The sequence below is a fragment of the Vreelandella aquamarina genome, from assembly GCF_044805175.1.
GTDB classification, from domain to species: Bacteria; Pseudomonadota; Gammaproteobacteria; order Pseudomonadales; family Halomonadaceae; genus Vreelandella; species Vreelandella aquamarina_B.
In genome coordinates this window covers 3,494,723-3,551,511 of record NZ_CP085232.1, presented here as the reverse complement: position 1 = coordinate 3,551,511, position 56,789 = coordinate 3,494,723, and the positions used below count along the sequence as shown (strand labels likewise).

Below are 56,789 nucleotides of genomic sequence, written 5' to 3'. Positions count from 1 at the left end.
AGGCCGTGAACTGGGGCTGGTAGACGACACCCGCTGGGCAGCCTTTAGCCAAAAACGCGAAGCCATCGAGCGCGAAACGGCACGCTTGGCCACCGTCTGGGTGCAGCCCAACAGCCCGGCAGCCGCAAAAATTGCGGAAAAAACCGGCAAACCGCTGCCACGTGAGTACTGCCTCAGCGACCTGCTGAAGCGCCCTGAGCTGACTTATGCCGATATCGCAGACTTACCGGGCATGGAAAGCGGCGGCGTTGACGATGACGCCGTTGCCGAGCAGGTACAAATCCAAGCCAAGTACCAGGGCTACATCGACCGTCAGCAGGATGAGATCGATAAGCTGAAGCGCCATGAGGCAACGCCGCTGCCCACCGAGCTGGATTACCAACGGGTAGAGGGTCTCTCCCATGAAATCCGTCAAAAATTAAGTGCTGCTCGTCCAGAAACGCTGGCCCAGGCCGCACGTATTTCCGGCGTCACCCCCGCTGCGATATCGATTTTGTTAATTCACCTGAAAAAGCGCCGCTTAATTAGCCATACCGAGGTAGCCAACGGATGAGCCCACTGCAGCCGCTGATCAACAGCTTGCCCAACGGCGTTGCACCAAGGTTGGATCAAGGTCTGGCCGAACTGGACGTGACCATCACGGCGTTACAGCGGGAGCAGCTCCTGGGATTGTTGGCGCTGTTGCACAAGTGGAATCGGGCTTATAACCTCACCGCAGTGCGCGATGTTGAAGAGATGGTCTCTCGCCACGTGCTGGATAGCGCCGCTGTGGCGCCCTATGTTCATGGCCCTGAGCTTCTTGACGTGGGGGCCGGGCCGGGTCTGCCGGGATTAGTCTTGGCTATCATGAAACCCGAGCTTCGGGTGACGCTGCTAGACAGCAATGGCAAGAAAGTTCGTTTTCAGCGCCAGGCGGTGATGGAGCTGTCGCTGACCAACGTGACCCCTACCCAGGCACGGGTAGAGCAGTTCACCGGCCAATCGTTTGATCAAGTCATTTCACGGGCGTTTGCCAGTTTGGTCGACTTCGTGACGTTGACCCGCCCGCTACCCGCCGCCAACGGCCAGTGGCTGGCGATGAAAGGCCCCGGTGCTGATGATGAGCTGCGCGAGTTGCCCGAAGGCATTGCACTAAGCGGGCGCCACCTGTTGAATGTACCTTTTGAAACGGCCGAGCGGCAGCTGTTGATCCTGACCCCAAAAGGAGTTGAGTAGTGAGCCAGATCATTGCCCTGACCAACCAAAAAGGCGGCGTGGGCAAGACCACTTCAGCCGTTAACCTCGCCGCTAGCTTGGCCGCTCTGGATCGCCGCGTGCTGCTGGTAGATCTTGACCCCCAGGGCCATGCCAGCATGGGCAGCGGAATCGACAAGTACGATCTTGAAAAAAGCGTGCTTGATGTGCTGCTGGGCGAAGCCACCGCAGGTGAAGCAATCGTTCGCGGGCTTCCGGTGCATTACGATGTACTACCCGGTAACGGCGACCTGACCGCGGCGGAAGTAGAGCTACTGGATAGCGACCAGCGCCAAAGCCGCCTATCGCTGGCGCTCGCCAGCGTTGCTAACGACTACGACGTGGTGCTGATCGACTGCCCGCCATCGCTCAATATGCTGACGGTGAACGCACTTACCGCCGCTCATGGCGTACTAATCCCGCTGCAGTGCGAATTTTATGCGCTAGAGGGGCTTTCGGCACTGCTGGATACCGTTGAGCAGATCAAGCAGAGCGTGAATCCTGAGCTTGCTGTCTCCGGCATCCTGCGCACCATGTATGACAAGCGCACCAGTCTTACCCGGGAAGTGGACAAGCAGCTGCGCGACTTTTTCGGTGATGCGCTGCTGAAAACCACTATTCCGCGCAACGTAAAAGTCGCTGAAGCGCCTAGTCATGGCGTTCCCGTAACGCAATATGCACGCTTTTCGCGGGGTAGCCAGGCCTATCGCGTGCTGGCAAAAGAGATGATTCGGCGTTTGTCGTTGTAACGGTTGTCGCCGTGACGTTCAAAGTACATAACGTTCAAAGTACGAGGGAAAGCGAATGACGCGTAAACGCGCGCTGGGACGTGGCCTGGATGCCCTGATTGGTGCGGGCGCCCGTCGTCGTGACAGTTTAGACCTAACCGGTGGCGCTACGCTTGAAAGCGCTGAGGCGCCGCTGTCCGAGGTAGAGCAGGATAGCGCGCCCGCCGAACGTTTGGAGCGCCTACCGCTAGGGCAACTGACGCGGGGCAAGTATCAGCCGCGTCGTGACATCCAGCCCGAAGCGCTAGAAGAGCTCGCCGACTCTATACGCGCCCAGGGCGTCATGCAGCCCATCGTGGTTCGCCCTATCGGTAAAGAGCGCTACGAAATCATTGCCGGTGAACGTCGCTGGCGGGCTGCTCAGCTTGCTGAGTTGGATGTCATTCCGGCGGTGATCCGCCATGTCAGCGATGAAGTCGCATTGGCGCTGGCGCTGATCGAAAACATCCAGCGGGAAAATCTTAACGCCATTGAAGAAGCGCTCGCCTTAAAGCGCTTGGGCGATGAATTTGAACTGACCCAGCAGCAGATTGCCGATGCGGTTGGTAAATCCCGCACCCAAGTAGCTAACTTGCTTCGCTTACTGGCGCTAGACCCGGAAGTACAAACGCTGCTTGAACGCGGTGATCTGGATATGGGCCACGCCCGTGCGCTGCTCTCACTATCTAGCGCCCAACAGCGGCAAGTTGCCCACGAAGTCGTCAACAAAGAGCTGACGGTACGCGATACTGAAGCGCTGGTGAAAAAGGTGCAAAACCAACAGGTGCCTGTCCCAACCGCCAAGCAGGCACCCAAAACGCCAGACGTTACCCGTTTAGAAACCCATCTAGGTGAGTTATTGGGCGCGCCGGTGTCGATCGATCATGGCCAAAAAGGCAAGGGTAAAGTCACTATCCGCTATAGCAGCCTTGAAGAGCTGGATGGAATTCTCGCCCATATTAAATAGCAGGCTAATAAGTAGGGCGACCTGTTTTTAGCCCTTTGGTCGCAAGTAGGCGCTGAAACGCGCGAAATCCGTGCAACTTCGGTTGAAGGTGTGATAGCGCTTCCCTATAATCGCGCAAGATTTATGCAGGTTGGCCATTTGTTGCCTACCAGCTGACAGTAATAATGGCCGTTCATTTAACGTACTGGGGAAATATGCAGCGAATCGAGACCCAGCGACGTAAAGCGTACATCCTACGGTTGGCCATTATTCAACTGCTAGTGACGCTGATGGGAATATTGCTTGCGTATCCATCGGCACAGCTAGCGGGCGTAACCTCAGTACTGAAGGGCGCTCTTGTGGCACTGCTGCCACATGCCTTTTTTGTCTATCGAATGGGGTTTTTACATACGAACGTTTCTCAGCGGTCAGCGACGCTGCTGCGCGCCGAGGCAGGTAAGTTTGGTTTGACGGTGGCACTCTTCACAGCCGTGTTTGTTGCCGTGCCTCCCTCAAACCCAGCTTTCTTTTTTAGCGCTTATGTCGCGATTGTTCTGACACATTGGCTCGCTCCATGGCTGATGCTAAGGCACCGCGCAACTAAATTGAGGTGACATGTCTATGGCCGCAGGTAACGAAGTCTCAACGACTTACTATATCCAGCACCACTTGCAGAACTTAACCTTTGGTAAGCACCCAGAGAATGGTTGGTCGCTGGCACACTCTGCTGAAGAAGCAAGTGAAATGGGCTTTTGGGCCATCCACTTGGATACCATGGGCTGGTCCATCGCTATGGGGCTGTTGTTCATCTATCTGTTCCGTAAAGCCGGTAAAATGGCGACCACAGGGGTTCCAGGCGGTTTGCAAAATGCCGTTGAGATGGTCTTCGAATTCGTAGAAGACATGATCAAAGGCGCCTTCAAGGGTCACAACCCTATTATTGCCCCCCTAGCGCTGACGCTGTTCGTGTGGATTCTCTTCATGAACACGCTGAAGATCCTTCCTGTCGACTACTTCCCTGTACTCTTCAGTAAGTTAGGCGTCGACTACATGAAGATCGTGCCGACAACAGACGTCAATGCCACCTTAGGTCTGGCTTTGGGCGTGTTTGGCCTCATCCTCTACTACAGCTTTAAAGTCAAAGGCGCAGGTGGTTTTGCCAAGGAGCTGTCACTAACGCCGTTCAACCATTGGGCGCTGATTCCGTTCAACCTGCTGCTTGAAATCGTCGCTTTGTTGGTGAAGCCGTTCAGCTTAGCAATGCGTCTATTCGGCAACATGTTTGCCGGTGAAGTTATCTTTATTCTGATCGCCATGCTGCCGTTCTGGGCAATCTGGCTGTTGGATGTGCCGTGGGCGATCTTCCACATTTTGATCGTTGTCCTGCAGGCATTTATTTTTACTGTTCTGTCCGTGGTGTACCTCAGTGCTGCTCACGAGCATCACTAAGCGCACCGCACACGTGAGATTAACCCTTAACCTTAACCCTCAACCTTGCAATTAAACTTGAAAAACTAGGAGCATTACCATGGAACTTATCTACGTTGCTGCCTCCATCATGATCGGCCTGGGCGCTTTGGGTACCGGTATCGGTTTCGCTATCCTCGGTGGCAAACTGATCGAGTCCACTGCACGTCAGCCTGAGCTGGGCGACCAACTGCAGACCAAAACCTTCCTGATGGCGGGTCTGCTGGACGCCGTTCCGATGATCGGTGTTGGTATCGCGATGTACCTGATCTTCGTTGTTGCCGGTTAATGATTGCATCGCCGAGCGGCTAATCCGCTCGGTTTTGTTTCACTCCGGTCGCCACGAACTTGTCAGAGGTACATCCCTGTGAATATCAACATGACGCTTATCGGGCAGACGATCGCCTTCGCGATCTTTGTCTGGTTTTGCATAAAGTATGTGTGGCCTCCGATCAGCAACGCGCTTCACGAGCGTCAGAAAAAGATTGCTGATGGCTTGGACGCAGCCAGCCGTGCGACTCGCGACCTTGAGCTAGCTCAAGAGCGTGCTGAGCAAACGCTGCGTGAAAGCAAGGAGCAGGCTTCTCAAATTCTCGAGCAAGCCAACAAGCGCTCTGCTCAAATGATCGAGGAAGCACGCGAACAGGCTCGTGCCGAAGGCGAACGCCTAAAGGCAAGTGCCCGTTCAGAGATTGAGCAAGAAGTGAATCGTGCAAAAGAAGAGCTTCGTGCCCAAGTTTCTCACCTCGCCATCCTTGGTGCTGAGCGTGTACTAGAGGCTTCGGTCGACGAGAAAGCACATCGCAAGTTACTTGATGAGCTTGCTGCTGAACTGTAAGGAGGTGACCCATGGCGGAATTACTTACCGTCGCTCGTCCTTACGCTAAGGCGGCGTTTGAATACGCGCGTGATCATGAGGCGCTTGATAGTTGGTCCCAGGCGCTGAGTTTTTTAAGCGCAGCGGTTGCTAACAGTGACTTTCGTCGCTTGCTGGGCAGTCCAAAACTTGAGAATGACAAAAAGGTCGCGCTGCTTTCCGATATGTTGCCGGAACAGCAGGGTGACGATCTGTCACGCTTTTTGGATACCTTAGCCGACCAGGGTCGCCTAACGGCACTGCCCTTCATCGCTGAACAGTTCGAGTACCTGCGTGCCGAGCATGAGCAGCGTGTTGAGGTAACCGTTACGTCCGCTTATGAGCTGGACGGCGAGCAGCAGACCAAGCTAGCAGGCGCGCTCAAGAAACGTTTGAATCGCGAAATCTCCATTACTACTCAGGTGGACAAGTCGCTGATTGGCGGTGTCATCCTTCGTGCCGGCGATACCGTCATTGACGGCTCGGTGCGTGGTCGATTGAACCGCCTTTCTGAAGCACTGACCGCTTGAGTCTGAGGGACATGGCATGCAGCAACTGAATCCTTCCGAGATCAGCGACATCATCAAGCAGCGAATCGAAAAGCTTGACGTCGCATCTGAAGCCCGTAATCAGGGCACCATCGTCAGTGTTTCCGACGGTATCGTGAAAATTCACGGCCTCGAAGACGCGATGTTTGGTGAAATGATTGAATTCCCCAACAGCATCTTCGGCATGGTACTGAACCTGGAGCGTGACTCCGTCGGTGCCGTTGTCCTGGGTGACTACCTGCAGCTTGAAGAAGGCATGACCGCCCAGTGTACCGGTCGCATTCTTGAAGTTCCGGTAGGCCCCGAGCTGATTGGTCGCGTTGTCGACGCGCTGGGTAACCCCATCGACGGCAAAGGCGATATCAACGCTAAGCTGACCGACGCGGTAGAAAAAGTAGCGCCCGGCGTTATTACTCGTCAGTCTGTTGATGAGCCGATCCAAACGGGTCTGAAATCCATCGATGCCATGGTGCCAATCGGTCGTGGTCAGCGTGAGCTGATTATCGGTGACCGTCAGATTGGTAAATCTGCCATTGCCATCGATGCGATCATCAACCAAAAAGGCAAAGGCGTTACCTGTGTCTACGTGGCAATCGGTCAGAAGCAGTCGACCATTGCTAACGTCGTTCGCAAGCTAGAAGAGCACGGCGCGATGGAACACACCATCGTTGTGGCTGCAGGCGCTGCCGATCCGGCACCTATGCAGTTCTTGGCCGCCTACTCTGGCTGCACCATGGGTGAGTACTTCCGCGACCGCGGTGAAGACGCACTGATCGTTTATGATGATCTCTCCAAGCAAGCCGTTGCTTACCGTCAGGTATCCCTGCTGCTGCGTCGTCCGCCGGGCCGTGAAGCCTACCCGGGTGACGTTTTCTATCTCCACTCGCGTCTGCTGGAGCGTGCTGCGCGCGTCAACGCCGACTACGTTGAGAAGTTCACCAACGGCGAAGTGAAGGGCAAAACCGGTTCTTTGACCGCACTACCGATCATTGAAACGCAAGGCGGTGACGTATCGGCGTTCGTTCCGACTAACGTTATCTCCATCACCGATGGTCAGATCTTCCTGGAAACCAACCTGTTTAACTCCGGTATCCGTCCGGCAATTAACGCAGGTCTCTCGGTTTCCCGTGTAGGTGGTGCCGCGCAGACCAAAATCATCAAGAAGCTGGGTGGCGGTGTACGTCTGGCCCTGGCTCAGTACCGCGAACTGGCGGCGTTCTCGCAGTTTGCCTCTGACCTTGATGAAGCCACGCGTAAGCAGCTTGAGCATGGCCAACGTGTTACCGAACTGATGAAGCAGAAGCAGTACTCGCCGATGTCAGTTGCAGAAATGGCGCTGTCTCTGTACGCCGCTAACGAAGGTCACCTGGATGACGTGAGCGTCGATAAGGTGCTGGACTTCGAACGTGCCCTGCACGATTACATGAAGTCTGAGCACAGCGAGCTGCTCGATAAGATCAACCAGACCGGCGACTACAACGGCGAGATTCAGGACGGCTTGAAGTCAGGTCTCGAGAAGTTCAAGGCGACTCAGAGCTGGTAATGTTCGGCCCGCCTGCGGGCGGGCTTGCATACTTTCTGAGAGCCACGAACGAAGGGTAGATCGCTATGGCAGCTGCAAAAGAGATACGCACCCAGATCGGGAGCATTAAAAATACGCAGAAGATCACCAGCGCCATGGAAATGGTGGCTGCATCGAAAATGCGTAAAGCGCAAGATCTGATGAAGGCTGGCCAGCCGTACGCCAAGCAGATTCGTAACGTGGTAGGCCACATTGCTGACGCAAACCCCGAGTATAAGCACGACTATATGGTCGAGCGTGAGGTGAAGCGCGTTGGTTACATCGTGGTGTCCACCGACCGTGGCCTGTGTGGCGGCTTAAACGTCAACCTGTTTAAGGCAGTGGTGAAAGATGCCGCTACCTGGAAGCAGCAAGGCGCTGAGCTAGACTTCTGCGCCCTCGGCTCTAAAGCTGGTGCTTTCTTCCGCAACTATGGCGGCAACTTGATTGCCGCAAAAAGCGGGTTAGGAGAGTCACCGACCGTTGAGGGTCTGATCGGTAGCATTAAGGTGATGCTTGAAGCGTACGATGAAGGACGCCTAGACCGCCTGTATGTGGTGTATAACGAGTTCGTTAACACCATGACTCAGCGGCCCGTTGTGCGTCAGCTTCTTCCTCTGTCGCCTGATATGGGCGCAGACGCTAAGCATGACGAAGAAAACGCCCGTCCCGGAAGCTGGGACTACCTGTATGAACCGGATGCCAAGGCGTTGCTAGACAGCCTGTTGGTTCGATTCATCGAATCGCAGGTGTATCAGGCGGTAGTCGAAAACGGTGCGTGTGAACAGGCCGCCCGAATGATCGCTATGAAGAGTGCCACTGATAACGCGGGCAACCTGATCGACGATCTGGAGATGGTTTACAACAAGGCCCGTCAGGCCGCCATCACCCAGGAAATTTCCGAGATCGTCGGCGGCGCCTCAGCCGTATAACGCCTAGGGAGCCTGCCATCGCTTAGGTGGCTCCCGGCAGACAGGTTTCATTTGCAGGTTTTTGAGAGGAACCAAGATGAGCGGACGTATCGTACAAATCATCGGCGCGGTGATTGACGTAGAGTTTCCGCGGGACTCTGTGCCCAAGGTCTACGACGCGCTGAAGGTCTCCAACGTTGAGACTATCCTCGAAGTCCAGCAGCAGCTGGGCGACGGCGTAGTACGCGCCATTGCCATGGGCTCCACTGAGGGCTTGAAGCGTGGCATGGACGTGACTAACACAGGTGCCGCGATTTCCGTACCGGTAGGTAAGGAAACGCTGGGTCGCATCATGAACGTGCTCGGCGAGCCGATCGATGAAGCAGGACCGATTGGCGAGCAAGAGCGTATGCCGATCCACCGCAAAGCACCGAGCTATGCTGACCAGGCAGCCTCTAACGAGCTGCTGGAAACCGGTATCAAGGTTATCGACCTGGTTTGCCCCTTTGCTAAGGGTGGTAAAGTTGGTCTATTCGGCGGTGCCGGTGTTGGTAAAACCGTTAACATGATGGAGCTTATCCGCAACATCGCCACCGAGCACAGCGGCTACTCAGTATTCGCGGGTGTTGGTGAGCGTACGCGTGAGGGTAACGACTTCTATCACGAAATGACCGAATCCAACGTTATCGATAAGGTAGCGCTGGTATATGGTCAGATGAACGAGCCGCCCGGCAACCGTCTACGCGTAGCGCTGACCGGCCTGACCATCGCTGAGAAATTCCGTGATGAAGGCCGCGACGTTCTGCTGTTCGTCGATAACATCTACCGTTACACCCTGGCCGGTACCGAAGTATCTGCTCTGTTGGGTCGTATGCCGTCTGCGGTAGGTTACCAGCCGACACTGGCCGAAGAGATGGGCGTTCTTCAGGAGCGTATCACCTCTACCAAAACGGGTTCTATCACCTCCGTACAGGCCGTTTACGTCCCTGCGGATGACTTGACCGACCCGTCGCCGGCGACCACCTTCTCTCACCTTGATGCGACCGTAGTACTGGCGCGTTCCATCGCTGAGCTAGGTATCTACCCCGCGATTGATCCGCTCGACTCCACTTCGCGTCAGCTGGACCCGCTGGTGGTAGGTGAAGAGCACTATGAAGTTGCGCGCGGCGTGCAGAACGTTCTGCAGCGTTACAAGGAACTGAAGGATATCATCGCAATTCTGGGTATGGATGAGCTGTCTGATGAAGATAAGCTGGCCGTTGCCCGTGCGCGTAAAATCCAACGCTTCCTGTCGCAGCCGTTCTTCGTGGCTGAGGTCTTTACAGGCTCGCCCGGTAAGTACGTGTCGCTGAAAGACACCATCCGCGGCTTCCAGGGCATCCTTGCTGGCGAGTACGACAACCTGCCGGAACAGGCCTTCTACATGGTCGGCTCCATCGACGAAGCTGTCGAGAAAGCCAACCAGATGAAGAAGTAATCCCGTCCATTAGGGGGATTCGCTATGGCGAATAGCTTCACTTGCAATATCGTCAGCGCTGAAGATTCCATCTTCTCAGGTACTGTCGAGATGGTGGTAGCTGCAGGGATTATGGGTGACCTCGGCATTTTGCCGGGGCACACCCCGCTGCTGACCGAGCTACAGCCAGGCCCGGTTCGCGTGATCCACGATGATGGCAAGGAAGAGAACTTCTTTGTCTCTGGCGGCTTCATGGAAGTCCAGCCTACCGTTGTCACGATTCTGGCCGACGCAGCGACTCGCGCCAGCGACCTCGATGAGGCCGCTGCAGAAGAAGCGCGTCAGCAAGCGCTGAAAGCCTTTAACGACAAGTCTGCGGAGCTGGATTATACCCGCGCCGCCGCTGAACTTGCCGAAGCCGTTGCTCAGCTGCGAACGATTCAGCAGCTGCGTAAAAAGGCGGGTAAAGGCTAACAACACGCTTCGCGTGAACAAAACGCCCCTTGAACCCGTAACAGGGTTCAGGGGGCGTTTTTTTATCCGATAGTAAAGAATAATGGTTAGCAGTATGGCGCTTGTCTGCACACAAGGAGCTGGCGATGGCACTACACGAAGAAGCCCTACAGGCCCTAAAAAACGAGCTTCTTGAGGAGCTTACCCAAGATTCGCCAAATAAGGCGCGGCTTGCTGAACGCCTAGCGGAGATCCGCTCGGCCGACATTGGTGAAGTGCTGGAAGAGCTGATTGAAGAGGATGAGCAGCTACATGCAGCGCTAATAGTACTGGATACACTGTCGGCAGAGCGGGCGGCCAACGTGCTGGGCTACCTGCCGGGAGAAAGCCAGCTTGAGGTGGTAGGAGAGCTCTCTGATACCCAAGTGCTCAAGCTCTTGGAGGAGATGGGCTCCGATGAGCGGGCGGACTTATTTAACCTGTTGGGGGAGGACCGTCGCGAAGCGCTGCTGCGCCGCATGGCGCACCAGGAGCGAGAAGATCTCAAACGCCTCGCCAGCTATGAAGAGGGTACCGCTGGCGCCATTATGACCTCTGACTATGTAGCCATAGCCAGTGGCATGACGGTGTCGCAAGCGATGATGCGGGTTCGACAAACCGCTCCAGATGCCGAAACCGTTTACCAGCTCTATATTTTAGATAGCGATGGGCAACTGATCGGTACCATGTCGTTACGGCAGCTAATGGTGGCCCGCCCAGGGGCAACGGTGGATGACATTATGATTAAAGATGTCATTAAAACCCCCGTGGATAAAGCCCAGGAAGAGGTGGCAAGGATTGTTGCCCGCTACGATTTGCTGGCCTTGCCCGTGATTGATGCCGAAGGCCGTATGGTGGGCATTGTGACCCACGACGATGCCATGGATGTCGCCGAGTCGGAAGCCACCGAAGATATCCACAAGGGGATGTCCATTGGGCAGCTAGAGGATGGCGTTAGCCGTGTACCGTTATGGAGCCTGTATCGCAAGCGAGTGTTCTGGCTGGTACTGCTGGTATTTGCCAACCTCTTTTCTGGAGCAGGCATTGCCTATTTCGAGGACACCATTGCCGCCCAGGTAGCGCTGGTGTTCTTTTTACCGCTGCTGATCGGGAGTGGTGGTAACGCAGGCGCTCAGGCGGCCACGCTGATGGTGCGCGGTATGGCTACCGGCGATGTGGGCGTCAAGGATTGGAGCAAGATGCTCGGGCGCGAGCTGCTAGTGGCAGGCTCATTAGGGCTAACCATGGCGGTTGCCGTGGCCCCGATTGGCATTTTCCGAGGCGGCGAAGCGGTGGCTATCATCGTCGCGTTAAGCATGGTGACGATTGTACTGTTTGGTAGCATGATCGGTATGTGCTTACCGTTCGTGCTGGAGCGTTTTAAGGTGGACCCCGCCACTGCCTCAGCGCCGCTAGTCACCACACTGATCGATGCCTCCGGGGTGTTGATCTACTTCAGCATCGCTACCGCCATACTGGCGGGTGTTTAGCGTAACCTAGCGCATGGCGCTGCTGGCGGCGCGGGTAATAAACAGCACTTCCACATGACCTAGCCACTCAATGTCACTCGCTAGCGCTTTTAGCTGGCTAGCCAAGCACTGAGGTGGCTGGTGGACGGCGTCGCTAATAATCAGCGATACCGATACCTTATCGTTTAGGTAGTGAAGCTGAAGGTCGCTCAAGGTGCGCCATACTGGATGTTTATACCAGCGTGCATCCAGCGCGGCTTCCACTTCCGGGCGTAGCGGCAAGCCGGGCAGGCGGCTGGGGTCGCCTTCCCCCGCATCATCTTCCGGGTCAATGTGGAAAATAACGTCGGTCAGAAGCGGAAACTCATGGCGCAGGCGGCGGCTGACTTCGTTGCCGATCTCATGGGCTTCCGAGACGGTGATCTTTGGCCCCACCACCACATGCAGGTCGACCATTACCCAACCGGCGGATTGGCGTGTACGCAGATCGTGTACGCTATCTACTCCAGGCACACTGCAGGCGACATCGTGCATCTGCTGCTGAATATTTTCCGGCAAAGCGGTGTCCACCAGCTCCCGGGCCGACTCCCACAGCAGATCCCAGCCCACTTTACCGACCAGCAGCCCTACGATGATAGCGGCCACGGCGTCTAGCCAGCCTAAGCCGAACTGTGCCCCAACCAACGCCACCAGCACGACCGCCGTTGAGAGTGCATCGCTGCGCGAGTGCCAGGCATTGGCCTCCAGCAGTTTGGACTTCACCCGTTTAGCCACTCGCATGGTATAGCGGAAAATCCACTCTTTGCTGAGTAGCGCGAGTACGGTGATACCAATGGCAAGGAAGCCGGGAGCATTGACCTCCGTACCGCTAAACAGGCGATCCAGGCTTGACCAGGCGATACCGCCGGCCACGAAGATCAGCACGCTGCCCAGCAGCAGCGTAGTGAGAGTTTCAATACGGCCATGGCCATAGTGGTGGTCGCTATCTGGCTCCTGGCGACCGTAGTGAATGGCTGCCAGTACGAAACCATCGGTCACAAGGTCCGAGAGCGAGTGAATGCCATCGGCAATCAGCGCTGCAGAGCCGACAAAAAAGCCGACGGCCACTTTAATAACGCTCAGCAAACCGTCTAGCCAAGCGCCAACATAGGTAACACGCTTGGCCTCTTGGCTATCTAGCTCGCGGTTGGGAACCACTGGCGTTTCTACGGTCTGAGTCATGGGTTACCCTGCGGACGCACACTTCCAATAGGCCTCTATTGTAGCTTACCGCTGGGTAAGCTCTATACCCCCTTGTGAATTCGCACACCTACCCGTGGGGACAGCGAATTAATGGATGTGTATCCTTAGCGCCACTTCTAAACGAGTGCGCATCATTTCATAACGAATATAGATAGGACGACTATGGATTGGCTCCAAGTGGTGGTATTAGCGGTGGTGCAAGGGCTTACTGAGTTTCTACCTATTTCTAGCTCTGCTCACTTGATATTGGTGCCGGTTCTGACCACCTGGGAAGATCAAGGGCTTGCTTTTGATGTGGCGCTTCATCTAGGCAGTTTAAGCGCCGTGGTGATCTATTTTCGCCAGGAAATATGGAAAATGATCGTCAGCAGCTTGACGGCGGTAAAAGGCAACGGCGTCGATGAAGACGCACGCCTGGCGTTTTGGGTCGCCGTGGCCACGCTGCCGGTGTGTATCGTCGGCTTCTTACTCCATGACGTTATTTCCGGCTATATGCGCTCCACGTTGATTATCGGTATCAGCTTAATTGGTTTTGGTTTTTTGCTGGGCTACGCCGACTGGAAAATGCGCGGTACCCGTAGCGAGTATCAGCTGACCCTCAAAGATGTGCTGATTATCGGCGGCGCCCAGGTGCTGGCGCTCATTCCCGGCACATCGCGTTCGGGCATCACCATGACCGCAGCGCTGATGGTTGGCATGAACCGCGAAGGGGCGGCACGCTTTTCGTTTTTACTCTCGATCCCGGTCATTGTGCTGGCGGGCGGGCTTGAAGTGGTGAATCTGCTCAAAGCGCCTCACTTAATTGACGTACCCGCTATGCTAGTAGGGGCGCTGCTGTCGGGAGTCAGCGCCTATTTATGTATTCACTACTTCCTGGTGGTGATTAAGAAGCTGGGGATGCAGCCATTTGTGGTGTACCGGGTACTGTTTGGTGCCTGGCTACTGTGGTTTTTTCACTTCTAACCCAGCGCGTTTTATTGAAGGAAATTGAATGAAGGGCTATCAAACCGCGCTAGGGCGTGTGGGCGTTGTGGCACTGGTCAGCGCTTTTCTGGTGGGCTGTTCAGAAAATGATCGGCCGCTGGAGTCACCAGTACGTTTTGAAGGCGGCATCTTCGGTACTTATTACCAAATTACCCTGGTGGATCCGCTAACCCAAGGCGAAGCCAATGCCTTGGAAGAGGGCATCCTGGCCGAGCTGGAAGACGTTGACCAGGCGATGTCGACCTACCGTGACGATTCAGAACTAGTCGCCTTTAACCAGGCACCGCTCAATGAGTGGCAGCCGCTTTCCAACGAGCTTCTTGAAATGCTAGCCGTTAGCCGCTCGGTGGCGGAAGCCAGCGATGGCGCGTTCGATATCACCATTGGCGACGTAGTGAATCTATGGAGCTTTGGCCCTGAAGCCCGGCCGGAAGAGGTGCCTAGCGATGCTGAGCTAAGCGAACGCATGGCCACCATTGGGTTTGATGCAGTCGAGGTAGATACCCAGCGTATGCAGGCGCGCCGCCTACGGGACGTTTTTGTCGACCTTTCTGGTGTTGCTAAGGGGCATGGCACCGACCGAGTAGCCGCCTATCTAGACCAGCAAGGCATCGACAACTATCTGGTCAATATCGGTGGCGGTTTAATTGCCCGTGGCTACCGCGATATTGAAGCGCAAACGCCCTGGCGCATTGGCATTGAAGTACCGCAAAGCGGGGCGCCGAAAGCGCAGCATGTGGTTGCCTTGGAAGGAATGTCGGTGGCTACCTCCGGCGACTACCGCAACTACTTCGAAGTCGATGGCGAGCGCTTCTCTCACCTGTTGGACCCGCGCACCGGGCGGCCCATTAAACACCAGCTCGCCTCGGTTTCTGTATTTCATCCCTCCAATGCCTGGGCAGATGCCTGGGCAACGGCGCTCACCGTGGTAGGTAGCGAAAAGGGTATGCAGCTTGCGGTAGAGAATAACCTCAATATTTTAATGTTAGTGAAGGATGGGGAGCGCTGGCGCAGCCTCGCCAGCCCGGCATTCGTCAACTATTTTGGTGAAGCGTTGGTGAATGAACTGGGTATAGAGCCGTGGGGTGGGCCCACTGCGAATCACCAAACGGAGACAGGTGAATAACATGCACGACCTCGATATCGTCATCCTTGCGGCAGGCAAGGGCACGCGGATGCGCTCACAGTTGCCGAAGGTGCTGCACACGCTGGCGGGCAAACCCATGGTGCAGCACGTGTTGGATACCGCCAGCGGTCTCAACCCTAGCCGTACCCATGTCGTGATTGGCCACGGCGCCGATCAACTGCGCGAAACCTTAGCGGAGTACAACGTCTCCTTTGCGTTGCAGGAAGAGCAGAAGGGCACCGGCCATGCGGTTGCCCAAGCGCAGCCCCACCTGGGCAGTGGCGTTGTGCTGGTACTGTATGGGGACGTACCGCTGATTCGCCGCGATACTCTGGCCAACCTGCTCTCCCAAGTCGATGAGCAGCATATGGGGCTACTGACCGTGACGCTCGACGACCCCAGTGGCTATGGGCGTATTGTGCGTGACAGCGATGGTCACGCCGTAGCGATTGTTGAGCAGAAAGATGCCAACGACGAGCAACGGGCGATCACCGAGTGCAATACCGGCATTATGGCGATGACCAGCGCCCAACTAAAGCGTTGGCTGCCCCAGCTATCGGCAGACAATGCCCAGGGCGAGTACTACCTGACCGACGTGATCGCCATGGCGGCCAGTGAAGGCATCAAGGTCGCCACGGCGCAGCCCCACAGCGCCACCGAGGTGGAAGGGGTCAATAACCGCTCGCAAATGGCCCGCTTGGAGCGTGCCTATCAGCAACAAATAGCCGAAACGCTAATGGCCCAAGGCGTCGCATTAGCAGACCCCGCACGGATTGACGTGCGCGGTAAACTGACCTGTGGCCATGATGTGTTCATTGATGTGGGCTGCGTATTTGAAGGTAACGTAGAACTGGGTGAGGGCGTGCGGGTTGGCCCCTACTGCGTGATTAAAAACAGCACCATTGGCGCCGAAAGCGAGATCCATAGCCATAGTGTCATCGACTCTACTGTAGCGGCAGGCCTCAACCAGGTTGGCCCTTATGCACGGCTTCGCCCCGGCACGCGTTTAGCCGTGAAAGCCAAAGTGGGCAACTTTGTCGAAACTAAAAATGCAGACGTTGGCGAAGGCAGCAAGATTAACCACTTAAGCTATGTGGGCGATGCCCGCCTTGGCCGTGATGTTAATGTCGGCGCAGGCACCATTACCTGCAATTACGACGGTGCTAATAAGCACCATACCGAGATTGGTGATAATGCCTTTATCGGTTCTAACACAGCGCTGGTAGCGCCTGTCTCGGTTGGCAAAGGTGCCACTGTCGGGGCTGGCTCAACGATTGCTAAAGACGTTACCGACTACGCCTTAGCCGTTTCCCGTAGCCGCCAGTTAGAAAAAGTGGATTGGCCACGCCCCAGTAAAGTTAAAAAGCCTAGTGCTAAGAATCATTAAAAAGCCGTATTCATCTATCCGTGCTGCCGTTTTAACGTTGCGCGGACTGGTTAAGTAGCTTGGAGAAAAAACTATGTGTGGCATCGTCGCGGCGGTTGCTCAGCGTAATGTGCAGGGAATTTTGCTGGAAGGGCTTAAGCGTTTGGAGTATCGCGGTTATGACTCCTCTGGCATGACGGTGCTTAACGAAGGGTCGCTCACGCGCCACCGTGCCTTGGGGAAAGTAGCAGCCTTGGAAGCGCAGCTAGATAGCGCGGCGCTGCCGGGCAGTTGCGGCATTGCCCATACCCGCTGGGCGACCCATGGCAAACCCTCCGAAGCTAACGCCCATCCACATCACAGCAGCGACAACGTTGCCGTGGTGCATAACGGCATTATCGAAAACTACGAGAAGATCAAAGAGACCCTACAAACCAATGGGCATACTTTTACCTCGGAAACCGATACCGAAGTAATTGCCCACTTACTGGCTGAAAAGCTGGCGGCTGGGCTAACGCTATTCGACGCCACCCAACAGATTGTCGGCGGTTTAGGCGGGGCCTATGCTCTGGGAGTGATGAGCGCCGCTGAGCCCGGCGTTGTGGTAGGTGCACGCCAAGGTAGCCCCTTGGTGGTCGGTGTGGGTATCGATGAGACATTCCTGGCCTCCGACCCGCTGGCGCTCTTGCAGGTAACCGACCGCTTTATCTACCTGGAAGAGGGGGATTTGGTCGAGCTGCGGGAGCATGGCGATATCCGCATTATCGACCGCGAAGGAAACAGAGTAGAGCGGCCCATCCATACCTTTGAACATGGCGATGGCGCGGCCAGTAAAGGCGAGTACCGCCACTACATGCTCAAAGAGATCTTTGAGCAGCCTAAGGTGATCGAGGCGGCACTAGAGGGGCGGCTTAGCGCCAGCAGCGTGTTGGTCGAGAGCTTTGGGCCGGATGCCCAGGCGCTGTTTCAGAAAACGCGCCAAGTACACATCATCGCCTGCGGCACCAGCTACCATGCAGGCTTGGTTGCCCGCTACTGGCTAGAGCGCTACGCCGGCGTACCGGTGCAGGTGGAAGTCGCCTCGGAGTACCGCTACCGACATCCGGTGGTACCGGAAGGCACGCTGTTTGTGACGCTCTCCCAGTCGGGGGAAACTGCCGACACCCTAGCGGCGCTACGCTTTGCAAAAACGCTGAACTATGTCGGTTCGCTGGCCATTTGCAACGTGCCCGGCAGCTCGCTAGTGCGTGAGTCGGATATGTCGCTGATGACCCGGGCAGGTCCCGAAATCGGCGTGGCCTCCACTAAAGCGTTTACCACCCAGCTCATTGCGCTAATGCTGCTGACGCTGGCCGTAGGCAAAGCAAAAGGGCAGGCCGACTATCCGGATATTGTCGCCGCGCTGCGTACGCTTCCCGGCGTGTGCCAACGGGTACTGGCGCTCGACAGCCAAATCGAAACGCTATCCCAGGCGTTTGCCGAAAAAAACCATGCGCTCTTTTTAGGACGCGGTGCCCACTATCCAATTGCCCTGGAAGGCGCGCTGAAGCTAAAGGAAATCTCCTATATCCACGCCGAGGCGTATCCGGCCGGAGAGCTAAAGCACGGCCCGCTGGCATTGGTGGATAGCGAGATGCCGGTTATTTCCGTTGCTCCGAATGATGACCTGCTGGAAAAACTGAAATCCAATCTCCAAGAAGTCCGCGCCCGTGGCGGTCAGCTGTTTGTGTTTGCTGACAGGGAAGTAGGCATCAGCCCCGAGGACGATATTCACGTATTGGAGCTTCCCCATGTGCACGAAGCGCTGGCCCCGCTGCTCTATACGCTGCCGCTGCAGCTGTTGAGCTACCATGTGGCGGTGTTAAAAGGCACCGATGTGGACCAGCCGCGTAACCTCGCTAAGAGCGTGACCGTCGAATAAACGACCTGTCACAATTAATTGCAGTTGTGGGATAAAAAGCGCTTTACAAGATGCGGCAAACGGCCGCATCTTATGCGCCATCGCTGCGTTGCAGCACATAGTTAGTGTGCTTATTATCGTGGCGGTACTCTCTAACCCTGCCAGGATCACGCTGCCATGAAACCACCTAACGTCCTTGCAACCCGGCATCCTACTTGCCGGGTTGCTTGGTTGTTGACCGCGCTCTGCCTATTCGCTTTTCCTTCGCTCTCCTATGCTGCTGCCGGCCCACTAGATCTCACTGCCTCGCTTACCGGTATTGCCTCTGTCACCATCTTCATTCTTGCCTATGCCCTGGTCATGAGTGAAGAAATTATCCACATGCGCAAATCAAAGCCCGTGCTAGTGGCCGCAGGCCTTATCTGGGCATTGGTGGCATGGGTTTATGTGCAGGCGGGTATGCCTCATGAGGCGGAAACGGCCTTTAAGGAAACCCTGCTGGAGTACGCCGAGCTTCTGCTCTTCCTGCTGGTGGCGATGACCTATATCAACGCCATGGAAGAGCGTCGGGTGTTTGATGCGCTGAGAGCGTGGCTAGTGCGTAAGGGGTTTAGCTACCGCAGCCTGTTCTGGATTACCGGATGTCTGGCGTTTGGCATCTCATCGATTGCCAACAATATGACGACGGCCATGCTGATGTGTGCGGTGGTGCTGAAAGTTGCCGAAGGCGATAACAAATTTATTAGCCTGTGCTGCGTTAACGTCGTGGTAGCGTCCAACGCCGGAGGCGCATTCAGCCCGTTTGGCGATATCACCACGCTGATGGTGTGGCAGGCAGGCCAGGTGCCCTTTGAAGGCTTCTTTGCGCTGTTGGTGCCCGCGATCGTGAATTTCATGGTGCCTGCGGTGATCATGAACTTCTTTATTATGAATCGTCAGCCTGCCGCGCTTACCGAGAATGTCTGGTTAAAGCGTGGTGCCAAACGCATCATCGTGCTGTTTTTAATCACCGTGGCGATCTCGGTGCTTTGCCACTCGATCCTCTACCTACCGCCCGCTATGGGCATGATGTTTGGCCTGGGCTTACTGCAGTTCTTCGGTTACTACCTGCGCCGCAGCCTGCCCCGCTCCCTGGAGCGCAAGCGTGAGCGCTACTCCCGCCGCGGTGATTGGCAAAAGCTGGAACAGCTTGGCAGCGTGGTGCCGTTCGATATTTTCAGCCGTATCGCCCGCTCCGAGTGGGATACCCTGCTGTTCTTCTACGGGGTCGTGATGTGTGTGGGCGGCCTTGGCTTTATGGGCTACCTGAGCCTGCTGTCTGAGACACTGTACGGCGGCTGGGACCCGGTATGGGCTAACGTCGTGCTAGGCCTGATTTCAGCGGTAGTAGACAACATTCCGGTGATGTTTGCAGTGCTCTCTATGGCGCCGGAAATGTCTGAAGGCAACTGGCTGCTGATTACGCTCACCGCTGGGGTGGGTGGTAGCCTGCTCTCTATGGGGTCGGCAGCGGGGGTGGCGCTGATGGGCCAAGCCCGTGGCATCTACACTTTTGCGGTTCACCTGCGCTGGGTGCCAGCCATTTTACTGGGCTATGTGGCCAGCATTGTGGCGCACCTGCTGATTAATGCGAGTATGTTCTAACCCGCCTTGGCAACGCTGCCTGCTTAGCTCTTATAGTCGCTAGGCAGGCAAACAAAACGCCCCTTATCGCAAAGATAAGGGGCGTTTTGGTTAGTCGTTTGGTTAGCCGGTGTGATACGGCCGCATCACTATCCAGGCCGTGGGTAGGCCTATAGGTCGTGGCCGGTAATCACTTGGCAAATATCCGCGAAGCTGCGTGCCATGGGCATAACGGTTGCTGGAAGTTCCCCTTTAAGCTGGCTGCCCAACACCGCTTGAATATCGGTGGCCGAGATAATGCCGCGAATGCTCAGTTCCTGGCTCGGCTTGCGCTCGGTAATTAGCAGGTGCTGCTCGGTAAAGCTTGCCATGGAGCGCACTAAGTCCTCAATGGTGAGCGATGCCAGCTGCTCCAGTGGCATGGCGCTGAGCTTCTCCCAGGGCGTCATGATCATGGCAGCAGTGACTTCCGAGCGCTCCAGGTTGCGCTGCTGCATGGCAAGGTTGATACGCCGGGTGCCAATCACCTCTTTGGCCGTGAGAACGCCAATGCAGTGGGAGTGTTTATCCATCACAAACAGCAGGCGGACGCCGCCATGACGCATTTTGAGATGGGCGTCGTCAATCGGGGTATCTCCGGCAATGGACTGCGGCATTACCTGGGTAAAATCGGTCAATACCGACATGGCCGGGCTGCTTGGGGTGAGCTGCTTAGGAGCCGGTGTGGTCAGCACGGGGGTAACGCCGAACGGTACAAGCGGTTTGTGGGAGTTTAGGGAAGCGTGCAGTGACTGGTTCATCGAGGGGCACCTCCGTGGTGGGAAGAAGTAGGTCGTATGTTGAGTGCCTACCTTGTCCCTTCACAGTTGCACGGAATTCTTACCACAATCTTAAGAATTCGATGGTATGACACTTTTTCTCACGCTTTTGTATGACGCTGGGTGAGAGCATCCTTTGCTATCACCGCCCTTACGCGCAGGCCACCGCTAGGCGCATCTTCCAGTTGTAGTAAGCCTTCATGGCGTTTCACTAAGCGCTCAACGATAGATAAGCCCAATCCTGCCCCGGCACCAGGGCCGGCACGCTGGAAGCGCTCTATCACCCGGCTGCGCTCCTGTTCGGGAATCCCTGGCCCCTGGTCATCCACCATTACCGTAATACTTTCAGGGTCGGTATTTAAGGTGATGGTAATGGTGCCCTGCTCGGGGGAGTGTTGAATGGCGTTGCCCACGAGGTTCTGCACCAGGGTTTCAATTGCGCCTGGCTCCTCCTCTATTTCCCAATTCGCTGCGTCATCGGCATCCAGCAGCAGCTGCTGTTGGCGCTCGGCGGCGAGGGGAGAAAGCTTGGCTAGGGTTTCACGGGTTTCAATGAGCACATTGGTGTGGCGAATATCAGGTAGCGGCTCCTCTTCGGGGTCGAGGCGCGCCAGCGTAAGCAACTGGGAAACAAGCCGAGTGGAGCGCGCTACGCCGTTGCGGAGGTGGTGCAGCGACTCTTCGCGATCCTCGGCATTATCGGCGGTGAGAGCATTCTGGGCGTGAAGGTCCAGCACCGCCAACGGCGTGCGCAGCTCGTGGGCAGCATCAGCGATAAAGCGTTTTTCGCGCACGCGCATTTGGCGCAGGCGCTCCAGTAGCCTGTTTAGCGCGCCGGCAATGGTGCCTAGTTCCTGGGGGAGCGGGTAGAGCGACAGCGGCTTTAGGTTATGCGGGTCGCGGCTGCGGATTTGTTCCGCCATGCGGGAAAGGGGTGCTAACCCCCAGCCGATGGACCACCATAGCAGCAGCGTTAAGAAGGGCAGGCCAATCAGGTCCGGCAGCAGGGTACGCAGTGCCACTGCGCTGATTAGCTCTCCGCGCACATCCTCCCGCTCGCTCACCACCACGCGTTTTATGCTCTCGGGTACTTCAAGCACATAGACCCGCCAAACGTGCCCATCCACGCCGAGGGTTGAGTAGCCTGCTGGCTGATGCACCAGCGGCGTGGTGGGGGCGCTGGCGGAGCGCAGCAGCAGACGGTCGCCTTCCCATAGCTGAAAGGCCAGCTTGCTTTCATAGCGGTGGCCTGCAAAGCGTTTATCCGACTGCTCGGCGCGCAGCAGCGCATTCTCCAGGCTGGTTAATAAAATATCGCGGTCATCATCGGGCAGCGGTGCCTGGAGCAATCCTTCCAACAGGCGCGCATTCTGCGCCAGGCTGGCATCGTACAGCTCTTCAATCTCGTGGGCCGCATAGCGGTAGCTGATAAACCCAATCACCAGCATACTGGTTCCGAAAACCAGCAGGGCAAGCCCCAGGGTGCGTTGGCGGATAGAGTTCATGCGCTCGCCTTATCGGGTTTATCCATCACGTAGCCGATGCCGCGCACGGTGCGAATAGCATCGGGAAAGAGTTTGCGCCGTAAGTGGTGGATATGTACTTCAATGGCGTTACTCTCCACATCCTCCTCCCAACCGTAAACCAGCCGCGTTAGGGTATCGCGGGTAAATACCCGGCCAGGGTGGCTCATAAACTCCTGCAGCAGCGTTAACTCACGGCGGGAGAGCGTCACGGATTCCCCCTGGAAACAAACGTGTAGGGTATGTGGGTCCAGAGTAATACCGCGGCAGGCGAGCAGGTTGCTAGTTTGGCCCTGGCTGCGGCGCAGCAGGGCGCGAAGGCGGGCTTTTAGCTCGGCTACCTCGAAGGGTTTTGTCAGGTAGTCGTCGGCGCCAGCGTCAAGCCCCGCGATGCGGTTATCCACCGCATCGCGGGCGGTGAGTACCAAAATGGGCACTTGGCTACCGTGGCGCCTTACTGCATTCAGTACTTCCATCCCATCTAAACGCGGTAAGCCTAAATCGAGAATCACCGCGTCAAACGGCTCGCCCTTGGTGAGCGCACTGAGCGCGGTTGCACCGTCGCTCAGATGATCCACGGTGTAGTGCTCAGGCTTTAAGGCTAGCCGAATACCCGAGGCCAAACTGGGGTCGTCCTCTACCAGCAAAATGCGCATAAGGTTCCTTGTTCTGTCTGTGCTGCGCTATTCCAGCTCAGCGAGTAGCTGGCGTATTTCACCACGACGGCCGCTGTCCGCCAGTTCGCGGCCTTGTCTAGGGGGTGCCAGTAGAGCGCTCTCTAACGCTTGGCGCGCTTCGGCATCACGACCCTGCTCGTGTAAATAGTCGCCCCAGAAGTAGAGACTGTCGATCCCTTCGGGGTTAATCGCCAGGGCGCGCTGCAAGTGCCACTCGGCTTTGTCCTCATCGCCAAAGCCAATGGGCCAGCCGGGTACTTGATAGTAGAGTGCTCCTAAGCTGGTATAAGCCGAGCCTTCCAGCGCCAACGGGTTGAGCTCCAACGCGGTTTCAAACTCCTTTTTAGCCTCTTTCACCAAGCCCAGCGCGCTTAGCCCACCGTTCACCCCCGCTTCCGTAGAGCGGATAATACCGGCCCAGATATGCAGTTCGGCGGCCTCAGGGTAGCGCTCAACCAGCTGCTCAGCGCGTTCGCCCAACTGGCCGAAGGCTTGGCCTTGCTGCTCTTGGGGCAGGGAGTATTTAATCTCCGCCCAGCGCTGCTGTAATTCAGTAAGAGACGCTGCCACCGATGGATGTTCGGGTTCACTGGCAACGCTGGGTAGGCTGAGTAGCCCAATGGCGCTGGCCATTAGCGTATGACGTAGGACTTTCATGTTAAACATAGCTGCTGAACGCTTCATGGGGTGGACTCCTTGGTAGTCACAAAACGACGAATCACAGGCAGTTGACGTAGCAGGGCGCGATCCACAGCGCCGGGCCACAACGTATTCAGCCGAGTGAAGAAGCGCTCCGGCCGGCCAATTTGCAGCTCCTCGCGCTGCCGCTCCACGGCGTTGATAATGGCCAGGGCAACAGCGCTGGGGGAGTCAACGGCGTTTCCCAGCGCGGCGTTAAGCGCATTGGTTTGCGGAGTGTTCATAGCGGTGCGGGTCGCCCGAGGGGCGATATACATGACTCTTACTCGGGTGTCCGCTAGTTCCCGACGCAGTGCCTGGCTAAACCCGCGTAGCGCGAATTTGGTGGCGCAGTAGGTCACCTGGCTTGGATACCCCAACTGCCCGAAGGTAGAGCCGATGGTGATAATGGTCGCCTGGGGGCAGGCCATCAGCTGTGGCAGCAGCGCTCGGGTAAGCTGCAGCGTCGCGGTCAGGTTAATGGCGACCAGCTGTTCAATCTCGCTGTCGCTGGCGGCATCGAATAAACCTTGTTGGTTACTGCCCGCTGCGTTAATCAGCATATTGCAGCCCGCCATATGGGCCGCGCTGATCAAACGATGGCGGTCATCGGCACGGGTTAAATCTGCGCTTACGGCGACGATATGCTGAGGAAAGCGCGCAGCTAGGGTAGTGAGCACCTCCTGGTTGCGCCCACTGATCAGCAGGTGCGCGCCGCGCTGGGCCAGGGCTTCGGCGAGGGCAGCACCAATGCCGCCGCTGGCGCCGGTAATCAGCACCCGCTGGCCTGCCCACCCGCCTGGGAGCGCCCGCTTGCTAGGCCAACGCATGGCTAAGTTCCTCCACCGCGCTGCCACCCGCACAGCGCGCTTCAATGCCTCTAAACATCGCGCCGTACAGGCGATAGAACATATTAGCGCTATCAATCACCACGGCGAGGTCTTCGTCGCCCAGTTGGTTGATCTGTTGCTCGAAAAAGGCCAGATGGCCAATATCCAGGCTGCCGTGGGAGGTGAGGTAGCGCACGGCACTATTGGGCAGTGAAAGGCTCGCCTGCAGCCGCTCGGCGGACTGGGTCGCCAGCGCCGTGCTGGTGCCTTCCAGTACCTGCACCATGCCGAAAAACGCCACCGGGTTGCCGTGCTCCACCGCATCACGAATCCAGGCCACCATCAGCCGAGTGGCGGGGTCGGGCGTGGCTGCCACTGCGGCATCCGCGTCACCGCCTGCGGCGCGAATATCGTCCAGAATCCACTGCTCGTGGCCGTGCTCCTCTTCGATGTACTCCACCAGCGCGGCACGTAGCCAGTTCAGCCGGTCCGGTAGCCGTGCCCCGCAGGCCATCATGAGTGGTACGGTAAAACGCACGTGGTGGTATGCCTGGCCGAGAAACGCAAGGTACTCCTCCAACGTAACATTGCCCGCCAGAGCGCGGTTGACGATAGGCGTGGCCAGTAGCCAGGTGCGTGCTTCCTGGGTAGCGTCTTGCAATTGTTGATAAGCGGTCATGGTGTTACTCCTGGTTGATCGAGTTGTGCTGAGTGGTTCGCTGCGGCGCAGAGCCAATCGCCATAGGCAGCTAAAAGCGTGTCGCGGCGCAGGCGGCCATTGGCCGTGAGCTGTTGGTTGTGGGGAGTGAAAGGGGCGGCGCGCTGCCACTCGTGCACCTGGGCGTAGTCGGGCAACGTGCGATTGACGGCATCAATAGCTGCGTTAATCTGGGTATCGATGATGTGAGCGGAAGCGGGAACGATCAGCGCGCGGTTGGCGGGCAGGGCCTCGCCGTAGACCATGGCCTGGGCAATGGCTGGCTGCATGCATAGCTCACCCTCTACCCACTGCGGGTTCACGTTTCGGCCATAGGCGGTAATAAACACCTCTCTCTGGCGGCCATTCAGGACGACTGCGTCGCCTTGCCAATGTCCGGTATCGACGGTGGCATACCACTCGCCGTTTGGAGCTTCGCCGAGATAGCCCAGCATCAGCGCGCCGCGCACGTGCAGCTGGCCGTTTTCATCCACCTGAACTTGCGCGTGTGGCAGCGGGCGACCCACGCCGCGGCTTGGCTCGCCGGGGCGGTTAAGGCACACCACCGAGGTGCACTCTGATAAGCCGTAGCCTTCATACACCGGCCAGCCGCTTTGCCGAGCGTGGGCGAGCAGGGTAGGCGCGACCGTTGCGCCACCCACCGCGACAAAGCGCAGGCTGCTAGGGGCAGAAGGGGTGTAGTGAACCAACGCCTGTAGCAGCTGTGGTACTAAAATCATGCTGTTGGGCTGATAGCGGTCAATCGCCTCAATAGCTTGGGGTGCGTGAAAGCCGCTGGCGCCCTGCCAGCCGAGTGCCGCCATGCTGGGCAGCACGCTACAGGCGCCTAACCACAGCGGTAGATACAGCCCACCGATGTTTTCCAACAGCGTGGAGAGCGGCAACAGGGCAAGGTGACGGCGTATATCGAGCGGTGCGACGACGGTGGCGAGGCTTTCGGTCACAGTCAGCAGCGCCCTATTATCCAAACACACGCCTTTGGGCGAGCCGCTGGTGCCGGAGGTAAAAGTGATGCGTGTGGTACCGGCATGTAACGCGGGCGGCTGTTCCACCCTGCGATGGGTGATGGCCATATCATCGGTGGGCTGAAAGCCGTAGGCTTCGCTGCCGCGGCCAATCCAGCTATCCAACCCCGCTTGCTGCACGATGTGGCGGCGCTGCTGGTCACTGAAAAACTCAGGAATAGGCACGGCCACGCAGGCTTCCATCATCAGCGCTAAGTCCCAGAGCGCCCACTCCAAACCGTTATCTAGCGCCAGCGCGACCCGCCGAGCGTGAGCGTTACGTAGCCGCTGGCGGCGCTGGGCAATTTGCCCAAGCAAGTCGGCATAAGAGAGGGAGCAGGTGCCATCAGTCAGCGCAATGTGCTGGGCAGCATTGGTGGCATAGCGCTCAATGCGTGCCAGTAAGGCATTAGGCTGAGCGGGCATGGAGCACCTCTGCGCTAACGAAGCTGGCAGGCGCAGACGAGGCCTGCAGGGTGCGCATGGCGCTGCGTAAGTCACCGGCCATCACCCATGGGCGATGCTCGTAATAGCGCCCCCACAGGGGCAGCTCATTCCCTATGCGAGTGGGGTCGGCAGGGGTGATCGGCTGCGGTTCAAGCCCTAAACGGCGCAGCCCATTGGCAACTTCCGGCGTGGCGGTAAACAGCAGCCAGGCGATGCCTTCGGTCGCCAGCTGGTGGGCTAAATGGATGAATAGCTGGCGCTGCAAGCCAGGGCGCAGGCTGGCTAAGTTGCCAATTTCAGCGATATCCTGGCGGCGAAGGGAGTGATGAAAGCGCTCGTTGATGACCTGTTCGGCCAGGGCATCCAAGTAGCGCTCTAAAAAGAGCGGCCCGCTGTCAGCAACGCGTAGCCCGACCGCCGCCTGAGGCTGCTCCGTCTGCCAAAGGCCAAATAAACGCGGTAGAAAGTGGTGAACCGTGGCGTTGTGCTGATGTGCGAAACGCGCCTGTATCAACTGCTGAAGCTGTGTCTTGTCATGCCAGCTGTAGGCTTCTTGCCAGCGCAAAGGCGTTAAGGGCAACGAACGTAGGTGAGCCATCGGGCGATCTCCATCGTGTTTCCCGACACTCTCGTTGACATTACTTAACGAAAACTTAAGCCGTTAAAAAAATCAGACCATCCATTAGGCAGAGGAAGCCACGGGAGCGTGCAGTGACAGCAGAATCGCAACGGAACCATCACATGATGCCCTGCCCCGCCAGCCGGCGGCGCGAGGCGCTGCTGCACTTGGCTGCGGTTCACGACCCTGCCCTGCAGCCAGCCCTGCAACATGCATTAACGGCGACCAAAGCGGCGCCAAGTGTTGATTGGCAGGGCCTGTGGGTGGCGATGGATGGTGACCAAATAGACGCGGCCGCCTGGGTGCAGCCGCTGGCGAACCATACGGCGCAGCTATGGCTGCCTAAGCGGAATAACCCCGTTGCTCGGCAACTGCTGTGTGCATTGCAGGCTTGGGTGAACGAGCAGCCAATAGTGCTTTGCCATGTGGCCCTGCCCGCGCCTTGGTCAGCTTGGGAGGAAACGTTGGTTAAGAGCGGTATGCGCGTATTGGCCACTCTGGAGCACCTTGTGTGGCCTTGCCAGGCAGTGCAAACACCGCAAACCTTGACGCTGCACCCTTTCAGGGAGTTAACGCTGGCCGAGCAGCAGGCGCTACTTGAGCGGGTGGGTGAAGACTCCCTGGATTGCCCAGCGCTTCGCCAAGTGCTACCCGTAGAGGCGCTGTTGGCGGGATTCTACGCCCAGGCCGCATCTGCCCAGGCGTCACGCCCCGCCCACTGGTATCGGCTTGAGTATCAAGGCGACACCGTTGGAGTGCTGCTACTCGCCACCACTACCCAGCGCTGGAGCCTACAGCTAATGGGGCTGGCACCTGAATGGCGGGGCCAGGGGCTGGGGCGAATAATGATTCAGCACGCTCAAGCGTTGGCGGCTCAGGCTGGGGCGCAGTGCCTCACCCTGACGGTGGATGTACAAAATACGCCCGCACAGCGGGTTTATTCCCAAGCGGGGCTGGTACGGGAAGGGCGGGAACGTTTGCTAGCATGGTGTTAACCACGGCGATGAACGGCGAAATACTCAGATAGCGCATGTCATGGGTTCAATTGCCGCGCTTAGTAGCATTTTCTTACTCTTTGCGTTCTCGGTATACTAACCCTACACGTATGTCTTGGCGTCTCGGTTGCCGGAGGTGGTGGTGGCACGGTCGCGGGTAGGGCAGGTGTCGCGTCTCCAAACGCTAGGTATTAAGCATAAGCACTAGACTTGAAGCACTAAGCTTTTAAGCACACTGTTTTAAATAAAACTCAAGAGGTGGTGAGAGTGAAATCTAAGCTGATCATGAGCGGGCTGGCGGCCCTCGGCGTCATGGCAGGCACATCCGGTGCTTATGCCCAAGATGCTGAACGTGACGCAATTGCCGAGCGCCTAGCGCCGGTAGGACAACTCTGCCTTCAAGGCCAAGACTGCGGCACGGCAGCAGCGCCTGCGGCTGCCAGCAGCGGCGGTGGTGATGAGGTAGATGGCGAGGGCATCTACAACAACGTCTGTATGGCGTGCCACGAAACCGGCGCTGCCGGTGCGCCGGTACGCGGTGATGAAGCTGCCTGGGCCGAGCGTACCGAGCAAGGCTTTGCCACGCTGCTAGACCACGCCATTAACGGTATTGGCGCGATGCCTGCCCGTGGCGGTAACCCCAACCTCTCTGATGAAGAAGTGGAAGCGGCGGTAGCCCACTTGGTCTCTCCCGTGATGGAAGTACCGGAACTTGGCGGCGGTGAGGAAGCGGCAGCAGAAGCAACTGACGAAGGCTCTAGCGATGACATGGCCGCTAACGAAGCCGCCGCTGAAGCGCCCGCTGCTGAAGAAGCTGCGGCCAGCGACGCCGAAGCCACCGGTGGCGACAGTGGTTTAGACGGTGAAGCACTCTACGCCAGCGTTGGCTGTGCGGCGTGCCACGGTGCCGGTGTTGCCGGCGCACCGAAGCTAGGCGACGCGGAAGCCTGGGGTCCGCGTATCGAGCAGGGTAAGGACGCGCTCTACCAAAGCGTCTTCAACGGTAAAGGCGCGATGCCGCCGCGCGGTGGCAGCAGCGCTTCCGATGAAGAGATTATGGCCGTGGTGGACTACATGGTCTCGCAAGTACAGTAATTGCTTACTGCCCGCCCTCATGGGGGCGGGTAAGCCAAGCGCTATAAAACTATCCACAGGTGGGTGTTCCAAACCCCTTGTGGATATTTTTTTGCACGATACATTGCGCTTGCCCGGCACGCTTACCCCAGCAGCGAGCGCAGCCCGGCAATGGCATCTTTGCCGCGCGCCTGCTTTTTCTCCGGGTCTTCTTTATCGGCACGGCCCTCCCACTCCAAATCATCAGCGGGCAGTTCATCCAAAAAGCGGCTGGGTTGGCAGTCCATCAACTCGCCATACGCCTTACGCTGGCGGGCCAGCGTGAGCGTCAACGTGCGCCGGGCGCGGGTAATGCCCACGTAGGCTAAGCGGCGCTCCTCCTCCACGGTGCCCATCTCGATGGCGTTGCGGTGGGGCAGCAAATCCTCTTCCAAGCCCATCAGGTAGACATGGGGAAACTCCAAGCCCTTGGAGGCGTGCATGGTGAGGAGCTGAACCCGGTCCGAGTCATCCTCCTCTGCCTGCTGTTCGAGAATATCCCGCAGCACCAGGCGTGAAATGGCCGCTTCCACGCCATCGGTTTCCGTCGCGGTGGAATCCGCAGTATCTTCAGGTTCGCGGTCCAGCGACTTTTCAAGCTGATCAATCAAAATCCACACGTTAGCCATTCGCCGTTCGGCGATGGTGGGAGCGCTGGCGTTTTGGTAGAGCCACGCTTCGTAATCCATATCGCGCAGCATATCGCGGATCGCGGCAATGGCATCGCCCTGGTCCATCCGCTTGCGGACGCCATCAATAAAGTGGGTAAAGCGTGCGAGCCGCTCAACGGCACGCGTAGGTAGGGTCTGCTCCAGGCCTAGCTCATGGCAGGCAGAAAACAGCGAGATTGAGCGCTCGGTGGCATAGTTGGCGAGCTTCTCCAGCGTGCCGGGGCCGATTTCGCGGCGGGGCACGTTGACGATACGCAAAAAGGCGTTGTCGTCGGCGGGGTTGATCAGCAGGCGCAGGTACGCCATGGCGTCTTTAATCTCGTTACGAGAGAAAAACGACGTGCCGCCGGAGAGCTTGTAAGGGATTTGATAGTGCTGCAGCTTCAGCTCCAGCAGCCGCGCCTGGAAGTTACCCCGGTAGAGCACTGCAAAATCGCGCCATTCGGCTTTTTCTTTAATGCGTCGGGTGAGTATTTCGCTGGCCACCCGCTCGGCCTCGGCCTCTTCATGGCGGTTCACGATGACCCGAATCGGCGCACCGTCGCCCATATCTGACCACAAGGTTTTGTCATAGACGTGGGGGTTGTTGGCAATCAGCGTGTTGGCCGCGCGCAGTATCGTGCCGGTGGAACGGTAGTTCTGCTCTAGCTTGATGACCTTCAAGCGGGGGAAGTCCTCCCCCAAGGTGACCAGGTTCTCTGGCCGCGCGCCCCGCCAGGCGTAAATCGATTGGTCGTCGTCGCCTACCACGGTAAAGGTGGCCCGTTCCGCCATCAGCAGCTTTACCAGCAGGTACTGGGAGACGTTGGTATCCTGGTACTCATCCACCAGCATATAGTGGATTTTGCGCCGCCAGCGGGCCAGCGCCTCTGGGTCGCGCTGTAAGAGCACCACCGGCAGCAGAATCAGATCGTCGAAATCCACCGCGTTGTAGGCTTTTAGGTGGCGTACGTACGCTTCATAGACGCGGGCGGCAAAGTGCTCGTCATCGTCGGCAGCGAACGAGAGCGCATCGCCAGGCAGTATCAGATCATTCTTCCACTGGGAAATCTTGGCCTGTACGGCGTTGATTTGCTCGGCGTCTACCTGGGCGTCTTTGTTCATCAAGTCGCGCAGCAGCGCCTTGGCATCCTCCGGGTCGAACAGCGAAAACCCCGGCTTGTAGCCTAGGGTTTTCAGCTCGCCGCGAATGATGTTGAGCCCCAGGTTGTGGAACGTAGAGACCGTTAGCCCGTGGCCCTCTTTGCCCTTCAGCATTTGGCCCACTCGTTCTTTCATTTCCCGGGCGGCCTTGTTGGTAAAGGTCACCGCGGCAATTTTGCGCGCGCTCATGCCACACTCTTGCACGAGGTAGGCAATCTTGGTGGTGATGACGCTGGTTTTGCCCGACCCCGCGCCCGCCAGTACCAGGCAGGGGCCATCGATGTAGCGCACCGCCTCTTGCTGGCGTGGGTTGAGCCCTTTGATACGGCTAAGAATGCTCTTTGGCGGTTGGGGCATCATGGCGAAGGGTGACCTCTACAAGTGTTTCGGAGCAATTTCTATTACAATCAGCGGCGCTGACGAAGGCGCAGCAGGCAAATACAGCAGGTAACTCATAGGCAGGTGGTGATGTTTGAAGTAGCGCTATTCGAGCCGCGCATGGCTCCCAATACGGGCAACATTATGCGCCTAGTGGCGAACAACGGCTGCCGTCTTCATTTGATTGAGCCGCTGGGCTTCGATCTCGAAGAGAAAAAGCTGCGCCGCGCTGGTTTAGACTACCGCGACCTCGCCAACGTGACCCGCCACGCGGATTTTACGGCGTTTTATACCGCCATGCAGGGGCGCATCATCTGGGCGATTACCACCAAAGGCACCCGCGCCCACAGCGATGCTAACTTCGCACCGGGGGATGTGCTGCTGTTCGGCTCAGAAACTGCCGGGCTCTCCCCGGAAGTGCACGCCATGCTACCTGCGGAGCAGAAACTGCGTATTCCCATGCAGCCCAATAACCGTAGTTTGAATCTCTCCAACGCGGTAGCGGTAGTGAGCTACGAGGCGTGGCGCCAGCAGGATTACGCCGGCGCCCTCGAGATCTAGATTTATCCGGCAATGCCGTATTGGTCGCGGTAAGCGCGTACCGCATCGGCGTAGGCGAGCATCTCGCCGCCTGCGTGCTCTTCAAGATACGTCAGCACTTGCTCAAGGGTGACAATACTGACCACCGGCATGCCGTACTGCGCTTGCACTTCTTGAATAGCGCTCTGTTCGCCCTGGCCGCGCTCCTGGCGGTCGAGGGCAATGATCACCCCACCGGCACGGGCGCCGTTTTGCTCGATCAGGCTCATCACTTCACGGATCGCAGTACCTGCGGTGATCACGTCATCAATGATCAAGATATCGCCCGCCAGCGGCGCCCCTACGATATTGCCACCTTCACCGTGGGTCTTGGCCTCTTTACGATTGAAGGAGTAAGGCATGTCGCGGTCGTGGTGGTCGGCCAGCGCGGCAGCGGTTACCGCTGCCAGCGGTATACCTTTATAGGCCGGGCCGAACAGTACATCGGCTTTCAAACCGCTATCGACAATCGCTTGAGCGTAAAAACGGCCCAGTTTGGCGAGTGCTCGTCCGGTTTGGAACAGCCCTGCGTTAAAAAAGTAGGGGCTAACGCGTCCGGATTTAAGCGTAAATTCGCCAAACTTAAGTACGCCCTGTTCAATGGCAAAAGCAATGAAATCGCGCTGGTAGGGTTGTAGAGTGGTAGCCACGGTATTCCTCACTAGGCGGAAGGTTTTAATCGGCACGAAAGCAACAATAAAAGTGGGGTAAATGGCAAGTTTTAGTCGCTGCCTTTACCCAAACGTCTAAACGTCGGGTATCATACAGCAGCGACGCAAAAGGGACGATTTATGAAAATTGCCAGCATCAATGTCAATGGTATACGTGATGCCGTCGACCGTGGCTTCCTGGACTGGCTGGCTCAGCAGGATGCCGACGTGGTCTGCGTGCAGAACATCAAGGCGAAAAGTTTTGAACTGGGTGACCATATTCTCTATCCGGAAGGCTACGAAGGCTACTTCCTGGATGCTGAGGAGGATGGCTTCTCCGGTGTGGCGCTCTATTGCCGCAAAATCCCCAAAGCCATCATGTACGGCTTGGGGTTCCCTCAGTGCGACCACGAAGGGCGCTTTCTGCAGGCGGATTACGACCGCTTCAGTATTGCCACCTTCCTGATGCCTGATGGCAGTGACCAAAAAGCCAAACAGGCGTTTATGGAGCAGTACCAAGAGTATCTGACGAAGATGTCGCGCAAACGCCGCGAGTACATCATCTGCGGTACTTGGCACATTGCCCACAAAACCATCGATTTGGCCAACTGGTCGGACAACCAGCTTACTTCCGGTTTCCGCCCAGAAGAGCGTGCCTGGATGGATCAGGTGCTTGGCCCAACAGGCTTTATCGACACCTTCCGCGAAATTAATCGCGATGCAGGCGAGTACACCTGGTGGCCAAAGCTTGACCAAGACGTGCCCCGTGAACGTCAAGAGGGCTGGCGGATCGACTATCAGCTAGTCGGCCCCAACTTCCGGCGTCACGTGGTGGACGCGTGGATTGATTACGATGCGACCTTCTCCGAGTTCGCACCGCTGATCGTTGAGTATGATCTAGCGCTTTAAGCGTTAGCTACTTCCCGCGTCGCACCGACAACAGGCCAGCTCACCGCTGGCCTGTTGCGTTCTAAGGCCCCCGTAAGCCGGGTTCCCTTAACCGCGAATCCCCAGCGCTTCCCGCTGCTGCTCGCGCAGCTCATCACCGGCTTTCTCGGCCAAATCCAGCATCGCGTTCAGCTCTTTACGATTAAACGCGCCCGCTTCCGCCGTACCCTGTACTTCAATCAGCTCGCCGCCCTCGGTCATCACCACGTTCAGGTCGGTATCGGCTTTGCTATCTTCGGGGTAGTCCAGGTCCAGCACCGGCACGCCTTTGTAGATGCCCACCGAAATCGCGCTGACCAGCTGCTTGAAGGGGTCGCCCTTGATCTTCTTTTCCCGCTGCAGGTAGCGGATTGCATCCACCAGCGCCACGCAGCCGCCGGTAATGGCCGCCGTGCGTGTGCCGCCGTCGGCCTGGATCACATCGCAATCCACAGTAATGGTGAACTCACCCAGCTTTTTCAAATTCACCGCTGCGCGCAGGCTGCGGCCAATCAGCCGCTGAATCTCCAGGGTGCGGCCACCCTGCTTGCCACGGGTCGCTTCGCGACCGCTGCGGGTATGTGTGGCGCGGGGCAACATGCCGTACTCGGCGGTAATCCAGCCCTGATTCTTACCGCGCAGCCAGCGCGGAACGCCCGCTTCCACGCTCGCGTTGCACAGCACCTTGGTATCGCCAAACTCCACCAGCACGGAGCCTTCCGCATGGCGGGTGTAATCACGGGTCAAGCGAATCTCACGGAGCTGGTCGGCCTCGCGACCGCTGGGGCGAACAACATCAGGACGCATAGCACCTCACATCATTTTTAAAGTGGAAAAGCCCTCTATTGTACACGTCTGGGCGTGCGCTGATGGGCCTATCGGTTAGACTGTGCGGAACCTATTGACTGACAGGATAAACCGCCCATGGCTGCTTACCGCCACGTACACAGCATGACCGCCTTCGCCCGCACCGAGCAGGCCGCCCCGTTTGGCACCCTGCAAGTCGAGATCCGCTCGGTGAACCAGCGCTACCTAGAACCACATTTTCGCCTGCACGAAAGCCTGCGTGATTTAGAACCGGCACTGCGCGAAGCGCTGCGTACCCGTCTGGCCCGTGGCAAAGTAGAGTGCAGCGTGCGGTTCGAGAGCGCCGACACTACCCAAGCGCCGGCAGTGAACGCCCAGCGCCTAAAAGAGATTTCCGATGCCCTGGCCGCCATTCAGCAGCAGGTACCCAGCGCCGTGCCGCCCACCACGCTGGCACTGCTCAACCAGCCCGGCGTGATGGAAACCCAGCACCTTGACCAAGACGCCATCAAATCCGCCGCCAAAGCGCTGTTTAACCAAGCGCTGGATGAGCTGATCGACGCCCGCGCCCGCGAAGGCGACAAGCTGGCCGAGATGATTACCACTCGCCTAGACGCGGTGAGCGAGCAAGTGGCCACCGTACGCAGCCTGCTCCCGCAAATCCTGGAACGCCAGCGCGCCCAGCTACTAGAGCGCCTGGACGTCGCCAAAACCGAGCTCGACCCCCAGCGCCTGGAAGCCGAACTGGTACTGGTAGCCCAAAAAGCCGACGTGGACGAAGAGCTAGACCGCCTCACCGCGCACATTGAAGAAGTGCGCCACCAGCTCGCCCAAAAAGGCCCCAAAGGCCGCCGCCTGGATTTCCTGATGCAGGAGCTTAACCGCGAAGCGAATACACTTTCATCGAAATCGGTGGTAGCGGAGACGACCCGCTGCGCGGTGGAGCTGAAGGTGCTGATTGAGCAGATGCGGGAGCAGATTCAGAATATTGAGTGATGAGCATGATTCGAGTGACAGCTTGGAGTGCAAGCGAGGTAGAGGCAACCGTTGCTACCTACCGGCAGATGTTGGTAGCAGAACTGAGTGGGCAAAGTTATAACAAGCGCGCACTTAATCGAGCGCTGATGACACAGCTTGATGGCCGCTCAGCCAGCGCCATAGAGTTCAAGCACTGTAATATCAGCGCAGTGTTGCGGGATGCCAACTGCCCCTATGTCGATGGCTATAAGCCGCGTAGCAACTATCAACAAAGTCTAGTTGAAGCTGTCGAGGAGCTGTTGCTGCGAAGCGAACTCGTTGATCGTGCAGCGCGTTTGGCCGCTGATCTTCCAGTGGTTGATACCATTGGCATCGTAGACGAGCGCATTATCGTCGAACCTCCTAGAACGACACCACCGCAACAAGGCGTTCGGGAATTTCATGCAGACTATTCCGTGCGCCCACCACAAAAACGCGACTACCTAGCCCGAGAAACCCGCAACCGTGAGCTTGGGCTAGCCGGTGAGCACCTAGTGATTCGGTTCGAGCAGAACCGGCTGATCCAAGCTGGGTACGATAAGCTGGCGGAGCGGGTTGAGCACGTTGCGGTAACTCAGGGTGACGGGCTGGGATTCGATATCCGTTCCTTCGAGCCCGACGGTCGCGACCGGCTGATTGAGGTCAAGACCACCGCCTTTGCCAAAGAGAGTGCGTTTTTTATTACGCCCAACGAGCTCGAATGCTCGCATGCCCATTCGGAACATTACCATTTGTTCCGACTGTTCAACTTCCGCAAGGGGCCGAAGCTTTTTTTCTTGAAAGGTGACCTCCACGAACAGCTCTGGCTGGAGCCAGATAGCTACCGGGCGGGAGTGCGTTAATAGCTTAAAAGAGGGAACTGCTTCGAGAAATCAAAAGTTCAGCCGCTGAGATTGTTCGTGAAGCTATCGTTCACTCATCGCCCCGCTCGTGCTGCTGAAGCTGTTCAACGGCCTGTGCCCGTTCGCGCTCTAGCTCGCGTTTAAGTTCATCTTCAGAGGGCAGATACGGCAGGTATTTCGCTGCAAACAGCTGTTTTTGTTCGGCCAGCACCGAGTACTTCACCACGGCTTCGCTCTTTTCACTGCACAGCACCAAGCCAATAGTGGGGTTATCGTCGCTGCCTTTGCGCTGCTCATCGTATAAGCGCACATAGGTATCCATTTGGCCGATATCCTGGTGCCTGAGCTTGCCGAGTTTTAGATCCACCAGCAAAAAGCACTTCAGTTTGAAGTTGTAGAACACCAAGTCGATGTAGAAATCTTCGTCATCAAAACGAATGCGCTGCTGGCGCTCCACAAAGGCAAAACCTTTGCCCAGTTCCAGCAGAAACTGCTGTAGGTTGCTGATAATGGCCTGTTCTAGCTGGCTTTCCTGATAGGTTTTATCCTGCAGATTAAGAAAATCCAGAATGTAGGGATCACGCAGATAGTCTTTAGCGCTTTCTGCCAGTGGCTGGGTGTTTTGCTGGGCTTCTGCTGCCACCAGGGATTTATCTTGGCTGGCTAGCAGCCGCTCGTAGTAGAGGGTGCTAATTTGGCGTTCTAGAGCTCTGGCGCTCCAGCTTTGGTTGATCGCTTCTTGCAAATACCAGTCGCGGGCTTGGGCGTTTTCTATTCGCAGAAGGGTGCGATAGTGAGTCCAACTCAATTCAAGACGCACTGCGTCGCGAATTGGAAAGGCGTGATAAAACTGGCGCATATTGCGTAAATTGGTGACATCAAAACCTTTCCCAAGCCGCTCGGTGAGCTGTTGTGAGAGCTGCTGTAGCTGCTGCTTACCATACTCAGCACGACGATTGCCTTGCTGTTCGTGCTCGACAATTAAACGGCCTATTTCCCAGTAGCTTTGTACCATGGCCGTATTCACGGCTTGGCGAACCTGCCCGCGTGCTTGCTCTATCTGTTGAGTAATTGCGCTAACGAGGCGGCTAAAAGCGGTTGGGTTCTGCTCCGTCATAGGCTTAACCCCTGGCGTTATAGAGTAATGTCAGCTGGCTTAGGCTTAACAATATCAAATTTTGCCTATTCAAGGACGCCTCTCCATGCGCACTCTGCGCCACCTCACTTTAACCTTGTTGCTCGGTGTGTTGGGTATGCTCCCTATTGCTCAGGCAAACGAAACAACCTGGCAAGCGCTCCAAGAGGGCGGTCTGGTCATCCTCATGCGCCACTCCCTGGCTCCCGGTATCGGCGACCCGCCGGGGTTCGTGTTGGAGGCGTGCGAGACCCAGCGCAACCTGTCCAGCGAAGGGCGTGCCCATGCGGTGCAGGGCAGGCGCTGCGGGAGCGGGGCGTGGCGATTGATGCGGTGTACAGCTCCCAGTGGTGCCGGGCGTTGGAAACCGCTGAGCTGATGGCGCTGGGGGCTGTGGTACCTGCGCCGTGGTTGAATTCGTTCTTCCGCGGGCGTGGGGATCAGGTGGCCATTACCCAAGCGGCTCGTGAGCGTATTGCGGGGTGGCAGGGGCCCGGGAATATGCTGCTAGTGACGCATCAGGTGAATATCACGGCGCTGACCGGCGGGGGCGTTAGCTCCGGGGAAATGGTGGTGGTGCGCCCGCAAGAGGATGGCTTCACGGTGGTGGGGCGGCTGAGCGTTCGCCGCGTGATCGCTCAGCATCCTGCCAGCCGGGCTGATATTGGTGATCTGGTCACTCGAAGGCCGCCGCCTGGATTTCCTGATGCGGGAGCAGATACAAAATATTGAGTAACCTGAATCACTCTCCAGGTTGATTCGTGTCAGCATTGCATGAGTTGACACATAATACGATGGCAGCCAAAACCCCCTACCTCGTATTACCGAATAAGAGAGCGTTGTGATGACAAAAGCAGGCAGTGCAAACAAAGAGATATCAGTGCAATCTAATAAGCAAGTGCCATGGGTAGATGAGTTCAGCGTGGTTAAAAAGACTCATGGTGCCCAAGGCGCGCAAGCGGCTGCCATTGCGGATATTTTAGGTCTGAAAGGCCCACTGCCTGAACCCCATGAAGAAACCTTAAAAGCGGTAGCAGATATTATTGATGGCGCATCGCTTGATGATGTTGCCGAACTGAAAAAAGCTCTAATTCATTGGAAGCAGTTCGATAAAGGCCGCACGGTATCGAAAGATGAGGCGCTGGTTGAGAACTGGAGAACGGCGACCTACCCGTACAAAAACCGTCTTTCACGTAAAACCTATGAAAAGCAAAAGTACTATCTACAGGTCGAGCTTTTAAAGTTGCAGGCGTGGATTAAAAAGACCGGCCAGCGTGTCGTGATTATTTTTGAAGGTCGAGATGCGGCGGGTAAAGGGGGAACGATTAAGCGTTTTATGGAGCATCTAAACCCCCGTGGCTCGCGGGTGGTTGCGCTTGAAAAACCCACGGAGGCCGAGCAGGGCCAATGGTACTTCCAGCGCTACATTAAACATTTACCGACTCACGGTGAACTCGTGCTGTTTGACCGCTCCTGGTACAACCGTGCCGGCGTTGAGCGAGTGATGGGGTTTTGCACCGACCAGCAGTATCAGGATTTTTTGCGGCAAGCTCCTGAGTTAGAGCGCAACTTAGTGGGTAGTGGGTTGCACTTAATTAAATTCTGGTTCTCAGTAAGCCGCGAAGAGCAGCAGCGGCGCTTCAAAGAGCGTGAGTTGCACCCGCTCAAGCGCTGGAAACTTAGTCCGATTGATTTGGCGTCGTTGGAAAAATGGGACGAGTATACCGAGGCCAAAGAGACCATGTTTTTCCACACTGATCACTCCGAAAGTCCTTGGATTGTGATCAAGTCAGACTGCAAAAAGCGCGCACGCCTTAATGCCATGCGCTATGTGTTGAATGCCTTTAATTATGAAGGTAAAGACATCAATAACATTGGAGCAATCGACCCACTGGTGGTAGGCCGCGCTGAGTTCTCTAACGGCTGATTGATTTCTAACAATTTCTTTCAATGAAACGGGGCAAATTATTCGCTCCCCATCGGCGGGTTGAGGTTTTACGCTGGGCGTATTGATAAGGAGGGCATTATGTCATCAGCCAATACTCAATCCGTTCGCCGCGTGGTTGCCCAGCACCCTGCCCATCGGGATGATATCGGTGATTTGGTCACTCGCAGGCCGCTACCGGGGCCGGGGTTGGATCAGCTCGACCCCTTTCTGTTCTTGAATCATCACGGCCCGCAGGTCTACCCGGCAAACAATCAGGGGCTGCCCTTTGGGCCGCACCCGCACCGTGGGTTTGAAACGGTCACTTTTATTCTGGAAGGCTCGTTGGCCCACGCCGATAGCGCCAAGCATCAAAGCGTCATTCACGCAGGCGGCGTGCAGTGGATGACCGCAGGCAGCGGCATCGTCCATGCGGAAATTTCACCGCCGGAGTTCCTGCGCGAGGGCGGTCCACTGGAAATCTTGCAGCTGTGGGTCAACCTGCCGTCACGGCTGAAAATGAGCGAGCCGCGCTATGTGGGCTTGCAGCGGGAGGGGATTCCCGCTATCGCGTTGCCTGGTGGGAGTAAATTGAACCTGATTGCCGGGCAGTGGCAGGGCCAAATGGGGCCGATCGAGTCGCTGACCGGCGTGTTTATGTCCACGCTGGCGTTGCCTGCGGGCGCACTTGAGCAACTCCCTGTTGCCTCGGGGCGGCAGGTATTCCTTTACGTGGTGAGTGGTGACGTGAAAGTGGGTAGTGAAGCTGTCAAACCTCAGCATCTCATCGAAGTGGACCGCGATGGTGAAAGTCTGGTCATCGAGGCAGACAGCAATGCACGCCTGCTGTTTGGCCATGGCGAGGTGATTGATGAACCCGTCTACTCCCACGGCCCCTTTGTGATGACAACGCGCGACGAAATTGTGCAGGCGGTGGAGGATTACCAGAACGGCAAGTTTGGCGGGCTAACGATCTAAACGCCTGCCCTATACCGGCTCGCCTCGATAGTAATGCCACAAAAACAGCGACCCCACGCTGCGCCAGGGTGCCCAGTGCTCTACCAGCTGGCGCGCCTGCTTCGGTGTGGGTTTGTCCTCCATGCCCTTCAAGCGGCCTAGCGCTACCCTGAGGGCGAGGTCGTCGGCGGGAAAAATATCGGGCCGTTTGAGCGAGAACATCAGGTAAATCTCAGCGCTCCAGCGGCCAAAACCTCGCAACTGGGTAATCGCGGCAATGGCGTCGTCGTCGCTGAGATGCGCTAGCCCATCGGCGCTAAACGTGCCTGCCAGCTCCGCCTCTGCCAGCCCTTTGGCGTACTCGATTTTACGCCACGATAGCCCCGCATCGCGCAGCGCTTGACCTTCTACCTCCATCACCGCCTTGGCATGCAGCTCTGGCAGCAGAGTATTCACACGCCCCATGATCGCGCGAGCGGCTTCGGTGGAGATCTGCTGGCTCACGATGGTGGAGAAGAAGGTGGCAAACCCTGGATCGCGCTGGCGCGGAGTGGGTGCGCCTACTAAAGGGTAGGCACGTGCGATATCGGGGTCGACATTGGCCAGTGCCTGCATGGCGTGCTCGATGGTGCTGGAGGTCATAACCGGCTCACTTAATGAAAAGATCATCGTAACATCCTAGCAGTTGCCTCTTGGGTGCTGCCGCGTAAGTGTCCACGGGGCTACCCCTTTGCGGGCTAACTTTTTTAGCGCGATATATTTCTACTTTCGTCTAATCCTGCCATCATTTGCCGCTATTTAAGACCGTTTTGAGAAGCGGGCGCTTTAACCAGCGTCTGGGGAGAGAGGTATGCAAGAGTCGTCATCGGGGCTGGCGCGTAACCCGCGGTTGGCTGAATTTGTACTGGCGCTGGGCGGGTTTGGCATTGGCACTAGCGAGTTCGTCATTATGGGGTTGATGAACCGCGTCGCGGGGGATCTAGCCGTGACCGTGCCCCAAGTGGGCTATGCGATTAGCAGCTATGCACTGGGCGTCGTGGTGGGCGCGCCGCTGATCTCCGCGCTTGCCGCGCGGGTGCCGAAGCGGGCGCTGCTGATTGCCCTGATGCTGGTATTCGCCGTGGGCAATATTGCCAGTGCCATGGCGCCGGGGTTTTGGTCGTTTGTGGGCCTGCGTTTTATTGCCGGTTTGCCCCACGGGGCTTACTTCGGCGTGGCGGCGCTGGTCGCGGCCGGGGCGGTGCCGATTGACCAGCGGGCGCGGGCCATTGCCAGGGTGATGATGGGGCTCACCGTGGCTATTTTGATTGGCGCGCCGCTGGGTACCTGGGCGGGTAACCAATTTGGCTGGCAAATCGCGTTTGCGGCGGTGGGCGCTATTGCACTGCTCACCGCGATGTTGATTCGTGTGTGGGTGCCGGTACAGCCCTTCGATGCTCTTGCCAGCCCGCTAAGGGAGCTTTCCGCGCTGGTGAAGCAACGGGTGTTGGTGACCATAGCGATTGCCTGTATCGGCTGCGGCGGTATGTTTTCGATCTTCAGCTATGTAATGCCGACGCTGACCCAGCAAGCGGGTATGAGCGAAGCGCTGGGGCCATTGGTGTTGGTGATTTTCGGCTTGGGCTCGATTGCCGGTAATCTGGTGGGTGGGCGCATGGCGGATAAAAACCTGATGCGGGCCATTCCCACCATCTTGGTGTGGTGCGCCGTGGTGCAGGGGCTCTTTTACTTTGCCGCTAACGAGGTGTGGTCAGGGCTGGTTTTTGTTGGCTTGGTAGGCACCAGCATGGCGCTGGCACCTTCGCTGCAAACCCGCTTGATGGATGTAGCTGAAGACGCCCAAACCATGGCGGCCTCTATGAACCACGCGGCCTTCAACGGGGCGAACGCGCTGGGTGCGTGGCTAGCGGGCTTGGCAATTAGCGCCGGGTTTAGCTGGTCCAGCACGGGGCTGGTGGGCGCTGGCCTTGCGCTGTGTGGCCTAGTGATCTTTGCCTGGGGGCGCTGGTTAGAGAAACGCACCTATCCTGTGGAGCCTGCTGTAGCCCAGGGCTACAAATAAGTCGTTGCTAAACAAAGACGCAGGATATTTAAAGTGGCAAGAAGCGCGCATCGTTCCTAGGGTGTAAAGGTGCAATCCTTGACCTCCTCCCTCAGCTTCTTAGGAAGCTGCCGCCTGCGGCGGAAAGGAAGGGAATTCCCTGGTTGTCGCCTTCCAGGTTCCTGCTTCGCTGTCCGTTGCCTTCAATGCCTTGGCATTGCCGGTCTTACACAAACTCAACAGGCGTCAATTCCCGAGGGCCCCTCGGTATTTGCTGCAACTCTCGGCACCGGCGAGTAGCGCGGTGCCGGCTTGTAGGATGTTTCGAGCGGCATTGAGGTCACGGTCAATGCCCTGGGTACCGCAGCTTGGGCAATCCCAAACGCGCACATCGAGCGGCAGGGCCTCCCGCACAAAGCCGCAGCCATGGCAGCGTTTGCTGCTGGGGTACCAGCGATCGATCTGGACGAACTGCCGTCCCGCCCACGCCGCTTTGTACTCAAGCTGGCGAACCAACTCCCCCCAGCCGACATCGCTGATCGCTTTGGAAAGGTGACGGTTTTTAACCAGGTTCTTCACCTGCAAACTCTCCGCTGCGATCACTTGGTTCTCGTTCACGATCTGGCGGGTGAGTTGATGCAGGTGGTCACGCCGAGTATCGGCAATCTTGGCATGGCATTTAGCCACTTTTAGCCGCGCCTTGGCACGGTTATTCGAACCTTTTTGCTTACGGCTCAATTGCCGCTGCGCCCGCGCCAGCTTGCGCGCATAGCGTGCCGTATGGCGGGGATTGTTGACCCGCTGACCCTCGCTGGTGACGAATAGGTCTTTCAGCCCCAGGTCGATACCGACCATCTTGGGCGTGATCGGCAGCGCTTCAGTGTCCACTTTGCACAGGCAGCTAATGAAGTAACGACCGGCGCGGTCTTTGGAAACGGTCACCGTGCTGGGTGCTGAGGGCAGGTCGCGGCTCCAGCGGATGTTGAGCGGTTCGCGGCACTTGGCCAGCGTGATTTGGCCATTGCGGTACGAAAACGCCGAACTGGCAAAGGTGGCCGACTGCCGGTGTTTCTTGGATTTAAAGTGGGGGTAGCGTGCCCGCTTGGCAAAGAAGTGTTTGAACGCGGTTTGCTGATGGCGTAAGCATTGCTGCAACGGCACCGAACTAACCTCGGTTAGAAAGGCGGTGTCCGGCTGCTTTTTCAACTGCGTTAGAAACGCACTGGCGTCGTGATAGCCGATTCTCTCCTGGCGCTGATAGAACGCATCGGTGCGATAGCGCAGCACGGCATTCCACACAAACCGGACGCACCCGAACGTCCGTGCCAGCAGGGTTGCCTGCTTGGGCGTCGGATAGAAACGGTATCTGTAGGCGCGTTCGGTTGTCATGGCTTACACATTAGCCATCTAGTGGTAAGAAAACAAGGCGTCCTGGCGGACGCCGCGCTATCCATCCGCTCACTAAAAGTAAGCGGTTTTCCGCGCTGACTGATAAAAATGGACGGCATGCGCGGTGTAATCGTCCTGTTCCAGCATGTTGTACAAGTTTTTGCAGGCCTCACCCTGGTGGCGTACAAACATTAGTCCGCCTCTCCTTCATCGCCCCAATCATTAACCAGCGAAATACGACATACGTTGGCGATGCTTAAAATGATTGCACTGCGCCTTCTGACCTCCTTATGGCACTTTGGAAACGCTACAGTCCCTGCCATGGGTGTGCGATACTGCCTCCTATTCTTACGCCGGTAGAAATCGGCTTGTGTGATGACGAACGATCATTTTGACTAACTAGGGAAGCGCTTCATGTCCCAGGGTACGCTTTTTATTGTTTCTGCCCCGTCGGGCGCGGGTAAAACCAGCCTCGTTCGTGAGCTGATCGAAAGCCTGGATGGCATTCAGGTGTCGGTGTCGCACACCACGCGCGCCAAGCGAGAAGGTGAAGTGGACGGCGTAAACTACCACTTTACCCAAGTGCCTGACTTTGAAGCCATGATCGCCCGTGGCGACTTCTTTGAGTATGCCAAGGTCTTCGACAACTACTACGGTACGTCCCGCCAAGCGGTCCAAACCCTGCTGGATGCGGGGCAGGATGTGATTCTGGAGATCGATTGGCAGGGTGCTCAGCAGGTGCGCGAACAGATGCCCTCTGCGGTATCGATCTTTATCCTGCCGCCGTCGCGTAGTGAGCTGGAGCGCCGCCTCTCAAGCCGGGGGACCGACGAGCACGCGGTGATTGCCCGGCGTATGCGCGACGCGGTCAGCGAGATGTCCCATTACGACGAGTACGACTACCTAGTGATTAACGACGATTTCACCACGGCGCTGCAAGAGCTGCAGTCGCTGGTGATCAGCCGCCGCTTAACGCGGGCCACCATGCAGGAGCGCCACGCGCCACTGCTCGATGCGCTCTTGTCACAGGCGCCTGGCGTCGAGTAATCTATCAGGTCCTATCACCACTCTTTTCGCTGGGTCGGCGGCGTTATCCAACAACGCCGGCCCGGCGCCGTTATTACAGGAAGGCCCCATGGCTCGCGTAACCGTTGAAGATTGTCTGGAAAATGTTGAAAACCGCTTCAAACTGGTGATGATTTCCACCCAGCGTGCCCGCCAGCTGGCCCGAGGCTCCCGCGATGCGCTGCTGCCCTGGGAAAACGACAAGCCGACCGTAATGGCGCTGCGTGAAATCGCTGCTGGTCTGATTGACCACACCGTTCTGGACGAGCCGGTTGAAGCTCCCGTGCGTGCGCGTCCTGCCATGACGCCCAGCGCTCAAATCGACGATTAAGCAAGCACCGATTAGAGGCGCGGTACATGTTCACCATTGATGACCTAGCTGACCGACTCGGCGGCTATTTACCTCCGGACGAGATCCAGCAGGTCAAGCGCGCCTTCTACTATGCAGAGCAGGCCCATGATGGCCAGCGCCGCCGCTCTGGCGAGCCTTACGTCACCCACCCGCTCGCAGTCGCCAATATTCTCGCCAACATGCACATGGACCATCAGAGCCTGATGGCGGCCATGCTGCACGATGTGATTGAAGATACCGGCGTCTCCAAAAAAGCCCTGGCTGCCCAGTTCGGCAAGCCTGTGGCAGAGTTGGTGGATGGCGTCTCCAAACTGACCCAAATCACCTTTGAAGATAAAGCCGTTGCCCAGGCGGAGAATTTTCAAAAGATGGTGCTGGCGATGTCGCGAGATATCCGCGTCATCATCGTCAAGCTGGCCGACCGGCTGCACAATATGCGTACCTTGGGGGCGCTGCGGCCGGATAAAAAACGCCGGATTGCCCGGGAAACCCTGGAGATCTACGCGCGTATTGCCGGGCGGCTAGGTATTAATACGATCCGTGTCGAGTTGGAAGACCTCTCATTCCAAGCGATTCACCCCATGCGTGCCGAGCGTATCAAGCGCGCGGTGGCCAGCGCGCGGGGCAACCGCCGCAGCGCCATGCGGGAAATCCAGTCATCGCTACAGCAGAGCCTGGACGACGAAGGCCTGAAAGGCACGGTGATTGGCCGCCAGAAGCATCTGCTCTCGATCTACAAAAAGATGCGCGACCAGCGCAAGCCGTTTGCGGAGATTATGGATGTCTTCGGTTTTCGGATTATCACCGAAGACGTGGCGAGCTGTTACCGCATTCTCGGTGTGGTGCATAACCTCTATAAGCCGGTACCGGGGCGCTTTAAAGATTACATCGCGATTCCCAAGGCGAACGGTTACCAGAGCCTGCACACTACCCTGTTTGGTCAGCGGGGGATGCCCATTGAAGTGCAGATCCGCACCCGCGAAATGGAAGCCATGGCCAACAACGGGATTGCCGCCCACTGGCTCTATAAGGCCGGGCAGACGGCGCACCCGATTGCCGAAGGCAGCCACGCCCGCGCCCGCGCCTGGGTGAAGGGGCTGTTGGAGATGCAGCGCCACGCGGGAGATTCGCTGGAGTTCATCGAGCACGTCAAGAACGACCTGTTCCCCGACGATATCTATGTCTTTACCCCCAAAGGCGACATCATGGAGCTGCCCCAGGGCGCCACGGTGATCGACTTTGCCTACAGCGTGCATACCGATATCGGCAATAACTGCATTGCCTGCCGCATCGACCGCCACTTGGCACCGCTCTCGACGCGCTTGGAAAGCGGTCAAACGCTGGAAATTATCACCGCCCCCGGCGCGCGGCCGAACCTTGCGTGGCTGAACTTTGTCACCACCGCCAAGGCGCGCTCCGCCATTCGCCATGCGCTGAAGCATCAGCAGCAGGCGGAAGCGGTGATGCTCGGGCGGCGGCTGCTCAATAAGGCGCTGGCGCCCTTTGAAACGAGCCTGGAAGAGCTGGACGACAGTATCTTTGAGCAGGCGCTTAAAGAATTAGATGCCACGTCGCTCGACTCCTTGCTCGAGTCGCTGGGGTTAGGCAACCGTATGGCCCACGTTGTCGCGCGGCGCCTGGTGGATGTCGCCCATGGCGATAGCTTCGATAAAACCCTGACGGAAAATAGCGATAAAGCGGTGGTGATTAGCGGTAGCGAAGGCATGGTGATTAACTTTGCCCGCTGCTGCCACCCGCTGCCCGGTGACCCGGTGGTAGGGCATCTGTCGGTCGGTAAAGGGCTGGTGGTGCACCGTAGCGAGTGTAAAAACCTCGCTGACCGTAAAAACGACCCTGAAAAGCTGTTTGCCCTGGAGTGGTCCGAGCATATCGACGAGGACTTCCCGGTGGCGCTGCGTATCGAAATCGAAAGCCGCCGTGGGCTCGTGGCCGAGCTGGCAGGCCTAGTGACCGATGCCGATGCCAATATCGAGCGTATCGGCATCGAGGAGCGCGATGCGCGCCTTTCCACCGTTAATTTAACCCTCTCGGTGAAAGGGCGGGTGCACCTTGCCCGCATTATCAAACGCATCCGCAACCTGCCCAACGTTGGCAAAATTACCCGTACCGCAAACTAAACGCCCATGCGCCTACCGCTGGCTTAACCGCTGGCTGCGTAGGCCATGGCGATAATAATCAACGTTTCATACCTACAGGAGCATGACACCCATGAGCAACAAAGCAGTTATCAACACTGAAAAAGCCCCTGCCGCCATCGGCCCGTACTCCCAGGCGATCAAGGCGGGCAACACGGTTTACCTGTCGGGTCAGATTCCGCTCAATCCGGAAACCATGGAAATTGTCTCCGACGATTTCGAAGCCCAGGCGCGCCAGGTATTTGCCAACCTGCAGGCCGTGTGTGAAGAAGCGGCTGGCTCGCTGGGCGATATCGTCAAGCTCAACCTCTACCTGGTCGACTTGGACAACTTTGCGATCGTGAACAAGGTCATGGAAGAGTTCTTCACAAAGCCTTTCCCCGCCCGCGCCGCCGTAGGCGTGAAGGCGCTGCCCAAAGGCAGCCAGGTAGAAGCCGAAGCCGTGATGGTGATTGGCGACTAATCGCTACGCTCACGCTAGGCGCGGCGTTTAACCGCCGCATAAAAAGCATAAAAAAGAGCGAGCTGGGATTCAGCTCGCTCTTTGCGTTTAGGGCAGCGCTATGAGGGCAATGCTAGAGGGTATTAAGCTTTTTGCAGCTTTAGAAAGCCGCCCTCTTTCAGTACCTGTGCATACCCCTCTTTGTAGGTGGGGTAGCGGAACTGATAACCAGTTTCGAGAATGCGACGGTTATCGCAGCGCTTGCTGGCACGGCGGCGCAGCGGCGACTGCATGGTATCGGTAGATTCCACCTTTAATTGCTTGGCCAGCCACGCCATCACGTTATGCAGAGTGACCGGCTCACAATCGCTGCCCAGGTAGAGGTCTGCCAGCGGCGTACCGCTCTCCTGGCAGCGGATCAGGTGGGCCAGAATGCCGGTGCAGTCGTCCCGATGGATGCGGTTGGAGTAGATCACCGGTGTCACGGCGGCAATACGGCCCTCCGCAACCTGGTGGATCAAGCGGTCACGCCCCGGGCCGTAAATACCGGAGAAGCGTACCACTGTGCCAGGCAGCGGATGGTTGAGCAGCGCCTGTTCCGCCTCGCGCATCAGGTTGCCGGAGAAGCTGGTAGATTCCGTAGGGCTCTCCTCGTTGACCACTTCGCCCTCTTGCTGGCCATAGACGCTGGTGGAGGAGACAAAAAAGACGCGCCGAGGCGGCGTTTTGTGCTGTTCCAAGACGCTGAGAACACGCTTTAGGCCATCTGGATAGGCGCTTTGGTAGGCACTCTCTTCGAAACGGTCTGCACTGACGGTGTAAATCACGTAGTCGGCCTGGGGCAGCGCGCTGGCGTCGGCCCCTTCCAGGCTGTTGAGGTCAAGGGCCAGCGGCTCAATGCCGGTATGCTCCAATGCCTTGGCTTGGCGGCGCACGCCAATTACCCGATGCCCCTCGTCCAGCAGCTCTTGTCCAAGCGTGACGCCGATGTCTCCACAGCCGATAATCAATACCGTTAGCTTCACCTTGCTCACCCCTCTTGATAAATATTCCCTATTAGATACAAAGTCCCTATGAGATGTGCCATCTTCAATAAGGCTTGTCTGTCCTTTTCCGTCTCGCTAACACCATTACTAGTCACGAGCTGCAACGAGAGGATGCCACTGGCACCGCTATGACTTTAACAGAACTTCGCTACATCGTAACCCTTGCCCAAGAGCGCCACTTTGGCCGCGCCGCTGAGCGCTGTCATGTTTCCCAGCCGACGCTTTCGGTGGCGGTGAAAAAACTCGAAGACGAGCTGCAAATCCCCCTATTTGAACGCTCTAAATCCACCGTGCAAGTCACTCCTCTGGGCGAAAAAATCGTCGCTCAGGCCCAGCGCGTGCTGGAGCAGAGCGGGCTGATTTATGAGTTGGCCAGTGCCGGCAAAGACCAGCTAGCGAACCCGCTGCGCATTGGCGCGATTTACACCATCGGGCCTTACTTATTTCCCCATTTGGTGCCCGCGCTGGCCAACGCCGCGCCGCAAATGCCGCTCTATATCGAAGAGGGCATGACTGGAACGCTGCGTGCCAAGCTGCGCAGCGGCGAGCTGGACGTGATCATTGTCGCGCTGCCGTTTACCGAAACCGACGTGGTCACCAAGCCGATCTACGACGAGCACTTTGAAGTGTTAATGCCCGCCAGCCACCCCTGGGTGGAGCGCGAAGCGATTCATAAAGAGGATTTATTAGAAGAGCGGCTGCTGCTGCTGGGCGAAGGCCACTGCTTCCGCGATCAAATTCTGGAAGCCTGCCCAGCGATTACCCAGAAGCTTAACAGCCCCAACAACACCCTGATTGCCGAGGGCGGCTCGCTAGAAACGATTCGCCATATGGTGGCCTCTAAGCTTGGCATTACCGTGCTGCCGCAGTCGGCCCTGGGTACCGACCAGTACGAAAACGCCATGCTGGTCAGCCGCCCGTTTGTGGACCCGGCACCTTCCCGCACGGTGGCGATTGCCTGGCGGGCCAGCTTCCCGCGGCCCAAAGCCATTGATGCCCTGGCCCAGGCCATTAGCCAGTGCCAACAGCCGGTGCATAAGGCGAAAGCCGCCTCATGAGTGGGCTTTCCGCACCGGTCACGGCGCTGAAAGGCGTAGGCGAAGCGCTGGCGATCAAGCTCGCGCGGCTCGGAATAGAGCGCGTCAGCGACCTGCTCTTCCACCTGCCGCTGCGTTACCAGGACCGCACGCGACTCACTCCCATTGGCCAGCTGCGGGCGGGGCATGAAGCGGTGGTAGAGGGCGAGGTGACCGCCAGCGATATCGTCAAGGGGCGGCGGCGCAGCCTGCTGATTCGCCTGCGCGACGGTAGCGGTATTTTAAGCCTGCGCTTTTTCCACTTCTCGCCTGCGCAACAGCAGCAGCTTCGCCCCGGCGTGACCGTTCGTGCGTTTGGCGAAGCGCGGGCGGGCGCCACGGGGTTGGAGATCTATCATCCCGAGTATCGCCTCAGCGGCGGCAGCGAGACGCCGGTCGAGGAGTACTACACGCCGATTTACCCCACCACCGAAGGGCTGCACCAATCCCGCCTGCGGGCGCTGACCCAGCAGGCGCTGCGCCTGTTAGAGCAAGCGCCCGAATCGCTGCCCGATGTGATCCCTGACGCCCTGCGCCAGCGCTTCCAACTGCCAGGGCTGCACGCCAGTCTGCAGCTTTTACACCAGCCGCCGCCGGATGTGGATTTAGAGCAGCTCACCCACGGCCTTCACCCTGCCACGCGGCGGCTCGCCCTGGAAGAGCTTTTGGCCCACCAGCTGAGCCTGCGGGAAGTGCGCCTGCGTATCCAGGCCGACGGCGCGCCGGAGCTACCTTCGGGGCGCAGCTTGCAAACGCGCTTTCTAGCGCAGCTGCCATTTGCGCTGACCGGTGCTCAGCGTCGGGTGCTGGAAGAGATCGCCCTCGATTTGGCTCGCCCCGCGCCCATGCTACGGCTGGTGCAGGGGGATGTGGGCTCCGGCAAAACCGTGGTGGCCGCCATGGCGGCGCTTTCGGCGCTGGCGGGCAACTGCCAAGCGGCGATAATGGCACCGACGGAAATCCTCGCCGAGCAGCACTACCGCGCCTTTAAAGCCTGGTTCGAACCGTTGGGCATCGAGGTGGCGTGGCTGGCGGGCAAGTTAAAGGGCAAGGCACGGCTGGATGCCAAAGCCGCTATTGCCGATGGCCGAGCGCGCATGGTGGTGGGCACCCACGCGCTGTTTCAAGACGACGTGCACTTCCAGTGCCTGGGGCTGGCGATTATCGATGAGCAGCACCGCTTCGGCGTTCACCAGCGTCTCGCCCTGCGGGAAAAGGGCGAAGCGGGCGGATTGACGCCTCACCAGCTGATCATGACCGCCACGCCCATTCCCCGCACTCTGGCCATGAGCGCCTACGCGGATCTCGATGTCTCAGTAATTGATGAGCTTCCGCCTGGTCGTACGCCGGTAAAAACCGTGGTGGTTTCTGACGAGCGCCGCCCAGAAGTCGTCGAGCGGATTCGCAACGCCTGCAGCGACGGCCGCCAAGCGTATTGGGTATGCACGCTGATCGAAGAGTCCGAGGCGCTGCAGTGCCAGGCCGCCGAGGTGACCCGCGACGAACTTACCCAAGCGCTACCGGAATTGGCCATCGGGCTGATTCATGGGCGCATGAAGGCAGCGGAAAAAGCCGAGGTAATGGACGCTTTCAAGACCGGCGAGTTGGATCTGCTGGTGGCGACCACGGTGATCGAGGTGGGCGTGGATGTGCCTAACGCCAGCCTGATGATCATCGAAAACCCGGAGCGCTTGGGGCTTTCACAGCTTCACCAGTTGCGCGGTCGGGTAGGGCGCGGCAGCACCGAAAGCTTCTGCGTGCTGCTTTATCATCCCCCGCTCTCCAAAAGCTCCCGGGAGCGGCTCGGCGTGATGCGGGAAACCACTGACGGTTTCCGCATTGCCGAAAAAGATCTGGAGATTCGCGGCCCCGGCGAAGTGCTGGGCACCCGCCAAACCGGCCTCGCCCAAATGAAAATTGCCGATCTAGAGCGCGATGCCGACCAGCTAGAGCGGGTGACCGCCCTGGCCCAGGCGCTGCAGGGCAACGCCGACGTAACAGCCGTGCTGGTACGCCGCTGGCTGGGTGAAGCCGCAGGCCGCTACGGGCAGGTTTAGCGGCAGGAAGTGGGTATGCGCGCGGTGCTAAACCGCCGCATTAGGTTCGTGGAGCTTTTCGGCGCTTGGGCTTGTTAAGCGGTTGGCGGCATCGCTCAGCGGGCCAAGCTGGCTGGCAATTAGGCGCAGCTGGCTTTGGATGGGCCGATAGAGCGTGACGGCCTTCTCATCCAGCGCGCCGCTTTGCTCCTCTAACTGGCTCAGCAGGCCGTTGGCGGGCTCGGTCAGCGGCTCCACGGGCAGGCGTTTATCCAACTGCTCGGCCAGTTGCTCTAACAGGGCGCTAATCCGCTTGGCGAGCGGTACGAAGGCGGCATCGTCTTCATCCTCTGCCAGCCGGTGGCGGTGGGCCCCCAGCGCGGAGAGGTGGCTTAACAGCGTGTTGGAGAGCACCAAAAAGCGCAGCCCATTGTCGGCATCTTGCTTACGATAGTGCCCCGGCTCGTGGAGCATGTTGGTGAGCAGCGTCGAGAGCGCCGCATCCGCGTTATGGGCGTTCCGCCGCGCTAAGCGGTAGGCCAGATCATCCTGCTTGCCCTCTTCGTACTGGTGAACAATCTCGTCCAGATAGCGGCGGTGGTTGGTCAGCACCTTGGCCGCTTCCCGGTACAGGCGGCGGCCCTGCCAGTCCGGCAGGATAAAAAACACCGCTAGCCCCGCAATCAGCGAGCCAATCAAGGTATCAAACAGTCGCGGCCAGATCAGGTCAAAACCATCCCCCACTTGGTTAAAGCTGCACAGCACCAGCAGGGTGATTGAGGCCGTGGCAATTACATAATGCTTTTCCCGATTGGCGAAGAACGAAACGCCCGCTGCCACCGCAATCATGCTCTGCACAATGGGCTGGGGGAACAGGCTGATGGAGGCCCAGCCTGCAATTAGCCCAAGCACCGTGCCCAGGATCCGCTGGGAGAGAAAGCGCCGGGTGGTGGCGAAGTTGGGGCGGCACACGAACAGCGTGGTGAGCAAAATCCAAAAGCCCTGCTGCGGGTCAAGCCACTGCAACAACCCGTAGCCTACTACCAACGCGGTAGCAAGGCGTACTGCGTGGCGAAAGGTGGGCGAGCCAAGGGTGAAGTTGAGCTGCACTCGTTTCCAGGCTTCCAGCAGGCTAGAGGGGGAGCGGTCGTAAAGCGCGCTGTCCCTGCGTTCGCTGCCGGTATCCGGGTTATGGGCGCTGGCGATTTGCGCTTCGAGCGTGGTGAGGTTATCCGCCAGGGCGTTAAGCGGGCGCATCAGCGGCCGCCACTCGGGCTTGCCACGCTCGCTGAGGTTATCGATCGAGGCGCGTAGGTCGGCTAGCGCCTGCTCGCTCTGTTCGTGGCTGAAGGGGCGATTAAGTAGCAGCGACTTGGCTAGCTGGCGGCAGGCACGGCCCTGTTGGTCCAGCAGCCGCTGGCAGCGAAACAGCACGTCGTGGTGAAAAAACGCCTCGGTGAGCGCGCTGTAGGGGTAGTGGGTGGAGCTGGCCCGCTCGTGGATATCCTGGGCGATAAAGTAAATTTGCAGGTAGCGGTTGAGCTTGCGACTACCGCGCTGGCCCTCCAGGCGGCGAAAAATCATCTCTTTCGCCTGGTTGAGCGCATCCACCACTTGGCCGTTCTGGCGGGCGAGCGCCACGCGGCGGGCTTCTACATCGACGCCCCGCACCGGCTCAAACAGCGCCGACTTCAAAATCAAGAACTCACCCAGAGCTTTATACACCCGCGCCATGCTCTGTTTCACCGGCTGGCGGGAGAACAGCGCACACCACACCACCGAAATCGCCCCGTACCAGGCGGCACCGGCCAACAGTAGCAGCTGGCGGGCGGCGACGTCTTCATCCACGCCGCCGTGCTGCTCGATATTGATCATGGAGTAGATCGAAAGAATCAGCGTGCCGGAGGCAATGGTAGCGTAGCGCTGGCCAATCGCTCCCAACATAATCAGCGTGAAGGTGGAGACCGCCAAGCCCACCGCAAACAGCCACGGCCAAGGAAATAACCACTGCACCACAAACGACGCCGAGGCAAAGCAGAGCAACGTGACCACTAACGCCTGCAAACGCCCCTGCCAGCTATCGTCGGTCTCTGAGAGCGCGCTGGCAATAATGCCCAGAAACAGCGGAATCACCAGCGCCACATCCCCCGCCAGCCCGCTAAACAGCAGCGCCCCGCTGAAGGCGATAAACACCCGCAGACTGTAGGCGAACTTATCCAGGGTCCAAAGGCGGCGCAGAGGAAGGGAGAGGGGCATAGAGGCTCTTATTAGGTTGCTATTTTTAGACTTTAGTATAAATAGTATGCCGGTAAGTGGCTATGGTGTGCCGTTAACGAAAAACCCCGCAGCGTTTGGCTGCGGGGAACAGGTTGCCTGCGGCTGGGCGTATGGCGCTACAAATACTTCAGCAATTTTTGCAGCTTGTTCATATCGGCGGAGTCGCCGACGAGGCGGACATCGCCCGCCACCATGCCATCTAAAAATGCCTGCTGGGTGGGTTTCTTCAGAATACGCAGCGCGGAATCTTGGTCGCGGAAACGTAGTTCAAGGTCCAGGTCAACGGGCAACCCTTTTCCCGTGGTGATGCCATTGGGCGCCATCCGGTAGTAGCGGGCAATGCTGAGGTCTTCCGTGGCAACTCCCCAGTCCAGGCCGCGCATACGTTCAAGCTGTTCACGAAAGCGCGGCTTGCGGCGCAGTGCTCGCTTGAGCATAAAGCCCAGCAGCCACAGCGTCAGCGAAAGCTTCATTAGGAAACGGCGTCCTTGAGCGCTTTGCCTGGCTTAAACGCGACGTTTTTGCTGGCCGGAATCTGCAGCGGAGCGCCGGTTTGCGGGTTTTTACCGGTGCGGGCAGCACGCTCGCGGACGGTAAACGTACCAAAGCCGATCAGCGCCACATCTTCGCCTTTGGCCACACTGTTGGTGATTTCGTCCAGGATGACATTGAGCACTTGGCCGGCTTTATCTTTGGAAAGGTCGGCGCTTTCAGCGATGGCTGCAGCGAGTTCAGGTTTGCGCATAAGGAATCTCCCTTGTGGAAAACAAACATCAATGTTGTTGGTAGCCTACCCAGCAGGCAGCGCTTCTTTAGCCTAGTCGTGAATGCGGCGAAAATCAGCCTAGCAGGCCTGGGGCAGCTCTGGAAAGCTCCACTTTCCTTCTCACGCAGCCGCCTGTCAACGCAAAACCAATCAAACGTCCGTCTTTATTTTCCGCTAACGCGGTGAAATCATTGCCGTCGCCCTCAATTCGCCACTGCTCTGGCGGGGTGGCGGGTGGGTAAGCCACCACCGGTAGCAGCGGCGTTTTCACCACCACCGGCCACGCGCCGAAGCTAACAGGCGTTGGGGTGCCGCCAAGGGTGGCGGCCAGGGCTTTGACGCTGGCCTGCAGTGGCTGTACGTACATAGCATTTACCCCGTCAATACACGCGGCATCACCCAGCGCATAGATATTGGGCTGACTAGTGCGTAGCTGCCGGTCCACTTGAATACCGCTGGAGCTAACGCTGAGCCCCGCCGCTTCAGCAAGCTGGGTGCGTGGCACTAAGCCGGTGGCTAGTAGGACAATATCCGCTGTGTAGCGCTCGCCATTATCCAGCTGTAGCGATAAGGCGTTATCGGCATCCTGGGATAACTCTGCCAACGTGTGCCCAAGTGCTAAACGCATACCGGCATCCTGAAACGCACCGGCCAACACGTTACCCAGCGGCTCGGGGAGCAGACGCGGCAGAGGAGCACGCTCTGGTGCCACCAAAGTGACTTGGTGCCCGCCTGCGTGCAGGTCGTTGGCGAATTCACAGCCTACGAGCCCCGCGCCAATAATGGCCACTCGGGTAGGTTGGGTGAGCGCCCTATACAGGCGGCGGTAGTCGTCCAAATCGTTGACGGTGAAGCAGCGCTCGGCCAGCGTACTAGGCACGTTAAACGGCGTGCGAGGGGCCGCCCCGGTGGCAAGCACCAGGTCATCGTAGTGGAGTGTGGCGCCGTTGCTCAGTTGCAGAGTTTGGTTATCCACATCCAGTTGGCTGACTTGGGTGTGGGTAATCACTTGGGCGTTTAACTCGTCGGCAAGCTCGCTAGCGCTGCGCTGGGCCAGCTGATCGAGGCTTAGCCGCTTGGCAAAGCCGGTGGTCAGTAGCGGCTTGCTGTAGTCGTCGCCGCTATCGGCGCTGACCAGTGTGATTGTTCGCGTATCCCCTTGGCGGCGTAGCGTGCGGGCCAGGCCAATGCCTGCCATGCCGGTACCCACAATCACCAGCGCCGCATGGCGGGGGGAGGTGGTGGGAGAGGTCGCGGAAGAAGTCGTGCGTGAGTCGGGCATACAGTCACCAAACGTCGGTGGAGCAAAAGCCTGCAAAGCCACCATGTTACACTAGCCCGCTCTTAGTTGACTGCCCTGGAGGCTTAGGTGACTGCCCCCGTGTTATCCGCCCCTGCGTTTTTGCCCTTTCCCCAGTGGCTGCCTGTGGCTGCTGCTCAGCCAGCGATGGGTGCGCCCTGGTGGCAGTGGGTGGCGTCCACCGACTCCTTAACGGCGCGCCTGATAGCCGCCGGTGAACCGGGGGCGTTTCGGGTGCGCTTGCTGCGCCAAGCCATTGGCCTGCCCCAGCGGGATGAAGCCCTTGCCCTGGGCATTGCACCCCGCCGCTACGCTTGGCTGAGGGAAGTAGCGCTATGTATTGACGATACCCCTTGGGTGGTGGCGCGCTCGGTGGCACCGCTTAGCCAACTCCAGGGGAAAGGCTTAGGCAAGCTGGGCGAGCGCTCGTTAGGCAGCTGGCTG

Annotated in this window: 57 protein-coding genes (2 of these 57 running past the window's edge); 37 read left to right on the top strand and 20 right to left on the bottom strand. The window is 58.0% G+C overall.

What is annotated here, in order from left to right; genetic code table 11:
* The 14 genes from mnmG to mgtE all read left to right on the top strand — a co-directional run.
* Positions 1-553 carry the 3' end of a tRNA uridine-5-carboxymethylaminomethyl(34) synthesis enzyme MnmG gene (mnmG, locus tag LG300_RS16485; protein ID WP_404376368.1) on the top strand. The gene continues 1,352 nt to the left of window position 1, outside the view, so only the last 553 of its 1,905 coding nucleotides appear in the window; its start codon lies off the left edge, out of view; its stop codon occupies positions 551-553.
* Positions 550-1,215, top strand: coding sequence for a 16S rRNA (guanine(527)-N(7))-methyltransferase RsmG (rsmG, locus tag LG300_RS16480; protein WP_404376366.1), 666 nt, complete (start codon positions 550-552; stop codon positions 1,213-1,215). The genes mnmG and rsmG overlap by 4 nt, the downstream gene beginning before the upstream one ends.
* Positions 1,215-1,982: a ParA family protein gene (locus tag LG300_RS16475; RefSeq protein ID WP_404376364.1), complete on the top strand. Its 768-nt coding sequence runs from the start codon at positions 1,215-1,217 to the stop codon at positions 1,980-1,982. Before rsmG ends, LG300_RS16475 begins: the two co-directional genes overlap by 1 nt.
* Positions 1,983-2,037: 55 nt before the next feature.
* Positions 2,038-2,967: a ParB/RepB/Spo0J family partition protein gene (locus LG300_RS16470; protein ID WP_404376363.1), complete on the top strand. Its 930-nt coding sequence runs from the start codon at positions 2,038-2,040 to the stop codon at positions 2,965-2,967.
* Positions 2,968-3,161: 194 nt separating this feature from the next.
* A complete protein-coding gene (locus tag LG300_RS16465; protein ID WP_404376362.1) occupies positions 3,162-3,560 on the top strand; it encodes an ATP synthase subunit I in 399 nt (132 codons plus the stop codon).
* A 7-nt stretch (positions 3,561-3,567) separates the two neighbouring features.
* On the top strand, positions 3,568-4,395 hold the full coding sequence (atpB, locus tag LG300_RS16460; protein WP_404376361.1) for a F0F1 ATP synthase subunit A: 828 nt from the start codon (positions 3,568-3,570) through the stop codon (positions 4,393-4,395).
* Positions 4,396-4,474: 79 nt separating this feature from the next.
* The gene (gene atpE, locus LG300_RS16455; RefSeq protein WP_404376360.1) at positions 4,475-4,702 is read left to right on the top strand and encodes a F0F1 ATP synthase subunit C; all 228 of its coding nucleotides are present in this window, start codon (positions 4,475-4,477) and stop codon (positions 4,700-4,702) included.
* 78 nt (positions 4,703-4,780) lie between these two features.
* A complete protein-coding gene (locus LG300_RS16450; protein WP_404376359.1) occupies positions 4,781-5,251 on the top strand; it encodes a F0F1 ATP synthase subunit B in 471 nt (156 codons plus the stop codon).
* Positions 5,252-5,262: 11 nt separating this feature from the next.
* A complete protein-coding gene (locus tag LG300_RS16445; RefSeq protein ID WP_404376358.1) occupies positions 5,263-5,799 on the top strand; it encodes a F0F1 ATP synthase subunit delta in 537 nt (178 codons plus the stop codon).
* Between the two features lie 16 nt (positions 5,800-5,815).
* On the top strand, positions 5,816-7,360 hold the full coding sequence (atpA, locus tag LG300_RS16440) for a F0F1 ATP synthase subunit alpha (RefSeq protein WP_404376357.1): 1,545 nt from the start codon (positions 5,816-5,818) through the stop codon (positions 7,358-7,360).
* 65 nt (positions 7,361-7,425) lie between these two features.
* Positions 7,426-8,310: a F0F1 ATP synthase subunit gamma gene (gene atpG / locus LG300_RS16435; RefSeq protein WP_404376356.1), complete on the top strand. Its 885-nt coding sequence runs from the start codon at positions 7,426-7,428 to the stop codon at positions 8,308-8,310.
* 76 nt (positions 8,311-8,386) lie between these two features.
* Positions 8,387-9,766 (top strand): F0F1 ATP synthase subunit beta, encoded by a 1,380-nt coding sequence (gene atpD, locus LG300_RS16430; RefSeq protein WP_404376355.1) that lies wholly within the window; start codon positions 8,387-8,389, stop codon positions 9,764-9,766.
* 24 nt (positions 9,767-9,790) lie between these two features.
* Positions 9,791-10,219 carry a F0F1 ATP synthase subunit epsilon gene (locus LG300_RS16425; protein ID WP_404376354.1) on the top strand — a complete coding sequence of 143 codons (429 nt, stop codon included), beginning with the start codon at positions 9,791-9,793 and terminating at the stop codon, positions 10,217-10,219.
* A gap of 125 nt (positions 10,220-10,344) precedes the next feature.
* Positions 10,345-11,727 (top strand): magnesium transporter, encoded by a 1,383-nt coding sequence (gene mgtE / locus LG300_RS16420; RefSeq protein ID WP_404376353.1) that lies wholly within the window; start codon positions 10,345-10,347, stop codon positions 11,725-11,727.
* Positions 11,728-11,733: 6 nt separating this feature from the next.
* Here mgtE and LG300_RS16415 read toward each other — a convergent pair whose 3' ends face one another.
* A complete protein-coding gene (locus LG300_RS16415) occupies positions 11,734-12,927 on the bottom strand; it encodes a cation diffusion facilitator family transporter (RefSeq protein WP_404376352.1) in 1,194 nt (397 codons plus the stop codon).
* Between the two features lie 183 nt (positions 12,928-13,110).
* Between LG300_RS16415 and LG300_RS16410 the strand changes: the two genes are divergently transcribed.
* The 5 genes from LG300_RS16410 (at position 13,111) to nhaD (ending at position 19,968) form a co-directional block, all read left to right on the top strand.
* On the top strand, positions 13,111-13,911 hold the full coding sequence (locus LG300_RS16410; protein WP_404376351.1) for an undecaprenyl-diphosphate phosphatase: 801 nt from the start codon (positions 13,111-13,113) through the stop codon (positions 13,909-13,911).
* A gap of 28 nt (positions 13,912-13,939) precedes the next feature.
* Complete coding sequence (locus tag LG300_RS16405; protein ID WP_404376350.1) at positions 13,940-15,058, top strand: FAD:protein FMN transferase; 1,119 nt, start codon at positions 13,940-13,942, stop codon at positions 15,056-15,058.
* 1 nt (position 15,059) lies between these two features.
* Positions 15,060-16,445, top strand: coding sequence for a bifunctional UDP-N-acetylglucosamine diphosphorylase/glucosamine-1-phosphate N-acetyltransferase GlmU (glmU, locus tag LG300_RS16400; RefSeq protein ID WP_404376349.1), 1,386 nt, complete (start codon positions 15,060-15,062; stop codon positions 16,443-16,445).
* A gap of 73 nt (positions 16,446-16,518) precedes the next feature.
* Positions 16,519-18,345, top strand: a complete 1,827-nt coding sequence (gene glmS, locus LG300_RS16395; RefSeq protein WP_404376348.1) for a glutamine--fructose-6-phosphate transaminase (isomerizing) — start codon at positions 16,519-16,521, stop codon at positions 18,343-18,345.
* Between the two features lie 156 nt (positions 18,346-18,501).
* On the top strand, positions 18,502-19,968 hold the full coding sequence (nhaD, locus tag LG300_RS16390; RefSeq protein WP_404376347.1) for a sodium:proton antiporter NhaD: 1,467 nt from the start codon (positions 18,502-18,504) through the stop codon (positions 19,966-19,968).
* A gap of 149 nt (positions 19,969-20,117) precedes the next feature.
* On the opposite strand, the gene LG300_RS16385 is transcribed toward nhaD, so the two are convergent.
* The 8 genes from LG300_RS16385 to LG300_RS16350 form a co-directional block, all read right to left on the bottom strand.
* Complete coding sequence (locus LG300_RS16385) at positions 20,118-20,747, bottom strand: CBS domain-containing protein (protein ID WP_404376346.1); 630 nt, start codon at positions 20,745-20,747, stop codon at positions 20,118-20,120.
* Positions 20,748-20,866: 119 nt separating this feature from the next.
* Entirely contained in the window at positions 20,867-22,270 is a 1,404-nt protein-coding gene (locus LG300_RS16380) for an ATP-binding protein (protein WP_404376345.1), read from the bottom strand.
* Entirely contained in the window at positions 22,267-22,944 is a 678-nt protein-coding gene (locus LG300_RS16375) for a response regulator (protein ID WP_404376344.1), read from the bottom strand. The genes LG300_RS16380 and LG300_RS16375 overlap by 4 nt, the downstream gene beginning before the upstream one ends.
* Before the next feature lie 27 nt (positions 22,945-22,971).
* Positions 22,972-23,649, bottom strand: coding sequence for a hypothetical protein (locus LG300_RS16370; protein ID WP_404376342.1), 678 nt, complete (start codon positions 23,647-23,649; stop codon positions 22,972-22,974).
* A complete protein-coding gene (locus LG300_RS16365; protein WP_404376341.1) occupies positions 23,646-24,473 on the bottom strand; it encodes an SDR family oxidoreductase in 828 nt (275 codons plus the stop codon). Before LG300_RS16365 ends, LG300_RS16370 begins: the two co-directional genes overlap by 4 nt.
* On the bottom strand, positions 24,460-25,152 hold the full coding sequence (locus LG300_RS16360; protein WP_404376340.1) for a TenA family transcriptional regulator: 693 nt from the start codon (positions 25,150-25,152) through the stop codon (positions 24,460-24,462). The genes LG300_RS16365 and LG300_RS16360 overlap by 14 nt, the downstream gene beginning before the upstream one ends.
* The gene (locus tag LG300_RS16355) at positions 25,149-26,621 is read right to left on the bottom strand and encodes an AMP-binding protein (RefSeq protein ID WP_404376339.1); all 1,473 of its coding nucleotides are present in this window, start codon (positions 26,619-26,621) and stop codon (positions 25,149-25,151) included. Before LG300_RS16355 ends, LG300_RS16360 begins: the two co-directional genes overlap by 4 nt.
* A complete protein-coding gene (locus LG300_RS16350) occupies positions 26,605-27,240 on the bottom strand; it encodes a thermostable hemolysin (protein WP_404376338.1) in 636 nt (211 codons plus the stop codon). Before LG300_RS16350 ends, LG300_RS16355 begins: the two co-directional genes overlap by 17 nt.
* A 143-nt stretch (positions 27,241-27,383) precedes the next feature.
* Here LG300_RS16350 and LG300_RS16345 point away from each other — a divergent pair, with 143 nt between their 5' ends.
* Together LG300_RS16345 and LG300_RS16340 are read left to right on the top strand one after the other, a co-directional pair.
* Complete coding sequence (locus tag LG300_RS16345; RefSeq protein ID WP_404376337.1) at positions 27,384-28,256, top strand: GNAT family N-acetyltransferase; 873 nt, start codon at positions 27,384-27,386, stop codon at positions 28,254-28,256.
* Between the two features lie 267 nt (positions 28,257-28,523).
* Entirely contained in the window at positions 28,524-29,351 is an 828-nt protein-coding gene (locus LG300_RS16340; protein WP_404376336.1) for a c-type cytochrome, read from the top strand.
* A gap of 122 nt (positions 29,352-29,473) precedes the next feature.
* On the opposite strand, the gene rep is transcribed toward LG300_RS16340, so the two are convergent.
* Positions 29,474-31,543 carry a DNA helicase Rep gene (rep, locus tag LG300_RS16335; RefSeq protein ID WP_404376335.1) on the bottom strand — a complete coding sequence of 690 codons (2,070 nt, stop codon included), beginning with the start codon at positions 31,541-31,543 and terminating at the stop codon, positions 29,474-29,476.
* A 108-nt stretch (positions 31,544-31,651) separates the two neighbouring features.
* On the opposite strand from rep, the gene LG300_RS16330 reads away from it, so the two are divergent.
* Positions 31,652-32,122 (top strand): tRNA (cytidine(34)-2'-O)-methyltransferase, encoded by a 471-nt coding sequence (locus tag LG300_RS16330; protein WP_404376334.1) that lies wholly within the window; start codon positions 31,652-31,654, stop codon positions 32,120-32,122.
* Between the two features lie 2 nt (positions 32,123-32,124).
* Here the strand turns inward: LG300_RS16330 and pyrE are convergent, their stop codons facing one another.
* Entirely contained in the window at positions 32,125-32,790 is a 666-nt protein-coding gene (gene pyrE / locus LG300_RS16325) for an orotate phosphoribosyltransferase (RefSeq protein WP_404376333.1), read from the bottom strand.
* A gap of 141 nt (positions 32,791-32,931) precedes the next feature.
* On the opposite strand from pyrE, the gene LG300_RS16320 reads away from it, so the two are divergent.
* On the top strand, positions 32,932-33,699 hold the full coding sequence (locus LG300_RS16320) for an exodeoxyribonuclease III (protein ID WP_404376332.1): 768 nt from the start codon (positions 32,932-32,934) through the stop codon (positions 33,697-33,699).
* An 87-nt stretch (positions 33,700-33,786) separates the two neighbouring features.
* On the opposite strand, the gene rph is transcribed toward LG300_RS16320, so the two are convergent.
* Positions 33,787-34,524 (bottom strand): ribonuclease PH, encoded by a 738-nt coding sequence (gene rph / locus LG300_RS16315; protein ID WP_404376331.1) that lies wholly within the window; start codon positions 34,522-34,524, stop codon positions 33,787-33,789.
* Between the two features lie 117 nt (positions 34,525-34,641).
* Between rph and LG300_RS16310 the strand changes: the two genes are divergently transcribed.
* Complete coding sequence (locus tag LG300_RS16310) at positions 34,642-35,520, top strand: YicC/YloC family endoribonuclease (protein WP_404376330.1); 879 nt, start codon at positions 34,642-34,644, stop codon at positions 35,518-35,520.
* A 5-nt stretch (positions 35,521-35,525) separates the two neighbouring features.
* Positions 35,526-36,383 carry a DUF3883 domain-containing protein gene (locus tag LG300_RS16305; protein ID WP_404376329.1) on the top strand — a complete coding sequence of 286 codons (858 nt, stop codon included), beginning with the start codon at positions 35,526-35,528 and terminating at the stop codon, positions 36,381-36,383.
* Positions 36,384-36,453: 70 nt separating this feature from the next.
* On the opposite strand, the gene LG300_RS16300 is transcribed toward LG300_RS16305, so the two are convergent.
* Positions 36,454-37,500, bottom strand: coding sequence for a YhcG family protein (locus LG300_RS16300; RefSeq protein WP_404376328.1), 1,047 nt, complete (start codon positions 37,498-37,500; stop codon positions 36,454-36,456).
* Between the two features lie 85 nt (positions 37,501-37,585).
* Between LG300_RS16300 and LG300_RS16295 the strand changes: the two genes are divergently transcribed.
* From LG300_RS16295 to LG300_RS16280, 4 genes are all read left to right on the top strand, one after another.
* Positions 37,586-37,897 carry a hypothetical protein gene (locus LG300_RS16295; protein ID WP_404376327.1) on the top strand — a complete coding sequence of 104 codons (312 nt, stop codon included), beginning with the start codon at positions 37,586-37,588 and terminating at the stop codon, positions 37,895-37,897.
* Complete coding sequence (locus tag LG300_RS16290) at positions 37,837-38,250, top strand: hypothetical protein (protein ID WP_404376326.1); 414 nt, start codon at positions 37,837-37,839, stop codon at positions 38,248-38,250. The genes LG300_RS16295 and LG300_RS16290 overlap by 61 nt, the downstream gene beginning before the upstream one ends.
* A gap of 148 nt (positions 38,251-38,398) precedes the next feature.
* Entirely contained in the window at positions 38,399-39,445 is a 1,047-nt protein-coding gene (gene ppk2 / locus LG300_RS16285) for a polyphosphate kinase 2 (protein WP_404376325.1), read from the top strand.
* A 99-nt stretch (positions 39,446-39,544) separates the two neighbouring features.
* Entirely contained in the window at positions 39,545-40,420 is an 876-nt protein-coding gene (locus LG300_RS16280) for a pirin family protein (RefSeq protein WP_404376324.1), read from the top strand.
* Positions 40,421-40,429: 9 nt separating this feature from the next.
* On the opposite strand, the gene LG300_RS16275 is transcribed toward LG300_RS16280, so the two are convergent.
* Entirely contained in the window at positions 40,430-41,041 is a 612-nt protein-coding gene (locus LG300_RS16275) for a DNA-3-methyladenine glycosylase family protein (protein ID WP_404378062.1), read from the bottom strand.
* 208 nt (positions 41,042-41,249) lie between these two features.
* Here LG300_RS16275 and LG300_RS16270 point away from each other — a divergent pair, with 208 nt between their 5' ends.
* Positions 41,250-42,461 carry an MFS transporter gene (locus LG300_RS16270; protein WP_404376323.1) on the top strand — a complete coding sequence of 404 codons (1,212 nt, stop codon included), beginning with the start codon at positions 41,250-41,252 and terminating at the stop codon, positions 42,459-42,461.
* A 225-nt stretch (positions 42,462-42,686) separates the two neighbouring features.
* Here LG300_RS16270 and LG300_RS16265 read toward each other — a convergent pair whose 3' ends face one another.
* A complete protein-coding gene (locus LG300_RS16265) occupies positions 42,687-43,829 on the bottom strand; it encodes an RNA-guided endonuclease InsQ/TnpB family protein (protein WP_404376322.1) in 1,143 nt (380 codons plus the stop codon).
* 414 nt (positions 43,830-44,243) lie between these two features.
* On the opposite strand from LG300_RS16265, the gene gmk reads away from it, so the two are divergent.
* The 4 genes from gmk to LG300_RS16245 all read left to right on the top strand — a co-directional run bounded on the left by gmk (position 44,244) and on the right by LG300_RS16245 (position 47,865).
* A complete protein-coding gene (gene gmk, locus LG300_RS16260) occupies positions 44,244-44,876 on the top strand; it encodes a guanylate kinase (protein ID WP_404376321.1) in 633 nt (210 codons plus the stop codon).
* A gap of 88 nt (positions 44,877-44,964) precedes the next feature.
* A complete protein-coding gene (rpoZ, locus tag LG300_RS16255) occupies positions 44,965-45,225 on the top strand; it encodes a DNA-directed RNA polymerase subunit omega (protein ID WP_404376320.1) in 261 nt (86 codons plus the stop codon).
* 26 nt (positions 45,226-45,251) lie between these two features.
* A complete protein-coding gene (locus LG300_RS16250) occupies positions 45,252-47,384 on the top strand; it encodes a RelA/SpoT family protein (protein WP_404376319.1) in 2,133 nt (710 codons plus the stop codon).
* 91 nt (positions 47,385-47,475) lie between these two features.
* Positions 47,476-47,865 carry a RidA family protein gene (locus LG300_RS16245; RefSeq protein WP_404376318.1) on the top strand — a complete coding sequence of 130 codons (390 nt, stop codon included), beginning with the start codon at positions 47,476-47,478 and terminating at the stop codon, positions 47,863-47,865.
* A 122-nt stretch (positions 47,866-47,987) separates the two neighbouring features.
* Here the strand turns inward: LG300_RS16245 and LG300_RS16240 are convergent, their stop codons facing one another.
* Positions 47,988-48,869, bottom strand: a complete 882-nt coding sequence (locus LG300_RS16240) for an SDR family oxidoreductase (protein ID WP_404376317.1) — start codon at positions 48,867-48,869, stop codon at positions 47,988-47,990.
* A gap of 149 nt (positions 48,870-49,018) precedes the next feature.
* Between LG300_RS16240 and LG300_RS16235 the strand changes: the two genes are divergently transcribed.
* Entirely contained in the window at positions 49,019-49,948 is a 930-nt protein-coding gene (locus tag LG300_RS16235; RefSeq protein ID WP_404376316.1) for a LysR substrate-binding domain-containing protein, read from the top strand.
* Entirely contained in the window at positions 49,945-52,023 is a 2,079-nt protein-coding gene (gene recG / locus LG300_RS16230) for an ATP-dependent DNA helicase RecG (protein ID WP_404376315.1), read from the top strand. The genes LG300_RS16235 and recG overlap by 4 nt, the downstream gene beginning before the upstream one ends.
* A 27-nt stretch (positions 52,024-52,050) precedes the next feature.
* On the opposite strand, the gene yccS is transcribed toward recG, so the two are convergent.
* From yccS to LG300_RS16210, 4 genes are all read right to left on the bottom strand, one after another.
* A complete protein-coding gene (yccS, locus tag LG300_RS16225; protein ID WP_404376314.1) occupies positions 52,051-54,258 on the bottom strand; it encodes a YccS family putative transporter in 2,208 nt (735 codons plus the stop codon).
* Positions 54,259-54,395: 137 nt separating this feature from the next.
* Positions 54,396-54,752, bottom strand: coding sequence for a hypothetical protein (locus LG300_RS16220; RefSeq protein ID WP_404376313.1), 357 nt, complete (start codon positions 54,750-54,752; stop codon positions 54,396-54,398).
* Complete coding sequence (locus LG300_RS16215) at positions 54,752-55,024, bottom strand: HU family DNA-binding protein (RefSeq protein WP_018918476.1); 273 nt, start codon at positions 55,022-55,024, stop codon at positions 54,752-54,754. The genes LG300_RS16220 and LG300_RS16215 overlap by 1 nt, the downstream gene beginning before the upstream one ends.
* 94 nt (positions 55,025-55,118) lie before the next feature.
* Positions 55,119-56,327, bottom strand: coding sequence for an NAD(P)/FAD-dependent oxidoreductase (locus LG300_RS16210; RefSeq protein ID WP_404376312.1), 1,209 nt, complete (start codon positions 56,325-56,327; stop codon positions 55,119-55,121).
* A gap of 87 nt (positions 56,328-56,414) precedes the next feature.
* On the opposite strand from LG300_RS16210, the gene LG300_RS16205 reads away from it, so the two are divergent.
* Positions 56,415-56,789, top strand: partial view of a chorismate--pyruvate lyase family protein gene (locus tag LG300_RS16205; protein ID WP_404376311.1) — the 5' portion only. 198 nt of this gene lie beyond the right edge of the window; 375 of the gene's 573 nt are visible here — the first part of the coding sequence; the start codon lies at positions 56,415-56,417; its stop codon lies beyond the right edge, outside the window.

Coding starts and splice junctions, on each gene's coding strand:
- rsmG (WP_404376366.1), top strand. CDS start 550: ATGAGCCCACTGCAGCCGCTGATCAACAGCTTGCCCAACGGCGTTGCA.
- LG300_RS16470 (WP_404376363.1), top strand. CDS start 2,038: ATGACGCGTAAACGCGCGCTGGGACGTGGCCTGGATGCCCTGATTGGT.
- LG300_RS16465 (WP_404376362.1), top strand. CDS start 3,162: ATGCAGCGAATCGAGACCCAGCGACGTAAAGCGTACATCCTACGGTTG.
- atpB (WP_404376361.1), top strand. CDS start 3,568: ATGGCCGCAGGTAACGAAGTCTCAACGACTTACTATATCCAGCACCAC.
- atpE (WP_404376360.1), top strand. CDS start 4,475: ATGGAACTTATCTACGTTGCTGCCTCCATCATGATCGGCCTGGGCGCT.
- LG300_RS16445 (WP_404376358.1), top strand. CDS start 5,263: ATGGCGGAATTACTTACCGTCGCTCGTCCTTACGCTAAGGCGGCGTTT.
- atpA (WP_404376357.1), top strand. CDS start 5,816: ATGCAGCAACTGAATCCTTCCGAGATCAGCGACATCATCAAGCAGCGA.
- atpG (WP_404376356.1), top strand. CDS start 7,426: ATGGCAGCTGCAAAAGAGATACGCACCCAGATCGGGAGCATTAAAAAT.
- atpD (WP_404376355.1), top strand. CDS start 8,387: ATGAGCGGACGTATCGTACAAATCATCGGCGCGGTGATTGACGTAGAG.
- LG300_RS16425 (WP_404376354.1), top strand. CDS start 9,791: ATGGCGAATAGCTTCACTTGCAATATCGTCAGCGCTGAAGATTCCATC.
- mgtE (WP_404376353.1), top strand. CDS start 10,345: ATGGCACTACACGAAGAAGCCCTACAGGCCCTAAAAAACGAGCTTCTT.
- LG300_RS16415 (WP_404376352.1), bottom strand. CDS start 12,927: ATGACTCAGACCGTAGAAACGCCAGTGGTTCCCAACCGCGAGCTAGAT.
- LG300_RS16410 (WP_404376351.1), top strand. CDS start 13,111: ATGGATTGGCTCCAAGTGGTGGTATTAGCGGTGGTGCAAGGGCTTACT.
- LG300_RS16405 (WP_404376350.1), top strand. CDS start 13,940: ATGAAGGGCTATCAAACCGCGCTAGGGCGTGTGGGCGTTGTGGCACTG.
- glmU (WP_404376349.1), top strand. CDS start 15,060: ATGCACGACCTCGATATCGTCATCCTTGCGGCAGGCAAGGGCACGCGG.
- glmS (WP_404376348.1), top strand. CDS start 16,519: ATGTGTGGCATCGTCGCGGCGGTTGCTCAGCGTAATGTGCAGGGAATT.
- nhaD (WP_404376347.1), top strand. CDS start 18,502: ATGAAACCACCTAACGTCCTTGCAACCCGGCATCCTACTTGCCGGGTT.
- LG300_RS16385 (WP_404376346.1), bottom strand. CDS start 20,747: ATGAACCAGTCACTGCACGCTTCCCTAAACTCCCACAAACCGCTTGTA.
- LG300_RS16380 (WP_404376345.1), bottom strand. CDS start 22,270: ATGAACTCTATCCGCCAACGCACCCTGGGGCTTGCCCTGCTGGTTTTC.
- LG300_RS16375 (WP_404376344.1), bottom strand. CDS start 22,944: ATGCGCATTTTGCTGGTAGAGGACGACCCCAGTTTGGCCTCGGGTATT.
- LG300_RS16370 (WP_404376342.1), bottom strand. CDS start 23,649: ATGAAGCGTTCAGCAGCTATGTTTAACATGAAAGTCCTACGTCATACG.
- LG300_RS16365 (WP_404376341.1), bottom strand. CDS start 24,473: ATGCGTTGGCCTAGCAAGCGGGCGCTCCCAGGCGGGTGGGCAGGCCAG.
- LG300_RS16360 (WP_404376340.1), bottom strand. CDS start 25,152: ATGACCGCTTATCAACAATTGCAAGACGCTACCCAGGAAGCACGCACC.
- LG300_RS16355 (WP_404376339.1), bottom strand. CDS start 26,621: ATGCCCGCTCAGCCTAATGCCTTACTGGCACGCATTGAGCGCTATGCC.
- LG300_RS16350 (WP_404376338.1), bottom strand. CDS start 27,240: ATGGCTCACCTACGTTCGTTGCCCTTAACGCCTTTGCGCTGGCAAGAA.
- LG300_RS16345 (WP_404376337.1), top strand. CDS start 27,384: ATGATGCCCTGCCCCGCCAGCCGGCGGCGCGAGGCGCTGCTGCACTTG.
- rep (WP_404376335.1), bottom strand. CDS start 31,543: ATGATGCCCCAACCGCCAAAGAGCATTCTTAGCCGTATCAAAGGGCTC.
- LG300_RS16330 (WP_404376334.1), top strand. CDS start 31,652: ATGTTTGAAGTAGCGCTATTCGAGCCGCGCATGGCTCCCAATACGGGC.
- LG300_RS16320 (WP_404376332.1), top strand. CDS start 32,932: ATGAAAATTGCCAGCATCAATGTCAATGGTATACGTGATGCCGTCGAC.
- rph (WP_404376331.1), bottom strand. CDS start 34,524: ATGCGTCCTGATGTTGTTCGCCCCAGCGGTCGCGAGGCCGACCAGCTC.
- LG300_RS16310 (WP_404376330.1), top strand. CDS start 34,642: ATGGCTGCTTACCGCCACGTACACAGCATGACCGCCTTCGCCCGCACC.
- LG300_RS16305 (WP_404376329.1), top strand. CDS start 35,526: ATGATTCGAGTGACAGCTTGGAGTGCAAGCGAGGTAGAGGCAACCGTT.
- LG300_RS16300 (WP_404376328.1), bottom strand. CDS start 37,500: ATGACGGAGCAGAACCCAACCGCTTTTAGCCGCCTCGTTAGCGCAATT.
- LG300_RS16295 (WP_404376327.1), top strand. CDS start 37,586: ATGCGCACTCTGCGCCACCTCACTTTAACCTTGTTGCTCGGTGTGTTG.
- LG300_RS16280 (WP_404376324.1), top strand. CDS start 39,545: ATGTCATCAGCCAATACTCAATCCGTTCGCCGCGTGGTTGCCCAGCAC.
- LG300_RS16275 (WP_404378062.1), bottom strand. CDS start 41,041: ATGACCTCCAGCACCATCGAGCACGCCATGCAGGCACTGGCCAATGTC.
- LG300_RS16270 (WP_404376323.1), top strand. CDS start 41,250: ATGCAAGAGTCGTCATCGGGGCTGGCGCGTAACCCGCGGTTGGCTGAA.
- LG300_RS16265 (WP_404376322.1), bottom strand. CDS start 43,829: ATGACAACCGAACGCGCCTACAGATACCGTTTCTATCCGACGCCCAAG.
- gmk (WP_404376321.1), top strand. CDS start 44,244: ATGTCCCAGGGTACGCTTTTTATTGTTTCTGCCCCGTCGGGCGCGGGT.
- rpoZ (WP_404376320.1), top strand. CDS start 44,965: ATGGCTCGCGTAACCGTTGAAGATTGTCTGGAAAATGTTGAAAACCGC.
- LG300_RS16250 (WP_404376319.1), top strand. CDS start 45,252: ATGTTCACCATTGATGACCTAGCTGACCGACTCGGCGGCTATTTACCT.
- LG300_RS16245 (WP_404376318.1), top strand. CDS start 47,476: ATGAGCAACAAAGCAGTTATCAACACTGAAAAAGCCCCTGCCGCCATC.
- LG300_RS16235 (WP_404376316.1), top strand. CDS start 49,019: ATGACTTTAACAGAACTTCGCTACATCGTAACCCTTGCCCAAGAGCGC.
- recG (WP_404376315.1), top strand. CDS start 49,945: ATGAGTGGGCTTTCCGCACCGGTCACGGCGCTGAAAGGCGTAGGCGAA.
- yccS (WP_404376314.1), bottom strand. CDS start 54,258: ATGCCCCTCTCCCTTCCTCTGCGCCGCCTTTGGACCCTGGATAAGTTC.
- LG300_RS16220 (WP_404376313.1), bottom strand. CDS start 54,752: ATGAAGCTTTCGCTGACGCTGTGGCTGCTGGGCTTTATGCTCAAGCGA.
- LG300_RS16215 (WP_018918476.1), bottom strand. CDS start 55,024: ATGCGCAAACCTGAACTCGCTGCAGCCATCGCTGAAAGCGCCGACCTT.
- LG300_RS16210 (WP_404376312.1), bottom strand. CDS start 56,327: ATGCCCGACTCACGCACGACTTCTTCCGCGACCTCTCCCACCACCTCC.